Below are 45291 nucleotides of genomic sequence, written 5' to 3' on the forward strand. Positions count from 1 at the left end.
GTTGTAGTAGCTAAAGATGGGAACAAGATTATTGTTATTCATAGCAAACGTTCAGTTAAGCCATTATTGCCATTTGAGATATCACAAGCAGTGTTTGACCATTGGAAGCAAAGGGATGCCAGAATAGCAATGACAGACACGCCTTATAAGGATTTATTTTCAGCAGCAGTAAATCGACCAGACCATAAGCTGGTATATGTTGCTGATTTCAATGATATTGAGTTCAGTGATCAATAATAAATTCAAAGAGAGCATCTTAGTGATGTTCTTTCTTTTTGAAGAAGCTAGGTCCTAGAAGGGGAGGCTATTTATCATGAGGAATATTCTCAACTTAATAGTTACCGCTCTCGTATTTTGGATTGGAAATGAATACTTTCATCAGTATCTAGCCATTAGCGATACCAAAACCTTAATCATTGCTTCTGTTCTCATGTTTGTGATTAGTTTTCTGTTTAGTCTTGCTATGGTTCTTTCGGTACTGTTAATCACTGTAGGGATCGGGTGCTTGACGACACCGGCTTTAATACTAGCCTCGATGATATTGACGCCGATCAAACTATGGCTTCTTGATAAATATTTATATGGATTTGAAATTCACGGGTTCTGGACTTATGTCATACTAACCATTGTATTGAGTATGTTTACCGTGAAATTGAAGCCTAAGAAAAACGACTGATGCAGCAGCTCGATTATGAAGCTAGACCAAGGAGGAACAAGATGCCAAAAGCTATATTACTGGATATGGACGATACGATTCTGTCCTATGATCATGGTGTAGATACGGATTCATGCTGGCGGAGGTCATTCGGCAGTGACCTTTCTTGTGACGCTGACGAGCTTCTACTAAGTATTAAAGAGTCGGCGAAATGGTATTGGAGCGACCCGGAGAGGCATCGAATCGGTAGACTGGATCTGCATAAAGCAAGGCAGGAAATTGTAAACATGGCTATGCTGAAACTGAAAGTGGAAGAGTCTGCTTGGGTTAGCCGGATAGCCTATACATACGGTGTGGAGCGCGATAAGTGCGTGGAGCTGTTCCCTGATTCTATCGATACTATTAAACAGTTGCGCAAGCAGGGAATGAAGCTTGCTCTCTTAACCAATGGGAATGCTGAACCCCAATGGGATAAAATTCGACGCTTTGAGCTGGCCCCTCTGTTTGACTGTGTGCTTGTTGAGGGCGAGTTTGGAATTGGTAAGCCTGATGAGCGCATTTATTTGCATGCGCTAGGACAGCTCGGAGTGACCGCAGATGAAGCTTGGATGGTCGGAGATAACTTCGAGTGGGAGGTCGCTGCACCTCAATGTTTAGGAATCAAAGGAATTTGGATCGATCACAAGGGAGCAGGAGTACCAGCCACTGCCACAGCTATGCCGTATAGGAAGATTAAGTCGCTGGCGGAGCTGCTGACTTTACTATAAGTTGAGTATGAAAAAGAAATGATTGACAATGAATAACATTCACTTTATATTTGTTGTACATACAAAATTGAATTGAAGGGGATGACCATAATGGATGAGGGCTTTTTGCATAACTGTCTGTTTTTTACAGCCAATCGATTGAGCCGCGCCATTACGAAAATGGCCGAAGAAGAATTCGCGCCTACCGGATTAACCCCAATGTACGGTTACTTGATTCGTCTTGTTAATGGAACACCGGGGATTACGCAGAAGGAGTTGTCCGTGAAGCTGTCCATTACACCTTCTACGTTAACACGATTCATCGATAAGCTGGAAGGCAAACACTTGGTGGAGCGGAAAGGGCAAGGCAAGACCGTCTTGGTGTACCCTACGGATAAGGGGATTGCATTAGAGGATACCATTCGGCAAGCATCCAAAAATCTTCATACCCGATATGAAGCTATTTTAGGCACAGAGGCAGCTAAACAGTTATCTGCCAATATCGTATATTCAAGCGAGCAGCTGGAGAAGGATTAAATTTTCTCAATATATTATTGTATGTACAACCAAATGAAAAAAAGGAAGTGATGCATAAAATGGATAAGAATCTGAAATCATCAAGGCTTCATTATGGCTGGGTAGTTATCCTAGTTACTTTTGTCACGCTGCTCGTATCGGCAGGCGTTCGTTCGATGCCCAGCATTCTTATTGTCCCTTTTGAAAAAGAATTCGGCTGGAATCGGGGCAGCATATCCGGGGTCATCTCCATAGGAATCTTTTTATATGGATTGGTAGGCCCTTTCTCAGCCGCCGTTTTGCAAAAGTACGGGATTCGAAGAGTGCTCGTCATCTCTTTAGCGGTATTGGCAGCAAGCATGGCCGTGACACCGCTCATGACAGCTTTTTGGCAATATGAGCTATTGTGGGGTATCGTCTCAGGTCTTGCTACAGGAATGATGGCGAACGTTCTTGGAGTAACGGTGAGCAACCAATGGTTCGTGAAACGTAAAGGTCTTGTGGTCGGATTACTTACCGCCAGTGCCGCGACAGGGCAGCTGCTATTTCTGCCAATGCTTGCAAAAATCATGGTCGATGTAGGTTGGAGATATGCGGTCTACACCACTGTAGCCGCTATAGTGATCGTATTGATTGCCGTTGCGATCTGGATGCGTAACCATCCATATGATGTAGGGTCAGCTCCTTATGGTACAGATGAGGTTGTTCAACCAGTTCCGTTTAAAGGTAACTTATTTCTTACCCCACTGTTGGCTTTACGTTCTGCGATGACCAATACTACCTTTTGGCTGCTGGCGGGTACATTCTTTTTCTGCGGATTTTCCACGAATGGATTGATTGGTACTCATCTTATCTCGGCCTGCGGAGATTACGGGATTCCCGAGGTTATGGCAGCCGGATTGCTGGCACTGATGGGCATGTTCGATCTCGTAGGAACGACGCTGTCGGGTTGGCTTTCGGATCGGTTCGATAGCCGTAAGCTGTTGTTCTGGTATTATGGCCTTCGCGGACTATCTCTTCTGTTCTTGCCGTATGCGCTTGATGCAGGTCCTAATATGCTGCTCGTCTTTTCCATCTTTTATGGGCTGGACTGGATTGCAACCGTGCCGCCAACCGTGAAGCTGGCTACCAAGGAGTTCGGTAAAGAGAAATCCGGTATGATCTTCGGATGGGTTGTTGTAGCACATCAGGTCGGCGCTTCGGTAGCTGCTTATGGCGCAGGAGCAATGAGGGAGTGGTTCGGCAGCTACACAGTTCCTTTTATTGCGGCAGGCTTCGTCTGCTTGTTCGCAGCGCTGATGGCGATTCGGATTTCAAAGTCCGGTGCTGCTGTTCAGCAAGCTCAGGTATGAAGTAGGTTGAGTTTCATCCTACCATAAACGAAAAATGCAAGCGTATGTTGCTCAAGGCAATGTACGCTTTTTTAGCTTTTTGTGATTAGAGGTTCAGGGAGCGGGGGCACGTAAGTAAGCATCGTAAGATTTGTCAAAAAAAGAGAAGCCTGAGTCATGGGAGGCAGGCAAGCCTCGTGCTATGATGCAGGAAAGACCACTTTTGTAATATGCTGAAGGAGGAAACGGTGAATGACGCAGTCGCAAAACAATGAAAAGCAACGTCCAAATATCATCTACATCTTGGCGGACGATATGGGTTATGGGGATGTAAGCAGCCTGAATCCGGATTCCAAGATCCATACGACGCATTTGGATCAGATGGCGGAGGAAGGGATGAGATTTACGGACGGCCATTCCAGCTCGGCGGTATGCACACCCTCACGATATAGTATCTTGACGGGTAGATACAATTGGCGATCCCAGCTGAAAAGCGGAGTAATGAACGGTTACTCACGTCCTCTCATTGAGGAGGGGAGGATGACTACGGCTTCGTTGTTGAAGCAGGCAGGGTACCGTACAGCATGTATAGGCAAATGGCATTTGGGTCTCGAATGGGTTCAAAAAAGTGAAGATCCGACGGATGTAGACTTCACGCGGCCGATTACAAATGGACCGACCTCGCATGGGTTCGATTACTATTACGGAATCAGCGCATCTCTAGATATGGCCCCTTATGTCTACATTGAGAACGATCAGGTAACCGCTCTTCCAGATCGGATTACGGTTGGGGACGATGAAATGGGATTTTGGCGGAAAGGCCCCACGGGAGAGGACTTCCATCATGAAGAAGTGCTGCCTAAATGTACGGAAAAAGTGTTAGAGCTCATCGAAAGCTCACGCAACGAACCGTTCTTTATTTATTTCCCGCTGCCGGCTCCGCATACTCCGATCCTGCCGACATCTGAATTTCTAGGGAAATCAGGAACAAATCTATATGGGGACTTCGTATTGATGTGCGATGATGTTGTAGGTCAAATTGTCGGCAAGCTGGAGGAGTGCGGCTTAAGCGATAATACGATTGTGATTTTTACCAGCGACAACGGATGCTCGCCAAAGGCCAATTATGAAGAGCTGGCACAATTAGGGCATAATCCAAGCTACGTATTCCGAGGGCAAAAAGCGGATATTTACGAAGGCGGGCATCGCGTTCCGTTGTTGGTCAAGTGGCCGCAGGGGATCAAGGCCGGGTCTGTTTCGGATGAGCCCGTATGCTTGGTTGATTTGATGGCGACAGTTGCGGAACTGGTAGGGGTTACTCTGCCTGATGAGGCAGGAGAAGACAGCGTAAGCAATTTACCAGTATGGCAGGGACTTGAAGCCACTGTACCCCTGAGAGAAGCCATCGTTCATCATTCCATTAACGGCTCGTTCTCTATCCGCAAAGGCAACTGGAAGCTGGAGCTCTGCCCGGGTTCAGGGGGATGGAGCAGCCCAAGACCAGGTCAAGAGCCTGAGGGAGCGCCTCCTATTCAATTGTATGATTTGACCCGAGATATCGGTGAGAGGGAGAATGTGCAGGAACGTTATCCGGAGGTGGTGGAGGAGCTGACTCAGCTGCTCAGAGCCTATGTACGGAATGGTCGAAGCACCCCAGGAACGCATCAATCTAACGCAGGCGGAGTGAAGTGGGAGCAGGAGCTTGCCTGGATGAATGAAGCCGAAAGCTGATCTTAATACCGTATTTCATACTCAAGGCTCGTCTCTTACGTTATAATAGATCTGTTTCAATCTAAGCTTGTTTGGAGGTTGAACGGAATGTTTACGTTAAAAGACGAGCTTTTTTATATCGATTATTTAAAATTCCGAGTTCGTTGGATTCGCGATATGTCCAAGTCCACCACCTATTCCATATCTCAGCTGAAGCTTCCCTATACGCTGTTTTGGCTTGTGCTTGAAGGAAAGCTGGAGCTGATGATACATGAGGAAAAGCGTCAGGTATCCACGGGGGATATCGTCATATTTCCTCCTAACACCATGTTCAGCTTGCTTCCACAGCAGGAGGAGCAGCCTATTCGATACTTATCGCTGTGCGGAGATTTGAAGATTGGAAATTTGGATCTTGTCACGGTATATGACCTTCCCTTCATTTCCCATATAGCGTCTTCCACGGGTTTAAGCAAGCTTATTTCCGTGTGGGGAACGGCGCTGGAAGCCTTCGAGCAGTTAGGGGAGCTAATCAACGGGGACAAGCCTCGTTCCGAGGCCGATACACCGCATACGCACCTTATACGCACGGACATCTCGATGCAATTTCTAGGTATGCAGGGATGGCTCTATCAATGGCTGCAGCACTTTCTGTCCGTTATGGGAGAACAGCTGCCTGTTGAACCGCTCCGGTTTGAAGAGAGAGTCATGAAGGTGTGCCAGTTTATTCAGCATCATATCGGCAGTCCCTTATGCTTGCAGGATTTGGCTGATCACGTGTACTTAAGTCCCGGCTATTTAAGCCATTTATTTCTGCAAAGTCTAGGCATGCCTCCTATGGAGTATGTAAGGCAGATGCGGATTCAAACCGCCAAAACAATGCTGATGGACTCCTCCTACACTATTAAGGAAATTGCGGAGAAAGTCGGATACGAGGAACAAAGCCAATTGAGCCGAGCTTTTCGCCAAGCGGAAGGAATTAGTCCTGTTCAATACAGACAAAGCATTCAAGCTTCGATCACAATGTAACAATAACCGGAAACAAGTAAGGCGGAACCGATGCATGCCAATCAAGGCTGCAGGTGTTGCGCCTATTTTTGCTTTTTATGAAAACCGCAGGAGTTATTAAAGGTGACTTTCTCATACGCATCCTTAACTGCCAATGTGTGGTATTCCTGATGTAACAGCCCATCACGTATTGTATTCGAACAACCTATCGGAGATAATATACCTATACCGGTATAATGGAAAGGATGAATCTACATGTCCATGAAATATGATGACGATGTGAAAAAAAGATTGAAACGGATGGAAGGCCAGATACGCGGCATCTTGAAGATGATGGAAGAGGAGCAGGACTGCAAGGATGTTGTGAGTCAGATTTCTGCGGTGAGAAGCGCCGCGGATAAGGCAATAGCCTATATCGTGGCGGTGAATTTGGAGCAATGTATTATTGAGGAAAAAGAAGCGGGCAGAGATTCCAGCAAAGTCGTCAAGCAGGCGGTGGAGCTATTGGTCAAAAGTCGTTAAATTAGCGGAAAAGAGGCGTTGTCATGGATATACAGCTTATAATAAAAATCGTTGCCATTGCATTTTTGCTATGGTTCCTATATTCCCGGTTTGCAGGGGTCAAGGGATTGAAAACATTGCCTACCGATCTCTTTCAGCAGGAGCTAAAGGAAAATCCGGATGCACTGCTGGTTGATGTTCGTGAGCCGGGGGAGGTCAAGCAAGGATATATTCCCAGTGCAGTAAATATTCCGTTATCCCAGTTGAATAGAAGATGGGGAGAGATCCCAAGCGATAAAAGCGTATATTTGTACTGCCGAAGCGGGATGAGAAGCAAGCAAGCGGCCAGAGTATTGCTTAAAAATGGTTTGCGCGATGTATCTCACTTGCAGGGCGGGGTCGCAACCTGGAAAGGCAAGCTGGTAGAATAAAGGGTACAGAGGCCGAAGGGCTACCGGAGAGTATAGCAATATTTCAAGGGTTCACGGGTGTCTCGTCAATTTGAAAAGATCGTCTCCCAATGGGAAGACGACCTTTTTTTTGCTTTTACCATCATTAGGTGCGATTTAACGACCGGTGACCATCCGCAGTAAAACGTCAATCTCAGGCTTTCTATAGGCAGAGTCCTCTTGGGTGTTCAAGACCATTAGTCCTGAGAGGACCGACAAATAGGAAGCAATTAAATGCTCCAGATTACCTGGGGCAATTTCTCCGGCCTGCTGTCCCTCTGTAAATAACGGAAGCAAGTGATCGACAAAAGTCTTCATCGAGTATTGTTCAACGAGCTGTCTTGCCTTCTCCGGAACGCCATCCGAAGTACGAGCTTGGTGAATCAGCATGAAGTAGGGTGCGCCGCGATCATCCAGAATTTCTTCGGTCAAAGCTCTTATTTTATCGATCGCAGAGCCTGGAAGATCGTATAGACTGCGCATGGCAGCTTGTGATTCTATCATTGCCCCTTGAACGAGAGTATTAAAAAGTTCTTCCTTGGATTTGAAATAATGGTACAGCAGACCGTGGCTGATACCGGCTTCGGCTGCAATCATACTCATCTTCGTTCCTATGATCCCCCGGCGGGCAAAGACATTAAGGGCGGCTGCTATTATTTGATCTTTGCGTTCATCGCGAATTTGATGTAATTGTTCATCGTTTAAAGGCGCCAAAGTCATTCATTCCTTTGCCTGAATTGGGCTTGATACATGAGTTATGTGAGACTCCTATGAGTATACCATCTTTGCCACAATCTTTTAAGACGGTTAATTATCGTTTTGTGCTGGCTGCGGCTCATACTCTACAAAGGTCTCTGGAGAGAAACGAGGAAGGAGCTGCTCTAACGTCTCTTCCAAAGAATTGCCGTAAAGGTTAAGCTCAGCGAGCAGCTGCTTACCTTCTTCCGACGCATTAAGCACAGTCGTTACCATTTGTGGCTTCATAATTTCACTTGGTGAGATAGATAGCGTATTGACGGCCCAATACAATCCGTACAGCTTCCAGTCCTGTGTCGTCGTTGCATGCTTAAGATACAGATCCATATATTTCTGCCCCCAAGATATTTCTTTCAACGGCTCTGCACTAATATATTCAACACCTTCCCATTGCAAATCATTAGCACAATTCAGCCACCAAGCCGGTTCGATGACCTCTTGTATTTTTTGGAGCACACGTTGCTCGAAATGGGGTTGAGGTTCATTCCAGTGCTGTTTAAGGCATCCCTCCAACGCTTCCGCTTCAATAGCGGCGACGGTCATTCCTTGACCGAATATGGGATCGTAGATGCAAAAGGCATCCCCCAACACTAGCAAGCCGGCAGGCCATTGCTGCATTCGTTCATAATGTTGACGGTACAGCTTCGGCACTCGGAAGCCACGTGGAGGAGTGAGCGGTTCGAGCTGCTGCAAGATGTCCGAGATGATCGGGTTGGGTAGCCCTGCAATCGCTTGTTCAAATTCTTGCGCATCCGTTGGAGGAAAATGTCCGCCTGGGCGGTATAGCAGCATCTCAGCTACATTGTTTTCAATAAAAGAAAAGCATCCGGCGAAGGTTCCATTAGTCGGTTGGCCTGCCATAACTATAGCATCCCATTCATCGGCTAAATGTGTAAGGTGTGAAGGCAGTTTGTAACGGCGTGTACTATAGCCAAGATCGACCTTCAGAAAATCCGGAGTCGGTACGTCGTACCCCATCTCTTCAAGCCAAGCTGACAGTTTGGAGGAACGGCCGCTCGCATCGAACACCATATCGGCAGCTAACGTTGACTGCTGACCTTGGTGCCTGCGTTCCCTGACCTGAATTCCTGTGACGGTGGTGTGGTCCGAATTTGACACTAGATGGATCACATCATGATTGGGAAAAAAACGGACATTGGTAATCTGGTTCACGCGTTTGCGAAGCACCCACTCCAAGACGGCTCTGCTGAACTTGATATCGTTGCGCGGGTATTTACCAACCATGCTTCCATGAGGATTTGTATTGTGAATGGTCTTATTTAATGACGACGGAGATCCTTGCGCCAATAAATCATCTTCATAACCCGGGAATAAGCGAGCTGTAATCATTTTGCCGCGTTGTGTGAAACGATGAGGATGAAAAGCTTGTGGAGTACCGTTACGATCCTCGGGCTGCTCCGGAAATTGATCTTTGTCTATGATGAGAACCTCTTCGTAATAATCCGAAACGACTCTGGCTGTAAGCAAACCCGCAATACTTCCTCCGATGATAACGGCTGTTCCCTTTTTTTGGACGGTATTCATGTTCATCTCTCCTTTGAAATTTGAAAATGATTATAGATTGACTTAATCAGTCAATAAAAGAGTAAAAAGATATAGATTGATCGGTTCAGTCAATATAAAAATAAACGATGATTTTGAAACTGTCAATAGCTGAATGACCAAGAAAAGGTTCGTGTAATACTTGAATGGAAGAATGAGCATATTATGACTATGCGTTTTAGCAAGGTTTTTATGTGTTTCCGGCAGGATCAATATGGAGTGTTGAGGTGGGTTGAATGCTGCAAATTAATTGTGATGTATCCCCCATGAAAGAACAGCTGAAGCTGCAACTGCATCATATCGCGGGCAAGATTCAACGCAGCTTGGATGATATTAATAACGAGAACCACTGCTTACTGAGTCAATTTGACGAAATACGTGAAGCGTTTAACAAGGTGGAGTCGATAGCAGCTTCTTTTTATTTGCAATGCTATTTGTCTTCCTTTACGAATAATTACTTGGATTTGTCCGTCAGTATTCAACATCTGTCCGAGCGCAGGCACGGGGCATTGATCGTAGTGGAAAGAGAAGACGAGCTGGGACCGTTCGTACACTCAGGTATCCCATTGGAAGCGACCTTGACCAGTTCACTGCTGGAGTCGGTATTTTACCCGGGAAGTCCGCTTCACGACGGAGCTGTGCTAGTTCGATCTGACCGGATTGTATCTGCTGCGAATGTCTTGCCTGTATCCCACGCAGCTGTAGAGGATAAAAAGCTGGGGACGCGCCATCGCGCGGCAATTGGACTGACTGAGCTAACGGATGCGCTTGTACTTGTCGTTTCAGAGGAAACGGGTAAAACCTCTTTTGCATTCAAAGGGCAGCTGCATCCCATAAATGCGGTGGATGCGATTGTGGAGATGGAGGCGGCAAGCCGTTAAAGGCAAGGGAAGGATCGAAAATAAGCATCCCATGCACGCTGTAGGGCGGACATGGGATGCTTATTTGTCATGGTTAAACTCGCAGCGAATCAGCTCTCCATATTTTGACGGCCTTCTTGATATCGTCAGGTTTCAAGCTTTCATTAACTGCCTTACGGCATAGTTCGGGGAATTGATCATCGCTTGCAAAGCGCAAGGCTACAATTTGTCCGGTGGTCAGGCGGGAATTCAGCGGCTCTCCTGTAAGCAGGTAGTGACGGAAGTTTTCTTCGTTACGGATAATGCGGTCCTGCAGCTTAGTTGCGTATGTACGAACAAGAATAATACAGACCATTATGCAGATGGACGCTATAACCGATAGAACAGAAATCCAGGAAAACGAAGTGAACAAGTAAACAATAGCGCCGATGAAAGTAATGAGGGCTAAAGGCGTGCCTATAAAGTGAAAAAGCGGATGAAGTCTGGCATGGTTTTTGTAATTTTGCTCCTGTGTCATGAATGAACTCCCTTTCCATTATTAGTTTGGATAACGAAATGAGTATGCACAATCCGATTTATCTACCTCTATATTCTACTTCTAGCAGCCGGATAATATATCCTTCCCGTAGGCTTTCTATTTTTTCTCGACAGACTGATTTTCGCAAAAAAATATATAAAATAAATGAATTCCTTATATGTAAATGTCTTTTCCCCCGTTGTATACTAATCTCGCATTATTGAAAGCGCTTTAATATAAGGAGGGCGTTATGAAATGATACAACGAAAAAGTTTCCGAAACCTGTTCATGTTCGTGTCATGCATGCTAATTGCATTATCGGTAACGCTGTTTTACCCAAAGGAATATTTCGCAGATTCATCGGGTATTTCTTTACTGCCGGATGATGCTCTGACCAAGATGAATTTGATCGGGCCTAGCTATGCGAGTATGCAGATGGTTCCTGTCGAAGGTCAACCGTTTAGCCAAGCGATCCGGGCCAGAACGTCAGTAGACCCGCAGGGAAGTCATCTAGCCCAATTGAGAATTAATATTGCACCGGCAGTCGCTAAGGATGATGTATTATTCGCCAGCTTCTACGTACGAGCCATAGAGCTGCCAAGCGGATCGGATGTGGCCAGGACGGAGCTAGCCTTTGAAAATAAAGTATCCTACGAAAAATCGACAACGACCGGAGTATATATCGGGACCGATTGGAAGAAAGTAGAGATCCCTTTCGTATCGTACATGGACCATCCCGAAGGAGGATCTCAAATGCTACTGCGCATCGGTTTTCCACCACAGGTTATTGAAATCGGGGGACTTCAGCTTATCAATTATCAAAAAACGTTGCAGGTAAGCGATCTGCCGAAAACCGGGATTGGTTATGAAGGCTACGAAGGCAGAGAAGAGAATGCCAAATGGCGTCAGGATGCTTTACAGAGGATCGAACAAATTCGTAAGGCCGATTTGACCGTTCAAGTACAAGATAAAGACGGACAAAATGTGCAGAATGCGTCTGTCGAAGTTAGGATGCTGAATCATGAGTTTATGTGGGGAACAGCTGTTACCGCCACAAGATTGCTCGGAACGAATGCAGATAGTGACAAGTATAGGCAAGCGGTGACGGAATTGTTTAACAGCGCCGTTCCCGAAAATGAGTTGAAGATGACCACTTGGGATACTGCCAATCGTTCGAATGGTTCTAAAGTGGTCAACTGGTTGAATGAACGAGGACTTCGCGTACGCGGTCATACGCTCGTTTGGCAAAAGGAAACGTTAATGCCCGTCACGGCGAATGAACTGAAATATTACCCGGTACTGTATCGCAATAGAGTTCGCGATTATGTAAATGAAGAAGCTGGTTTTTTCAAAGGCCAGTTCGTCGATTGGGATGTGGTAAACGAACCGAAAGATAACCATTTATTGACCGATTCGTTCGGAATGTCTGAGAGCGCTCAATGGTATAATCAAGTTCGTCAAATTGAAGGCAGCAGCGGCGCTAATATGTATTTGAATGAAACTGGCGTTGAAGGAGGAAACCCGGATAACATCAAGAGGTTTATTAAAGTGCTGGATGATATGCAGAACCAAGGAGTATCGGTCGATGGCATCGGCTTGCAATCACATTTTGGCCAGTATCCGGGAAGCATGAATCGATACTTGAGCATGTTTGACAAGTATGCAACCTATGCCGGCCATCTGGAAATTACAGAGTTTGATCATGCAACGGCCGACGAGAACTTGCAGGCCGATTTCATGCGGGACTATATGACCGCTGCGTTTAGTCATCCGGCGATGAAAGGCTTCCTGATTTGGGGATTTTGGGATTTGGCCAATTGGAGAAGCAATGCGCCTATCTATCGCAAAGACTGGAGCTTGAAGCCAAGCGGTCAAGTGTGGAAAGATCTGGTGCTTCATCAATGGTGGACGAATGAAACAGGCTCCACGGATGCTCAAGGTAAATTTTCAACACGAGGATTTTTGGGAGATTATGAAATCAAAGTGAATTATCAAGGCCAAAGCCAAACCTTCAAGATGAAGCTAGGCAGTGGCGGTACTCAAGAGATCGTTATCATCGATAGTGAACTGAGCGACGACTCCACTTTGCAGCAGTTAGCTGTGGGGGGGAATACGGTGCAAGGGTTTGCCCCTAACCAAAATCAATATGTTGTTCAAGTACCCCGCATGCCGTATGGAGAAACGACAGTACCGGGTGTCACGGCGAGAGCAACCGACAAACAGGCTGCAATGAAGATTACAAATGCAACGGCAGTTCCGGGAGAGGCGAACGTCCAAGTAACCGCTCATAACGGTACCCAAACGACGTATACGGTGCAGCTCTTATTTGAGCCTTTGAAGCCGGTTTCCGGAAACAAGTTGGATGTAAGCAACGTTACCGCAAGCGTGTACGGAAGCGTTTATGGGGTTGGACCAGGCAATGTCATTGACAACAATCCGCTCACTTCCTGGGTAGGGACGGAGAAGAATCAATGGATCAAGCTTGACTTGGGAGAGATATGCAATGTGGAAGGCTTGAAAATCGCTTGGGAGCAAGGAAGTACGCGCACGAACTCGTTCGATATCGAAGTATCCGCTATCGGTAATAATTGGCGTAAAGTATACGGAACAACCAGTACAGGGACAACATCGGATCTGGAGCCGTATGCGTTCAGAGAATCGCCAGCCCGGTATATAAGGGTGAAGAATGCGGGCAATCAACCCATGGCTATTACCGAGATTGAAATCTATGGACAACGGTTGACTACGGATGTGTCTTTGCAAAGCATTAAGGTAAATAATGTCGAGCTGCAAGGGTTTAACGCGGAGCAACTGGAATATACGGTGCCTGTAGCTGCAGGAGATGCCGTTCCAACGATACGTGCGGTTTCTACAGCACCTGCAGAACGCACACTAATACTCGTGAAACCAGCTGCGGCTGTCCCTGGCACTACTGAACTGGTGGTGACGGCGGAGAATGCGGCAACCCGGACGTATAAAGTGAATTTTGTTGCTGGGAACTAAAGCACGATGAGTTGAGTAGTTTAGCGAGCGAGGATCAGACCATGGCTGATCCAACGCATGTGAACATTAGAACTACTGGTGATTTCACCAGTAGTTCTTTGTTTAATCATATGTCCTTGCACCCTCATTTCCATAGCGCCAAACGGGTATGATCCCCCTACACCCTGTGGGTTTTTCTAAACTCGGAGGGATTCAGGTTCGTTTGCTGGGTAAACACTTTGGACATGTAAAAGCCGTTCTGAAAACCGTTCAATTGAGCTATAGTATCGATGGTGTAATCGGTATGAATCAGCATTTCTTTTATGTTGTGGATCCTGACCGAGATGAGGTATTGCTGAGGCCCCTTCTGATAAGCGTCTTGAAATTTTCTCGTAAACTGGGATGGGCTTAGCCCATGCTCTCGTGCAATATCTTCCATTTTCATCGGTTTGGAAGCATTCTCTTCGATATAAGCCGCGACTTTTCGAATGGTGCTGTCAATTGGCTTCTGGACCTCCTCCACTGATCGAACGGAATTCAGACAAAGAAGAAGCAGATCAACCACATAATGAGCCGATAAATCTTTATCCGTAGATGCTTGCTTTAAATATTGAAAATTCGAGAGGAGTCTTTGTTCATCCGCGATGGTAATAGCGCCGGAAGGCATTGTTTTCGTTTTTGCTGATGGGGGCAGCTCCTGTTCGGACCATTTGAATTCGATAAAATGAAATGAAAATATTGAAGAGTTCACCCTTCGGTGCAGCGTCTGTCCAGGCGGACATAAGACTACTTGGCCGAAGCCTACTTCGCCTTGCTCATCCCCGATCGCATAGTGAAATGTCCCTTCTTCAGCAGCCAGTATCACCCAGTGTGCATAGGTATCCGACTCCCGAATAAACTGTGTTTTCGACTCTCCCCAGTAGTAATGCACTATTTTATGAGATTCCGTCTTGTCCCACATGAAGGACACCCCTCTGCAAAAATGTATATAAAATATTATAATATCCTGCATTCATTCTTGTATAGGCATCTCTTACAATGAATACCAAAGGAGGGGAAACGATTGGAGTTGAGTGGGAAAGTTGCGGTTGTCACCGGTGGGACGCGAGGGATAGGAAGAGCCATTGCCGCTGCTTTTGCGGCGGGTGGGGCGCAAGTTGCCGTTATCCATAATGACAGTGAGCCGCCGCAGTATATTCCGTGTTCCCACGTTTCGGGAAAAGAAGAAAGGATTGTAGAGCTAAAGGGGGACATATCCGAAGCCGAACAAGTCCGGCATTGCTTCGGGCAAATCGGAGAACGCTACGCAAGAGTGGATATTCTCGTCAATTGTGCCGGAATGACGGAACGATTGCCGCTGATGCATATGAACGAAGCATCTTGGGAGCGCACCATAGCTGTGAATTTAACAGGGCACTATCTGTGCACTAAGGAAGCTGTAAAGTATATGAGCAGTGGAGGTGGCGGAAGTATCATCAATGTTTCCTCGGTTCGAGCCCGGCGAGGTTATGCCTGTGATAGCAGCTATATCGCTGCAAAAGGAGGCATTGAGGCGTTTACCCGAGCTATGGCGGTAGAGCTTGCTGAATATCGGATTCGAGTGAATTGCATCGCGCCGGGTGCGATTGAGACGGACTTTAACCGTGAACGATTGCAAGATCTCGCGATTCGTGAGAAGACGATTCAGTCGATTCCGCTCGCCCGGATCGGGGTGCCTGAGGATGTTGCTGGTATTGCCGTATTCCTGGCGTCCGAGCAATCCGCTTATATTACAGGCGTAACGATCCCGGTCGACGGGGGCCAAATGATTAAAGGTTAGCCAATGAACCATCACTATAAGGGGAGTGTAAATATGGATTGGAAAAAAAAATATGAATATGGCGTACCGGTAACGGAGCTTATTGAAAGATACAAGGAATTATATACGGGTGCCGTATACGATGTACTGGATCATTTGGGATACCCCAATCAGGCTCTCGCGCACGGAGTAAAGCCGATTCGACCGGACATGGTGCTGGCGGGACCGGCCTTTACCATTAAAGGCATTCCCGACATTAAGGGCGACGAAGACTTGCGCACTCGCCGTATACATTTGTTTAACGATATGAGAGCGATCGGCTGCCCGCTTATCGATACGAGAGATTGCAGCATGGATAATCAAGCTGCTCATTATGGTGAGATGAATGCCGTGCTCGGCAAAGCATCCGGTGTTATCGGTACGGTTGTTGATGGAGGGTGTCGTGATACTGGATTTTTACTAAAGGATAACTTCCCGGTATTTTGCCAATATCAGACTCCGGTGGAAGCCTTTATGCGCTGGAGCTATTACGACTGGCAAATGCCGATCGGGCTTCGGGGTGCGTTATCTTCGATTGTTTCAGTTCAGCCAGGGGATTTTCTGTTCGGGGACCTAGACGGTGTCGTGGTCATTCCGCGTGCACTTGTTGTCGAGGTACTGGAAAAAACTGAAGAGCTTGTCCGAGTCGAGAATAATGCTCGGGCTGAGTTTGCTTCCGGCGCGGACCCTGTAGAAATATACAAAAAATACGGAAAACTATGAAGCTGAGCATTATAAAGGAGGAGCAACCCTTTGAAAATTATAGACATGCGCACAAGATGTGTCGCTATCCCGACAACAGCGCAATTGAGACATAGCACAGGGGTCCATCCTGGTTATTTTCTTCGCACCGTATTGGAATTGATTACAGATGAAGGCATCGTCGGTCTGGGTGAAGTAGGCGGAGGCGATGCGCGAGGAGCTTTGCAGAAGCTGAAGCCGAGAATCGTTGGGCTGGACCCATTCGAATTGGAATTAATCAAACTAAAGGTGCTTCGCAGCATCTACTATATGTCGAATGCTAGACTGTATGCAGCCATTGAAATGGCATGTCTGGATATCCAGGGCAAAGTGCTGGGTCGGCCACTCAACGTTTTGCTGGGAGGTAAAGTTCGGGACGAAGTGCCGATGATAGGGTACTTGTTCTGGAGGTATGACCGTCCGAATGGCGGCGATGATCGCAGTGCTGAAGATATGGCGGATTATTGCGAACAGTTATATCATGAATTAGGTATTACATCTATGAAATTAAAAGCAGGTGTCATGAAGCCTGAGGAAGAGGTACGGGTTCTAGAGCTATGCCGCAAGCGTCTAGGCGATTCCTTCGGCCTAAGGATCGATCCGAACGGAGCCTGGTCGGTTCCAACAGCGATCCGGATGGGACACCGATTGGAAGCACTCGGCTTGGAATATTACGAGGATCCTGCCTGGGGGTTGGAAGGCAACGCCGCTGTACGCAGTCAAGTGAGGATTCCTATTGCAACGAATATGTATCCAAACAAATTTGACGATTTGGGACCTGCGATCCGAATGGGAGCGGTAGACATCATCCTGACAGATATTCATTATTGGGAGGGACCTCGAGGGGTAAAGGATCTTGTTGCCATCTGCAATACGTTTAATATGGGTGTTGCTATGCATAGCGGGGTGGAATTCGGCATCGAGCTGGCTGCCATGCTTCATACAGCATCAACTATTCCTGCGATGATATTTGCTGGAGATGCCCATTACCACTACTTAACGGATGATATTGTAGCGGGTGGATTGATGAAATATGAAAACGGTTGCATTAAAGTTCCAACGGGACCGGGTCTGGGCGTGGAGCTTGACGAAGAGAAGATGGCGAAGTATGAGCGCTACTATGAAGAGAAGGGCGACTATTATGCCCGGTTCCACCAAGATCCGCGACGACCGGAATGGTATCCGACCATTGGAGGTTATTAATAGGAGGGTTATAGCATGATGTTACAAATGCCATGTGATTCATTGGCCTCACCTTGTGTTCGGGAGCTGCTGGATTGGTTTAAGTCGTTACCCGATCAGGTGGACCGGCGTGTGGTTATAGGTCAATACATTACCCGCAATGCGAACAATTCGAATTCATATGATGCCCATCAAGCATGGGAGCGATTCTATCTGGACGTATTTCGCTTGTCGGGCGAGTATCCGGGCTTGGTCGGATTTGACTTCAGCGGGCGTAATGTGGTTGGAACAGGTATTGAGAACCGCCCCTCCGACTCCAATTGGAGAGAGTACGCTTTAGAGCATCATGAGCAAGGCGGTTTATTGCGATTTATGTGGCATCCCAGCAATCCATGGACATTGGAAACGTCGTGGTCCTCCATACCCGAAGGCCATCAATTGGAAGAGCTGATTACACCGGGTAATTCTGTGTATGAACGATGGAATGATTGGCTCAGCGTCATCGCGGATATTATAGCGCAATATGCAGAGAAGGACATTCCTGTCATCTGGGGACCGCTGCATGAAATGAACGGCAGGTGGTTTTGGTGGGGCACAGGAGCAACGGACCAGCTTTTATCCGTATGGCAGCACATGTTCCGGTATTTTACCGAGACGAGGGGCTTGCACAACTTACTGTGGATGTATTGTCCTGATGCAAAAGCTCCCTTACAGCGCGCATTGGAACAATATCCTGGCAATGAGTATGTGGATATTATCGCTCCCGATCTGTATTACGTTGCTGACGATGTACCCGCGAATTCGCAACTCTATGATGAATTTTCGGACCCAAAATACGGCAAAGTGCTCGGCTGGGGAGAAGTAGGAATCAATATGGAGACACCGATCGATAACCTCAAATATTTGGATGACATTCGCAGCAGGTTTCCGCTTGTGACTCTTTATATGCAGTGGGGGGATGTGGTTTCCGGTCAGATTAACAAGCGATATGCCCTGACGTCCAATAACCATATCGTGGAAGTGATGTCGGATTCATGGGCAATCACGAGAAGTGAGCTTGTGAAACTAAAGAACAATGATGCCATAGCTAAGCGATATGTCGAGAGAAATCAGATACGTAAAGCGTAATAGGAGAACGAAACAAAAAGAAGGAGTGGTAAAACCAGATGACCCATAGAGTCAGGCTTATTTTAAAAGTCAGCACAGCCAGTCTGTTGGCATTATCAATGACGGCCTGTAGTGCAAGTGGGAAAACCAATACGAACACGAGCGCCAACGTCAACACGAGCAATCAGGCTGCTTCAGAGAAAACGAATGAACCGGTAGAGCTTGTTATTTATTCCGAAAGCGGCTGGTCCCAAGAAGAATTTAATGAGCGGTTCGGAGATTCCATCCGCAAAAAGTTCCCTCAGCATACCTTCAAATATATTACCAAGCAGGGAGCGGGACCGCTGTTGCCTGAAGTGGTCGCTTCAGGAACGAACATCGACATTTATTGGGACGCTGTATCCAAAATCTTTACGAACTTAAAAGATATGAAGCTTGAGTATGATATGTCGGACATGATCAAGAAACGGCAAATGGACTTGAACAAGCTGGAACCGTCCACAGTAGAGTACGCAAAGCAAAGCTCAGACGGCAAAATGTACGCTCTTCCTGTCGTTATCAACACGCAAGCCTTGTATTATAACAAAGATATATTTGACAGGTTCGGGGTCCCTTACCCTAAGGATGGCATGACGTGGGATGAAATTCTGGATTTAGGCAAAAAGTTTAATAAAGTGGACGGAGGCACCGAATATTACGGAATAGGCTTATATAACAATCAGTATCTTGTTTTGAATCCATTTTCTTTATCGTATGTGGATCCTAAAACAGAGAAAGCCACGATTCAAAATGAAAAATGGAAGCCGGTTTACGACGTTCTTACGAAAATTTATCAGACAGCTGGAAATAAAATGCGTTCACCGACTTTTTTTACGAAGGATAAAAATATTGCAATGACGGTTGCCTTGGGCAATTATTTCTTGACCCCGCCTATGGCGGATATGAATTGGGATATCGTGTCGTTCCCTAAATATAAGGAAGCGCCGAATTTGGGTCCGCAAACCTTGCCAACGTACTTCAGCATCACCTCGACGAGCAAGCACAAGGAACTGGCGATGGATGTCATTCAGCATATATTAAGCGATGAAAAGCAAACGGAGTTGTCACGTAAAGGAATTATTCCGGTGCTGACCGATCCGAGCATTAAGAAACAGTTTGGCGAGAGCAGTCCTCATAAAGGGAAAAATTTGCAAACCATTGTGAATCAAAACTATTCATCAGTTGCTCCGAAAACAAAATATGATACCAATGCAGAAAAAATATATCTCAAATATGATGCAGATCTCGCGACAGGCAAAATGGATTTGAATACGGCTTTCCGTCAAATAGAGGAAGAAACGAACAATATGATTGCAAAAGAAAAAGGGGTTAAGTAAGAATTGACTACTTATCGAAAATGCGGTGATCGGAGTGAAGGAAAGCGATCGGCCGTTCATAAGCCACAGTGCGGAAAATATCCGAACTGTGGTTATTCGTTGTTCTAGGAAGTTACCGCTGCTAATTTTCTGATAACAACAACTAATGAATTTCACATAATAAATTCTGCTTCTAAGCTGTCTAGCTGGAGGGATACCCACCGCTGTATTTTGCCAAAGGGACTCTAAAATAGGAACTGTTAATTTATGTAAATATCATGTAAATTGTATGTGATACAAAATTGTATGGTGTAATGAATGGTTGATGCCCATGTAATTATTTAATTATAAGGAGGTAGTGATTCCTTGGTTCCAATCGATTTAAACGAAATACCAAATGATTTTAAACATTACTTAGGTGTTATTAAAGATATCACATTTCCAAGGCAGGGCCATACTTCTGATGTTGGAATTATTCAAAGCGAACATGGCAAGTTTGTTCTAAAAAGAACAAAAGGCGAGCAGTATTCTGCCTGGCTCTCTGACGAAGTACAAGTTGTAAAGAGTCTTTCTGTAGCACCGTTATCAACTCCAAAGGTATATCATTTTGTTGAACAAAAAAGTGAAGATCAAGCTTGGGCTTTGATGGAATTTTTTGAAGGAGATACATTAAGATCTACCTTAAGTAATGAAAGTGATAGGGATAGAAAGCATGAATTAATATATAAATTTGGGAAAGCTTTGTCTCAAATTCATTCAACACCCTGTCCAATAGCTCTAGTTAAAGATGGATTGTGGCTGGATGAAATGCTGCGACGAGCGGAAATAAATGTACGAAGATATAAGGTTGACGGTACGGAAGATTTATTACAATTTTTGAAAGATAACAAGCCAGCGCCGGTAGAGAATACACTCATTCATGGTGATTTTACAATTGATAATGTATTGGTTCATGAAGGAGAAATTACAGGTGTGATAGATTGGAGCGGGGGAGCATTAGGCGACCCGCGTTATGATGTGTGTTTGGCAATACGACCAAAGCCGAACATCTTTGAAGAGGAAGCTGAGGTTCATACGTTCTTCGAAGGCTATGGCAAGCGGAGCATAGGAGAGAGCGAATTTCATTATTTTGAAAAAGGACTCTATGCCTTTTTTTGATTTGGCTTAGAAATGCGTCAGAGAAAAATGCTCGCCGAGTGGACCAGCTATCGTGGGTATGTAGATTAACACTGGCAAAATGATATGGAGACCTAGAGGGAATAACACAACAAGTTGACTCCAAGATAGCAATTTATAAGAAACCATGTTATAGATCTTTTGGTATATTTAAGGAAAAGGAGGTTGGAACTATGCGGCTCAAAAACAAGAACGCGGTGATTTACGGAGGGGGCGGTGCGATCGGCAGTGCGGTTGCTCGTGCTTTTGCCCGAGAGGGAGCGAGGGTTTACCTCGCAGGCCCTACGCTTCAGAAACTAGATGCGGTAGCTAGTGAAATCGCTGCTTCAGGGGGAATTGTCGATATTGCTCAAGTCGATGCTCTTGACGAACAGGCAGTAGTGAAGCATTCTGATGCTGTGGCGGCGAAGGCAGGTGGCATCGACATTGCGCTGAATGCAGTAGGCTTTGTTCATGTACAGGGAACACCGTTCGCAGAACTATCTCTTGAGGACTTTGAGTACCCGGTCGCACGTTACATTCGGACAAATTATATTACTGCAAAGGCTGCGGCGCGGCACATGGGGAAGAATAAATCGGGAGTCATTCTCACTCTCTCGACACCAGCATCTCTTATGCCAGGACCAGGCTATATGGGACACAGTGTCGCCTGTGCCGGGGTTGAAGCTTTTTCCCGCCATCTGGCGGGTGAGCTTGGGCAGCAAGGGATTCGGGTTATTTGCATCAGGTCCCATATGATTCCGGAGACAGTGGAAGCAGGTTCTCACAGCCGGGAAATCTTCAGTCACAATGCAGAGCTTGCCGGGATTAAGCTTGAAGAAATGTTAGCGGGTGCGGCGGGCAGCACGCTGCTGAAGCGACTTCCCACGCTTGCTGAGGTTGCGAACACAGCTGTCTTTATGGCATCGGAACAAGCTGGAGCAATGACAGGTACAGTGGCCAATTTGACCTCCGGCTTTATTTTGGATTAATTAGAGCATTTATTAAACAAAAAAGAATATGGGCTAACCCTAAGGCTGGGCTGTGCGAGAGTTAATATAAGGCAGAAGAACCTTCAGAACCACTAAACAAAGTGGATTTGAAGGTTCTTTTATGCTTGAGAAGCAGGAGTTTGGCTAGAGCCAAGCTTTTATTATACCCAGTGGGAGTTAGTGGAATGAACTTTTCCCGCAGTCTAGCGATTACAGCTATAATTCTAATCACATTCATAGCCTGAACGCCCTATGGCGTTTTTTTCGTTTTTTTCCCATAAGTTCATAATCAGTTCATATTAGCAAGGTATGATAAAATAGGATAAGAATGCGTTCAGGTATACATAACGTTTAAATCACGGAAGTACTCAAGCCGGCTAATGTCCAAGGGACGGCATTGAGCGGCTTAGTGTGTCAACGAAAGAAGGAACGATGATGACCAAAGTGTTAATTGTGGACGATGATCCTTTTATAAGACAACTGATCAAGCTAGCTCTGCGAAACGATGAGATGCAGCTGCTTGACAGCAGCAACGGGCTTGAGGCGCTGGAATTGCTGGAGCGGACAAGGGTCGATCTGGTCATTCTCGATATTATGATGCCGCTGATGGACGGCTGGGAGCTGTGCAAAGAAGTGCGAAGTCGATATCCAGACCTTCCGCTTCTGATGGTGACGGCAAAAAGCGAGCCAGCGCATAAGGTGAAGGGCTTCCAGCTAGGCACCGACGATTATGTGGTCAAGCCGTTCGACCCGATGGAGCTCGCTATGCGGGTTAAGGCATTGATGAAGCGATATAAGATCAATACCTCCCAAGTCATGCTGGTTGGGGAAACGGAATTGAACCGAAAAAATCTTGAAGTGAACCAGCAGGGCAAAAGACAGACGCTTCCTTTGAAGGAGTTTGAGTTGTTGTTTACCCTAGCGGGGCATCCGAATCAGGTGTTTACGAGGCATCAGCTGGTAGACCAAATTTGGGGTATGGATTATGAAGGAGAAGAGCGCACAGTGGATGTTCATATCAAGAGACTCAGAGAACGGTTCACTGAAGAGGATTCCGATTTTTCGATAGTTACCGTACGAGGACTTGGTTACAAATTGGAGCTTAAGGCATGATCCGCTCTTTATATGTTCGAGTTGCACTGACGTTTATCGTATCGGTCATTTTGGGCTTGTGCATTGCGTTCTACGCATCGAATTACTGGTTTAGAGATTTGTTCGAATCAGAGATGCAGAAGGATCTATATAATGCTTCGGAGGACATGGTCGCTATTTTCCAGGAAATGAAGGGAACCGATATGGAGACTTATTTGCACAACCTTCATTGGGCCAAGCGGTACTACGTCACGCTGTACGATTCCAAGCTGAACAAGAGTGTTTTCGGACCTAAGCAGGAGCGGACGACCCTATCGGATGCGATAGTGCAGCAAGTATTGAATGGTCAGGTTGCGAGACAATCTGGAGAACCTTTCGATCAGTATGTAGGTTATCCGTTTAAAATAAAGGACGATAGCTATGCTGTCTTCGTACAGCCGATTATGAGGAATACCGAGGACAACTTCAGGTATATCTTAATTACTGTTCTAGTCGTCACATTGATCATGGGAAGCACATTCGTGCTAATTGCAGCACGTTATTTGGTCAAGCCCCTTAAATTAATGACACAGGCTACCAAGAGGATATCCAAGGGAGATTTTGATATTACCTTTAGTTGGTTGAAACGCAAGGACGAGGTCGGAGATCTGGCCCGAAGCTTCAGTCATATGGCAGGGGAGCTCAAGCAGCTTGAGCTGATGCGGCAGGATTTTGTCTCCAGTGTGTCCCATGAGATTCAGTCGCCGTTAACGTCGATTGCGGGATTTTCCAAGCTCATCCGGTACACCGAGCTGCCTGAAGAGGAGCGTCATCAGTACTTGGAAATCATTATGACCGAGTCGGAACGGTTGTCCCGTCTTAGCGATAACTTGCTCAGTCTTGCCTCTCTGGAATCGGAGCATCATCCGTTTCATCCGGTTTCTTACCGTCTTGACGAGCAAATACGCCGAATTATTGTGTCACAGGAGCCGATTTGGTCCGCCAAGCAGCTGGAGATGGAGCTTACATTGCCGCAGGTGATGATCGTTGGGGATGAAGATCAGCTCAGTCAGGTTTGGATTAATCTGTTGAGTAACGCAATCAAGTTCACGCCTAAAGGCGGCAGGATTAAGGTGAAGCTGGAATTATTGACGGACCGTGTGCAAGTATCGGTTCATGATACGGGTATTGGCATTTCAACGGACGAAATCCATCATATATTTGACCGCTTCTATAAAGCGGATCGCTCCAGACAGCGCGAGGTCGGTGGCAACGGGCTGGGACTTTCAATTGTCAGAAAGATTATCGAGCTGCATCAAGGTATGATTACTGTCGACAGTAAGCAAGGCAAAGGTTCTGTGTTTAGAGTGAGTCTTCCCGGGGTGATGAAGAAAAAAGCTTTATCCTGAGAGTGAAAGCATTAGGATTGTAAAGGAAAGCGGGTGTCCGATAAGCGGGCATCGGCTTTTTTTCGTATTATTCATATTGAGTTCATATTGCCATATTATTCTAGAATTTGTACGTGAAAAGATAGACGAAGATAAACCAGGAAAGGACCGAGGGGAGTGCTGAAATGAACCGATTAACCCAGTTTTCCATGAAAAATGTATCGGCCTTGTTCATCATCATGATTCTCTTGTTCGGAAGCGGCGTTTATGCGACGAGCAAGCTTAAGGTAGAGAACATGCCGAACGTATCGTTCCCTGTCGTAATGGTAAGCGCGACCTATACGGGTTCGCCGAAGGACGTCATGGAGCAAGTGACAGAGCCATTGGAGAAGAAGCTGGCCAATATCGAGGATCTTGATTCCATGAGATCTACCTCGAGTGAAAATAACGCCAGAATTATTCTGCAGTTCAAGCAAGATGTAGATACCGATAAAAAGAAGCAGGATATCGAGAGCCTGCTTCAAGAAGTCATGCTTCCGGATTCGGCGGGTACACCGAAGGCTTCTACTTTCGGAGCTTCTTCGATGCCTTCCATTTATTTGGTAGCTAATGCAGAGAACGGGATGAGTCAGACGGAGCTGGACAAGCTCTATGAAGATACGATTAAACCGGATTTGGAATCCGTTAAAGGGATTGACCATTTGGATTCCATTGGGGTGCGGGATACCAGCCTGGATATTGAATTGGATGCGGACGCCTTAAATGCGTACAGCTTGACTCCTACTCAAGTGACCTCAGCCATTCGAGCTGCTGTGACCAAGAGTCCGATCGGCACTGTGGAAGTCAGCGGTAATGATAAAAGCGCTCGCGTTACGGGAGATATTAAAAGCGTGTACGATATCGAGCAGCTCGAAATTACGGGCGGCAAGGGAAATATCATCACACTGGATCGTGTAGCCAAAGTCAAATCGATTACCGAATCCGATTTTGTCGGACGCTTTAACGGCAAGCCGGCGATCTCGATGATTTTGTACAAAACAGGAAACGCCAATGCGGTTGATTTTTCCGATGATGTAGAGAAGTTAAAAGAGCAATGGAAAACGTCCATGCCTAACGCGGTTTTCAAAACGACCTACGATAGTGCGGACGAGATTAGGGAATCCATCAATGGCATGCTGCGGGAAGGCGTGGTCGGGGCTCTTCTAGCTTCGTTCATGATTTTGCTGTTCCTGCGCAATGTGCGGATGACTCTGATCGTACTCGTGTCGATTCCTTTATCTATTCTCATTACGCTGCTGCTGATGTGGGAGTTGGGCTTGACGCTGAATACGATGACGCTCGGCGGGATGTTCATAGCCGTCGGACGCGTGGTGGACGACTCCATCGTTGTTATTGAAAATATATACACAACACTTGAAAAGGCTCAGAAGCGAAATGAATCCGTCATTATGCTCGCGACCAAACAAGTCTCCATGGCGATTACTTCTTCAACACTAGCTACGGTAGGCGTCTTCGCGCCAATTGGTATGGTGAGTGGAATAGTCGGCGGATTTTTCCGGCCGTTTGCCATTACCTTGGCCTGCGCGCTGCTATCCTCCTTGCTGGTAGCTCTGACGGTCATTCCAATGCTGGCCAAGCTGCTGGTGCTGAAAGGAAAGCCTGGCAAAGGCCACTCGTCACATGAGGATGCGCATCAAGGCAAGTTCATGCAAACCTACGAGAACATCTTGCATTGGTCGCTGAAGCACCGGATCAAATCACTGCTTATGGCAGCCCTCTTGTTCGTTGTTACCTTGGCAGCAACTATCCCTGCGCTAGGTGTATCATTTCTTCCGGACGGGAAGCCTTCCCGAACGATGTATTTTGTTATGAAGCTGCCGAATGAAACTGCGTTTGAAGCTACGAATGCGAAGACACAGGAGCTTGAGCAGCTGTTGATGAATGAGAAGGACAGCAAGGGCAATCCATTGTTCACTTATGTTGAAGGCTTGGCGGGGTATAACGGTAATGGTACGGACCGGGTGACGTATGCTTCCCAAATCTATGTGGAGGTCAACGAACAGGTAGACCCGGATAAAGTGATGGAGCAGGCGAAGCAGTTTATTCTCTCTGAGCTTCCGGCAGGCTCTGAAGTACAGCCGAGAGGTGTAGGCGGCGGTAACGGCGTGTCGAGCACGGACTTCTCCTATAACCTGAAAGGTGAGGATCAAGATCGCTTGGAACAGGCTGCAGCCATTGTTAAAACGAAGCTGCAGGAGTTTGAAGAGCTAAGCGAGATCGAGGACAGCTTGAGCGACGGAAAAACAGAGGTTGAAATTGCCGTCGATCAGAAAAAGGCACGCGCCTTCGGCTTGACCGCGTTAACGGTCCGTGAAACGGCGAGCAATTGGATTCAAAAGCAGAAGCTTGGCGATTTGAAGCTGGATGGAGTAACGTATACGACGACCGTATCTATGGATAAGTCGGATAAAAACTCTATCGAGAAGCTTGGCAATATTCCGTTGAGCGGTACGAACGGTTCTGTCGTGTATTTAAAAGAAGTAGCTAAGATCAGCCTCGTTCCAGGAGCCGTATCTTTGGGGCGTGACGATCAGAAGCAGCTCGTAAGGGTAACCGCCAAAATTAAAGCGGAAAATAAAAACGCTGTAAGCGCCAAGGTTTCGGCTGCATTGAGGACGGTGGAGCTTCCTGACGGCGTAACCCGCGAAGTCAGAGGGGTTAATGAAGATATTAACGAAAGCTTCACTCAATTATTCATGGCCATGGCCGTTGCAATCTTCATGGTATATCTGGTTATGGTACTTGCATTCGGGAATGCATCTGCTCCATTCGCCATCTTGTTCTCGCTTCCGTTGGCAGCTATTGGCGGATTGATCGGGCTGGTCATCACAAGGCAGGCTCTTAATGTCACCTCCATGATTGGCTTTATGATGCTTATCGGAATTGTTGTTACGAATGCCATCGTATTGATCGATCGCGCCCAGCAGCTGCGCGAAGAAGGATATACGGTTCGCCATGCTTTGATCGAGGCGGGGAAGGTCCGCTTCAGACCGATCATTATGACGGCGGGAGCCACCATTATGGCGCTGGTCCCATTGGCTCTGGGTTTATCGGGTGAAGGGGCTTTGATCGGTAAAGGCCTTGGGGTTGTCGTAATCGGTGGATTGACGACATCGACGATCCTTACGCTGATCGTCGTGCCTATCATTTATGAGCTTATAGAGGAAATGAAGGCTTATATTTCCCGGAAGATCCGCAAGGGCAACCATACGCTGAACCAAGAAGGCACCCTTGAAGGATAAGTGTTCATATTAAATCCAATAGCATGACTCTAGATAAATAGAAGATTTGCAAAAGCATGGAGGAGGCAAAACAATGAAAAGGATGAGCACGGGCAATAGAAAAAGAATCATTCGCCCTGTACGCGTGTTGGCTGTTATGACGCTGGCAGCGGTTGTGGCAGCCATGGCCGCCGGCTGTTCGGCTCCCGGTGGACCTAAAGGAATGGCTGAGGCACAGCTCAAAGTCAGAGCGGTGAAGACGGAGGCAATCACGAAGCAGCGCATCGGAGATCCGACCGAACAGGTTGCGGACATTTCCGCAGGAACTGCCATCGATATTGTCACGAAAGCGAACGGAGAAGTTATCGAGGTCCTGAAAAAGCGTGGAGATTATGTGGAGAAGGGCGACATTTTGTTCCGGATTGACAGCCGTGACGCAGAGTCCGTCAAACGGAAGAATGAGCTTTCCGTAAGAAGCTCTCAGGAATCACTGCAAAAGGCCAAGGACGATCAGGTCAACAACCGTAAGGATTTGGCGGATGCAGTGCAGAAGGCGGAGGTTGCGATGAAAAATGTGGAGCAGGACTACAATAAAATGCGCAATGATTACGATTCCGGCTCCGCTACCGATCATCAGCTGGAGCAAGCTCAGCAGCAAGTGGATAATGCACGCATGGGCCTGGAGTCGGCAAAAAACAAGCTTGCCGCTAACGACAACAATAATACGATTGCTTCGGTTGAAACGCAGGCTGAGACGAATCAGCTGGCTTTGGAGGATTCGATCCGATCCTTGGATAATTACAATGTCAAAGCTCCGGTCAGCGGCATCTTGACGGATTTTACACCGGAAGCGGGGCAAACGATAAGCTCATCCTTTAAGCTCGGACAAGTGCTTCAGGTCGACCCGGTTAAGATTAAAACCGAGCTGAGCGAGACGAATATGCAGCTCGTCAAAAATAAAAAAGAGCTTGTGTACTACAGCCCTGATGATCCTGATCATAAAGGGACCGCCCAAATCAGTTATTTGGCGCCGGTCATGAGCGCTCAGACGAAAACATACACGCTGGAGCTGGAGGTAGCTAACCCGGATCATCGCATAACTCCCGGCACGCGTGCTATGGTTCAGTTAACGTCGGAGGAGGAAGCGAAGGTTGTTGTTGTACCTACCTTGAGTATTATCCGTGAGGAAGGCGGAACGTTTGTCTTCGTTCTTCAGGGTGATACGTATCAGAAGCGTAAAATTAAGCTTGGCAGAATCAACGGTTCTTATCAGGAAGTACTTGATGGAGTGAAGGAAGGCGAGAAGCTGGTTACTACGGGTCAGCATCAGCTTAAGGACGGACAAAAAGTTGAAGCGTCAGCTCCAGCTTCCCCGGCGCCTGCGGGGGCGGCTCCTGCTGAGCAGAAGAAAGAGAAATAATTCGAAAGCGAGGAATGACAAAAATGAGCAAACGATGGAAAACGACGCTGACGTCTGTTGTGTTGGGGACAGCTATCATCATGCAGGGAGGCATCAGTCTCCCTGTGGCTGCCGCGGAGTCAGCCGCTTCGGTTGAGGAGACGGTAAGCAATCATTTGACGGAGGCGATCCAGGCTGCCATTAAAGGGGTATCGGTAGAATCAACCCCCGACGGAAGCCGCGTTGCCGTTACCGTTCGGCTGTACAACGGCGGAGCTATGAAGCAGCGCATACCCGATTATGAACTGCGGGTGCAAACTCAGGATGGAGTGGAATATGCTCTGGACGCCAGTGCCGACAATAAGAAGGCACTTAAGCCTATGGAAATCGGCGAGCTTGTTTATATGAGCACGGTCGACAGCAAGGCTTCGATGAAGCTGACGGGGCTAACCTTCGTCAAGGTTGATTCATACGCTTATCCGAAGACAGAGACGGTACTATTAAGCCTTCCGCTCGGTTCAGAGGTATGGTACGCGTCAAGCGGAACCGCGCTTCCGAGTATGGAAACGGCATGGGCGGAGTCCTTCACCATTCCTGGCATAAACTCAGACCTGACCTACACGCCGGTCGGATATGAGAAGCAGAACACGGATAAGGGTCCGATTGGAGTTGTAACGCTGTTGGCCAATAATCCTGCAAGCGGAAGGGAAACCATTCCTGATTTCCGTATCGATGCCCGTGCGGAACAGAAGACATACACAGGTGCTCGAACGGAAATGGATACCATTACGCTTGAAGCAGGCGAGAAGAAATATATTCATTTTGCGATTCCGCTCGAAAATAATGTTGTACCGAGTCGTTTGCTGGTAATGACCAGCGACACATTCTTGTCCGGCAGCTCCCAAGCAAGCAGCTCTCAGGCTGGGGGAACAGCAGCTTCAGCAGCAAGCGGCAAAGCGGGCGTTGCCATTGACGTAGGCAGAGTAGCCGTTACGCTGCCTAACGCCAATCAAGCTGATCCTGTGGCTATGTCCGGTTATTCCATGGGTACGCCAATAGCAGTGGATCCTCTCTCGAAAATAATGGACAATACGCAAGTGGCACTTATGGAGCTGCATATGAGTCAAAATCCGGGCGAGGGCTACAAAACGGCCATAGGCAAGTTCATTCTTACCAATAAGGGCGACAAGCCTATCCCTACTCCTGCATTTGATACGGAGCTTGTCGGCAGCGGAGGAGCGACCTATTCGGGTGTACGACAAACGAATGTATCGGCTTCACTGAACCCTGGACTCAGCTATGTTGTAAGCTATGTGTTTAACGTGCCGCAAACTGAAACCGGAGAGGGGCTCATCCTGAAGCTGCTGGACAGCCAAACGGCAGCTCCTTATAAAGTAGCAGTCGCTTCCGTAGCAACGGCGCTGCAGAAGGAAACTGATTCGGATACGTTACAGCTGTATCCATTCGACATCAAGCTTGTGAACTCAACGGTAGGTACGAATTATGCGGCTACCAACAGCGCCTATTCCTATAAAATGAAGCTGGAGTTGGACATCAAGCAGGCGGATAATGTTGTTGTAGATCAAAGCTTCTCTAAGCTGCATTTTGAAGTCGTAGACAAGCTGGGTCGTGTTCTGGGAACGGCAGATGGAAGCTTCACCGGAGCACAAAGGTTAGTTAGTGGTACTCAGACCATAGTAACCAATAATATCCAGAGTGAACAGTTCGAATTCCCGATTTCGGTGAATGTATACGAACTATTCGAAACACCAAATGGTCAAGCCAAACGGTTCTTAAAAACACTGAATTAATAAGAGTCGCAAGAGGCAGTCTCTACTAAGAGGCTGCTTCTTTTTTATACTAATTAGGCAACACGGCGCCATCCTACGGCTTGAATGTCAAAGCTAATCATCGACACTTGTTATTAACCTTCGGTTTATTAATTCGAAATTCGAGGAAAGTCGAGTGATTTGCATTCGATGTCGAATAGTAGGGAATTTAGGGAGCGTAATGAGCACTCTTCATATTGAAAGAGTTGATTGGTGTCGGATGGTTGTTTTTTTATTGTTTTAGGGTTCAAATTAGCCTGTATGAGTTCGTTAAATGAACTGGATAATCATTTATCATTCCCAATAACATAGTTCGATCTCAGGTGAAACCAGCGGGTTTGATACGATATGGCATGATTATGGAGGAATTAGGAGCTTAGGGAGGGTGAGGTCCCCTCACTCTAGGTCACAAGGGATTTACTGGAAATATGCAAGGAGGGCCCAAATGACAGCATTGGAAAAACTATGCTAGCATTATAACTGTTCGCGCGAACGTATTCTTAAGAGAGGTTGTGATGCTGCTTGAGAAGGAGTTTAGCGATAATGCTGTTTCTAACGCTTCTCACATCAGTCGTCGGTTGCGGGGAAGTCCGCGAGGCCAATACCGGAGGCGGAAATACGAGCAAACAGGAGTCTGGGGCGGGTAATGACACATTAGCCAAAGTGAAGCAACAAGGCTTCGTTACGGTAGGCTTTGCCAACGAGAAGCCATACGCCTACAAGACATCCGACGGTCAATTGACAGGAGAAGCAGTAGAAATTGCCCGGATTGTTCTCGACAAACTGGGTATCAAAGAAATGAAGGGTGAGCTGACGGAATTCGGATCTTTGGTCGGCGGCCTTCAAGCCAAGCGATTTGATATGATTACGGCAGGGATGTTCATCAACGCTCAACGCTGTCAGGCGGTTCTCTTCGCCAATCCAGAATACAGTATTGGGGAAGCTATTGCGGTTTCCAAAGGGAATCCTCAAGGACTTCGTAGCTACAAGGACATCGCAGATAAGAAGGATATGAAAGTCGCCGTCATGACGGGCGCTATTGAAATCGGCTATTTGGAAAAATCAGGCGTTACGAAGGAGCAAATGGTGCTTGTGCCGGATCAAGCTTCAGCATTAAATGCTTTACAGGCTAACCGGGCACAGGCCGTTACGATGACGGGGCCTGCACTTCAAGCAATGCTGGACTCCGCCAAAGATAGCAGCCTGGAGAGAGTCGCAGATTTTGAACAGCCCGTTATAGACTCGAAGAGTGTAAGAGGCTATGGTGCAACGGCATTTCGTCCTGAGGATAAGTCGTTTCAGGAAGCTTTTAATGCAGAGCTTAAGAAGCTGAAGGACTCAGGGGAGCTTCTTACGATACTGAAGAAATTCGGATTTACCGAGCAGGAGCTTCCCGGGGATTTGACCTCTGAAGCTTTATGCAAGGAGTAATATGATTACTTCTTGGATGGAATTTATCCCTCTGCTGATGCAGGGGGCTAAGATAACGGTAGAAATAGCATTCCTTTCCTCAGTAGCTGCATTAGTCGTTTCGCTTGTCACCGGTTTATGCAGGTTATCCAAGCTGAGGATCATAAGATTTCTTGCATCGGTGTACGTCGAGTTTTTTCGGGGAAGTTCCCTGCTTATTCAATTATTCTGGATGTATTTTGCTCTTCCGTTCATCGGGATTGAGCTCCCCAAGCTGATTGCTGCGGTTATTGCTTTCTGTTTGAATTATGGGGCTTATGGATCGGAAATTGTGCGCAGCTCCATAGATGCAATTCCTGGTGGTCAATGGGAGGCCGGTAAAGCTCTGAATATGAAATATCGGCAAACGTTGGTCCACATCGTATTACCCCAAGCCTTCGTAAGAATGCTGCCCCCGTTCGGCAATCTGCTTATAGAACTGATTAAAGGAACATCGCTTGTTTATTTTATTACGCTAGCGGACTTAACGTATCAAGCTATGGTGCTAAGAAATAATTACATCTCTTGGTCACCGCAAATTTTAGTGCTTCTGCTTTTGATTTATTTTGCTATTGCCTCTCTGGTATCCTTCGTGATGCGTTTTGCAGAACGAAAAATCGCTGCAGGGAGGATGTAAAAGCGTATGTGGAATTGGGATTACGCGCTTCAAATCTTGCCTGAGCTTCTAAAAGCATTACAGGTCACGCTTCTTGCTACTTGCTGCGGCTTTGCCATTGCTTGTATCGGCGGACTGCTTCTTGCTCTGGCTGCAGCTTCAAGATGGTTTTTGCTGTCGACCGTATCGCGTTGGCTGGTGGAATTTATTCGCAGCACACCGTTACTGGTACAAATCTTTTTCTTGTATTATACCCTCCCTAAAATTGCGAATATTTCTTTACCTGCTTTTGCTGTGGGGATCATAGGATTGGGACTGCATTACAGCACTTATATGTCAGAGGTATACCGCTCCGGAATCGAAGCCGTACCTAAGGGACAATGGGAAGCGGCAGTGGCCTTGAATTTTCCGAAAGTAAAAACATGGATAACGATTATTTTACCTCAAGCCATTCCGCCTATTATTCCCGTGATGGGAAACTACTTGCTGGTCATGTTCAAAGAGACCCCTGTTCTATCTGCCATTACCTTGGTTGAAATGCTGCTCACCGCCAAAAACATCGTATCGGAATCATACCGCGTATTCGAGCCTTATACCATGGTAGGTATTCTATTCTTAATTATTAGTTATCCTGCATCGGTCCTTATTCGCCTACTGGAAAAACGTTTGAATCTTCAACCGGGCCAGCGTTCTACAGGGAAGCAAGCACAAGAAAGCTTAAGCTCTAAGAAGGAGGTGGGAGCTTGAAGCCTATAGTGAAATATTCCGAAGTAAGCAAGTCATTCGGGGATTTGGAAGTATTGAAGCATATTGATTTGGAAATCGCGCCAGGAGAGAAGCTGGCTATGATCGGTCCAAGCGGTTCGGGGAAAACGACACTTGGAAGAATGCTCATGACCCTAGAGGAACCCACTTCTGGAACGATTGAATTGGATGGAGAGATGCTCTGGCATATGCAGATCCGTGATCAGCTAATTCGAGCCAACGAAAAGCACCTGCATCGAATGAGGGGAAAAGTGGGGATGGTGTTTCAGCATTTTAATCTATTTCCCCATATGAATGTACTGCGCAATGTGACGGAGGCTCCGCGTAAGGTGCTGGGGTTGTCCAAGGAAGAAGCGGAAGACAGGGCTGTAACGATGCTTGGCAAGGTGGGGCTTCAAGACAAGCTTCATGTGTATCCGGCTCAGCTATCCGGCGGCCAAAAGCAGCGGGTTGCTATTGCACGTGCTCTAGTCATGCGTCCCATGGTTATGGTGTTCGACGAAGTCACCTCGGCCCTGGACCCGGAGCTGGTCGGTGAAGTGCTCGAGGTCATTCGCGAGATCGCAGAAGAGGGCGACATGGCGATGATGCTGATCACCCATGAGATGGATTTTGCCAAGGAGATAGCTGATCGAGTCGTCTTTGGAGCGGAAGGACGTATCGTTGAACAGGGTCCTCCTGAGGCCATATTCGAAAATCCGCAGAGCGATAGGCTGCAGTCATTTCTCAAAAGATTCCGTTCATCTTAAAAAAACAGAACAGAAAGGAGTGTCCTGTTCGATGAGAACAGAAGCGGAGATTCGTTATCGCAAGCCTGTCCAAGAAGACGGGAGACTCGTGTGGAAGCTTGTAAAGCAAACGGAAACACTGGACGTTAATTCGGTCTATTGCTACATCCTGCTGTGCGATTATTTCAAGGATAGCTGTATCGTAGCCGAGGATGAGGACGGTATCGTAGGCTTTGTGTCGGCATTCCGAACACCGGAGAATCCCGAGCGTCTGTTTGTTTGGCAGATTGCGGTTGCTCCAGATAAGCAAAGAAGAGGGATAGGCAAGAAGCTGCTCAGCGAGCTGCTATCAGCGAAATGCTGCAGAGGAATTCGTTATTTGGAAACGACAATCAGCCCTTCGAACCTAGCTTCAAGGGGATTGTTTCTGGAGCTGGCCAAACAACGCGGGCTCGAATGCCGCTTATCTCAAGGATATACGGCATCCTCATTTCCACAGGAGCACCACCATGAGGAAGAAATCTTGTTTTGTTTAGGACCGATATCGTAGAACAGATGTGAACGAGAAAATATATGGATTATGGGAGGAAACCGATGAAAATGCCTACGCTGGAAATGCCCTCTATGCAAGTTTTTGAAGAGATGGAATCCGAGGTTCGCAGTTACTGCCGCAGCTTTACAACGGTTTTCGAAAAAGCTAAAAATGCCAAGTTGTGGGATAAAAACGGCAATGAATACATTGATTTTTTTGCCGGCGCAGGGGCATTGAATTACGGGCATAACAATGATCGGATCCGTGAGAAGCTGCTCGACTATTTACTGAAGGATGGAGTTACGCACAGTCTGGATATGGCGACAAGCGCCAAAGAGCATTTTTTAACCAGGTTTAACGAGGTGATTCTTAAACCAAGAAAGTTAGGCTATAAGGTGATGTTTCCAGGACCAACCGGTACGAATGCAGTAGAAAGTGCGCTCAAAATCGCTCGCAAGGTGACAGGAAGAACAAGTGTAATTTGTTTTACTAACGCGTTTCACGGGATGTCGCTAGGATCGCTTGCAATAACAGGTAACTCGTTCAAACGAAAAGGCGCTGGAGTGGAGCTCGGGAATGCTGTATTCATGCCGTATGATGGCTACTTTGGCGAAGAGATGGACACCTCTCGTTACATAGAGAAGCTGCTGGACGATCCGGGGAGCGGAATTAGTTTGCCTGCTGCGGTCATACTCGAAACGGTGCAAGGAGAAGGCGGGCTAAACGTTGCTAGTCAAAAGTGGCTTAGAAGCATAGAAGCGCTGTGCAGAAAAAGAGGAATTTTACTCATCGTGGATGATGTTCAAATGGGATGCGGACGTACCGGAGCTTTCTTCAGCTTCGATGGGTCAGGTCTGGAGCCGGATATAGTGTGTCTGTCCAAATCGATAGGAGGATATGGGCTGCCTATGGCGCTGACGCTGCTAAAACCGGATATCGATCAATGGAGTCCTGGCGAGCACAACGGTACCTTTCGTGGGAACAACCTTGGATTCGTGGCTGCCACTGAGGCGCTTCGGTACTGGGAAGATGATAGGCTTAACCAAGAGATCACGATGAAAAGCAGGCTTATACGTACGTCCTTGGGGAATATGCTGGCAAGTCGCCCGGAGCTGCAAGGGGAAATTCGTGGCAAAGGGATGATTCAAGGAATCGCTTTTCAACAGGACGGTATGGCGGAACGGTTGTGTGCACGCGTATTTGCCAGAGGATTAATCATGGAGACGTCCGGTCCCCGCAGTGAAGTGGCGAAGCTTATGCCTCCGTTGACGATAGGGGGAGAAGAGCTTGAAAAGGGGCTTCGCATACTTGCTGAAGAAATGTCTAAATTGCCGGTTGTTGATGAGAATAAGTGAACCATAATCTTGGATAACAAACAAGGAGCGGATAACCTATGATTGTTAAACACTTGGATCAATTGATCAATACGGTAGACGATGTGGATACAACGACCTGGAACTCAAGGAGACTGCTGTTGCGCAAGGATGGCATGGGGTTTTCAATGAATGATACGTTAATTAAAGCGGGTACGGAAACGTTGATTTGGTATCAAAATCATGTGGAGGCGGTCTATTGTGTAGAAGGTGAAGGGGAGATTGAGGTTATCGGCGGGGAAACGTATAAGATTAAGCCCGGTATGCTGTACGCACTAGACGGACACGAGAGGCATTTTTTACGAGCGAAATCCCAAATGAGAATGATCTGCGTATTCAATCCACCGCTAGTCGGGCAGGAAGTACATGATGAAAGTGGAACATACCCATTAATCAAGGACTAAGGGAGGAAATCAAATGAAGAGCATGAATGCTGTAAGCGATACGAATCAAAGGCAGGACCTCTACCCTTCACGAATTTCTGAACAACCTGTCATTATTGATCGTAAAGACCCCGTAGTGTATTCTAAGTGGAACCCGGCGAGTGGCATCAGCCAAGAACAGTCGGATTTTTATCATCAGCAGGGTTATTTATTTATTGAATCCTTTTTTTCGCCCGCGGAAGTGAACGAATACCGAGATGAATTGAAGCGACTATGGACAACGAGTCGTCAATCTGATACGAGCGAAGTCATCCGGGAACCGGATAGCGAAGAAGTTAGATCTATATTCAACGTTCATCGGAGCAACGCTGTGTTTCAGGCTTTATCGAATCATTCGAAGCTCAAAAACATTGTCGATTACATTTTGGGAAGTCCGACCTACATCCATCAATCACGAATTAACTTTAAACCTGGTTTTACAGGGAAGGAGTTTTACTGGCATTCTGATTTTGAAACATGGCACGTCGAGGATGGGATGCCACGAATGAGGGCTCTGAGCTGTTCCATTGCGCTGGAAGATAACTATCCGTTTAACGGACCGCTTATGGTAGTCCCTGGTTCTCATAAGGATTTTGTAGCCTGCGTCGGTCAGACTCCGGATGATCACTACAAAAATTCACTTCGTCGTCAACAGTACGGCGTGCCTGATCAGGACAGTCTCACTGCATTGGTGAAACAATATGGGATCGAGACTCCTGTGGGCAAAGCAGGTTCTATCGTCTTATTCGATTGCAACATTATGCACGGGTCGAGCAGCAACATCTCGCCAATGCCGAGAAGTAATGTGTTTTTAGTATATAACAGTATTGAAAACAAACTGCAAACGCCTTATTCAGGCCAGCGGCCTAGACCGGATTTTATCGCATCACGAGATGAATAATCGTTAGATCAATCTAAACCAATAATTTCTTGATACAATTTGACGCATCCCTGACCGTAGTGTATGATAGTAGTACGCTTAATTTCCGGTTTATTTATCGGAAAGCGGGGGAACCACTTTTTGGGGCGAATCATGAAGTATATGTAGGGAACCATCTTTCCCGAGCCCGGCAGCTAACCTCGTCAGCAGTGGATGGGTCAACGTTTTTTTATGCATCATTATTGCATTCATTGACCCGTATTCCGGGTCTTTTTTATATTGTTGGACGGACCCGGTTGATAGCAATTGGACGCCTACGCTGGACTGTGTATTACGGTCGCGGTGTTATGGCCCTGTTGCTGAACGGGTCTTTTTGTTGTCGTAATAACCAATAATTATCATTTATTACTTATTTTGTAATTTTAATCATCATACTAAAGATGAAGGAGTGATGTGGCAACCCCTTTGAGGGCCTATGATGAGCAGTTCGACGATGAAGTATAGCTCGTGGGAAAAGTAAGGTGAACGTTGTAGTCAAAAAAATCTGTCATTCCAAGGAGGATCATCAATGCCGCAACCGAAATATATTACCGATATTAATAAAATCCAGGAAATACCTGAGCAGGACAGAATAAAGCTGCAGCAAATAACGGATAAGTTCGTGTTTCGCGTGAACGATTATTACCTGAAGCTGATAGATTGGAACGATCCCAACGATCCTATCAAGAAGCTGGTCATTCCGAACGAAGGTGAGCTATCTGAATACGGCCGATGGGATGCATCTGACGAAGATACGAACTACGTAGTGCCTGGATGCCAGCATAAATATAAGACGACGGCGCTACTTATTGTATCAGAAGTGTGCGGCGCCTATTGTCGTTACTGCTTCCGCAAACGCTTATTTCGGAATGATGTCAAAGAAGCAATGTCGGATGTCAACCCAGGGCTAGAGTATATTGCAGAGCATTCTGAAATCAATAATGTGTTGTTGACGGGCGGAGATAGCTTGATTCTTGCAACATCCAAGCTTGCCTCCATATTGGAAAGACTAAGAGCAATTGAGCATGTGAAAATTATCCGACTAGGTTCAAAGATTCCTGTGTTTAATCCGATGCGAATTTATGAAGATGAGCAGCTGCTCGAAACCATTCGTAAATATTCCACCGCTGACAAGCGCATTTATGTCATGGCCCACATTAACCACCCGCGCGAAATAACAGAGGAAGCGAAGCGAGGCTTCGAGGCGCTGCATCAAGCAGGTGCCATTGTTGTCAATCAAACGCCGATTCTAAGAGGTATCAACGATCATCCGGCTGTATTGGCCGAACTGCTCGACAAGCTATCGTGGGCAGGAGTGACTCCTTATTATTTCTTTATCAATCGCCCCGTTGCAGGTAACCGTGATTTCGTCCTTCCTCTATCCGAGGTATACCGGATCGTAGAGCAGGCGAAAGCAAGAACGTCCGGTCTAGGCAAAAGAATTCGTTTATCCATGAGTCATACGTCCGGGAAGATTGAGATTTTGGCCATAGAGAACGGGAAGGCTTATCTGAAATATCATCAATCCCGTGAGGATCAATACGGCAAATTTATGATTATGGACTGCCCGAAGGATGCGGCTTGGTTCGATGATTTGCCAGGAAGTGAACAACATTGGAAACAACCGACGAAAAAATCGGATTCTATAATATCTGCGAACGAGCTTCCTGATATGCCGCAAGGCAGAAGCTTGACTCTCAGTTGACGAGAATTATGCCAAAAAAGGAGGCACCTTCATTGAGAGGGTGTCTACTTTGTAGATTTGTGCCTTTCCAAATGAAAATAATTGCGCTATAATATAGAAACATATGTTCTTAATGTTGTAAGTTGTTTTGAGCAGGGAGGGGGAATTAAGGTCATGTTCTTGCGAAGCGTACAGATTATGAAGCAGCAATTTCCGAATAAATCGGCTTATCCGTTTTCGATACCGGCGTTAAGGGAAGTGGAATCGATCGCATTCCAAGGCAATGTCACCTTCTTCGTTGGTGAGAACGGCTCCGGCAAATCGACTATTCTGGAAGCTATCGCCTATCAATGCGGCTTTAATACTGCTGGAGGAGGACGGAATAACTTCTATGAGGTCGATGCCTCCAGTTCCTCTTTAGGTAATTATGTACGGCTATCATGGATGCCTAAGATTACGAACGGTTTTTTCCTGCGGGCGGAAACATTCTATCAGTTCGCCAGCCATATTGACGAAATGCCGGAAAGCTTGAGGTATTATGGAGGTCGCTCTTTGCATGCGCAGTCTCATGGTGAAGCGTTTCTATCTTTGTTTCAACACCGGTTTGGCAAAAAAGCCATCTACCTGCTCGATGAGCCGGAGGCCGCGCTGTCACCTGCCCGGCAGCTTGCTCTGCTGCGAATAATGAAGGATTTGGAAAAGGAAGCGCAGTTCATCGTAGCAACGCATTCCCCGATTTTACTAGGCTATCCCGATGCTCAAATTTTAGATTTTGATCGTTCTCCTATTAAGTCCATCCGGTATGAAGATACACTGCACTATATTGTTACCCGACGATTCTTGGAGAATAAGAAGGCGGTTTTGGCGGAACTGTTTAGCGAATAAGCCGAAGAGTCTTCACTAACATTCCTGTTGTAATAGAATTCCCAATTGCAGGCAGAGTTCATCCATAGGAACACAAAAAACATACAGCATCCATTAAAATTAAGGTTGAAATAACCTTGCTTTCATGTTGCTTTAATAATCCTCCTCTATTATAAAAAGTGACCCCCCTTAATATAGATGGCTGCCCACAGCATATGGCTGTGGGCAGCACTGGTTTTAAAGGCTGACCGGATCGTCCGGTTGGCTTTTTCATTTTATAGAGCTCAACAATCCAGTGAATAGATGGGCTGCGCTTTCGTTATAGTTACGGGATTATCCATTTGACGTGGAATATACTGCCAAAATGCTTTTTAGAAAAGGTTGAAAATAGTTCAACCTTTTGAGAGCGGTTCCAGTCCCCTATAATAACATTATCTCACATCGAAAGATTAGACAGGAGGTAAGCGTATTCATGAGAATCATCTACTTGGACATCGATTCGCTTAGACCGGATCATATGGGTTGTTACGGCTATAATCGAAATACAACCCCAAACATTGATAAAATCGCCTCAGAGGGAGTAAGGTTCAACAGCTGTTATTGCGCATCGTCTCCCTGTGTTCCTTCCAGAGGAAGCTTCGTATCGGGACGTTTTGGCATTCATCATGGAGCCTTAACCCATTGGGGACCGGGCGGAGAGTTCCAATATCCTGAAGGAGATGGGCACAGTAAAGAGATTCCTTTCTTTACAAGATATTTACGGGAAGCAGGAATGAAGACGGTTACGTTCTCTTCCTTTGGAGATCGTCATCATGCATGGTGGTATTTTGCTGGCTGGAACGAAGTGCATACTCATACGTTGAGAGAAGGCAATGAGAATGCTGATGAAGTGAATGCATCCGTCATCCCTTGGCTGAAGCAGCACGGTACAGAAGACAATTATTTCTTACACATTCAGTATTGGGACCCGCATACGTTCTACACTTACCCTATTGAATATATGGACCAGTGGAAAGATTCACCGGTTAAGGCTTTCCCTGATGAGGCTACGATAGCTTCGCAGCAGGAGCACAGCTTTCCTCGTTCAGCACCATTCCTGCACTGGGGAGACAAGTACCCGGCGACGATGCCTGGTCAAATTTCTAACCGCAGCGATTTCAAACACGCGATTGATGGCTACGACGGCGGTATCAGTTATATGGATAAGCATGTCGGACATCTGCTCGACACTCTTCGTGAGCTAGGCATTGAAGACGAGGTATGCTTCATTATTAGTGCCGATCATGGCGAATCGATGGGAGAGCAAGGTATTTACCTCGAGCATGCAAGCGCTACTGAGGCGGTACATCATCTGCCGCTTGTCATCAAGGTTCCCGGAATGCAGAATCAGGGAACGGCAATCGATGGATTCATCTACAATGTCGATGTCATTGCAACCATTGCCGACATGGTTGGACTGGAGGTGCCGTCCGGCTGGGATGGGAAATCTTTCCTTCCTGCACTGCAAGGGGAGCACTGGGAGGGCCGCGATTACTTGGTAATGGATCATGCCCTGTATGTATGTCAAAGAGCTGTTCGCGATGACCGATGGTACTTTATTCGCACCTACCATCCAGGCTTGTACCTTCATTTTGACGAAGTCACATTATACGACATGGTCAACGACCCGAATCAAACGATCAATGTGGCGGAGCAGTATCCGGATATCGTCAAGGAGATGGATCACCGATTATCCGATTGGCAGCATAAGCAAGCTCGTAAGCCTGGTTATAAGGTCGATCCGCTTCAAAAAGTAATTGAGACAGGCCCTTGGAAATATTTAAGCGTCGATGATTGGGTTCGCAGGCTGAATCAAAAAGGCTGGGGCGAAGCAGCTAATCAGCTTCGTACGACCTACTGCCGAGAAGCCGTACAACCTGCTTACGATGGTTAGGATTTATAGTAAGGCGAAGTAAGGCTTCCCGTTGTAAAGCTCTGCAAAGTGCTGTGAATAAGCAACGGAGAGGGCGGGATCGTTCTGGAGAAGCGTTAGCATTCACCTTTGTTCACGGATTTCAACTAGTAAGATGGAGAATTCATGAAATCTGTGGACAACAGTGATCGAAAGAATGATCCGCTCGTGTAACGGAAAGCTAATCACTGTTTTTAATGAAGTTGAGCTTTTCTACGAAAAGCTCTTAGCCAATGCTTACGAAGTTGAGCTTTTCTACGAAAAGCTCTTAGGAGGTTACATCATGAAAAAATTACCGCACTGGATGCTTACGGCTATATCCATCGTGCTGGGGATAGCCCTTTGGTATCTGCTATCCGCGATTCCGGCTGTAGGCGCCATTATTACAAACCCAACTATCGTGATCGAGGCTTTCATATCTGAAGCAGCTAACGGAAGAATGTGGACCAATATTGGAGCCAGCTTGTTCCGGGTGCTGGGAGGCTTCTCACTCGGTCTGATCGTAGCAATTCCTGTTGCCTTCTTGATGGGCTGGTACGGCGTTATTCGCTCGGTGGTAGAGCCGTGGATTCAGTTTTTCCGTACGATTCCCCCAATTGCCCTTATTCCACTAGTCATCGTAGCTCAGGGCGTCGGCGAATCCGCCAAAATCACCGTCATTTTCGTTTCGACATTTCTGGTCATGGTTATTTCGATCTTTCAAGGTGTCCGTAACGTTGATCCAACGCTGATCCGAGCTTCACGGGTATTGGGAGCAAGAGACAGGGACATTTTCTTTGAAGTTATCGTACCGGCTTCGTTTCCTTATATTCTAGTCGGTGTTCGGCTCGGTCTTGCAGCTGCTTGGACGACTTTAGTAGCCGCTGAATTGACGGGGGCCAACAAGGGACTTGGCAACATGATTATGGAAGCAAGTCTGTATTTCCGCATGGAAGTTGTTATTCTCGGCATTATAGTCATCGGAATTATCGGCTTGGCGATGGATAAACTGGTGCTCTTTTTAGAAAGGAGGCTAACAGGATGGCAGGAAGTACGCAACACCTAGACAAGCAAAGCATTGGAGTATCGACAGTGCGGCCCAAAATCGAAATTAGCCAACTATCGAAAATATATAAGGGGCGAACGGGGGATGTTACCGCACTGCAAAATACCGATCTAACGATCGGCCAGAACGAGTTCGTCTGCGTAGTAGGTCCGAGTGGCTGCGGCAAAACTACACTGCTCAATATTATCGCCGGTTTGGAGGAGGCTACATCCGGTTCGGTGAAAGTGGATGGAGTGGAGGTTAAAGGACCGGGCAAAGAACGTGGCGTCGTGTTCCAGCAATATGCGCTGTTTCCTTGGAAGACAGTACTGAAAAATGTCGAGTTCGGCTTGAAGCTTCGCGGCCTTAGCAAACAGGAACGGAGAGAGACGGCGGAAAAATATTTGGAAATCGTCGGACTCAAAGATTTTGCACACGCTTACCCTAAGGAGCTATCCGGCGGGATGAAGCAGCGGGTGGCTATAGCGAGAGCCTATGCGGTACAGCCTGAGGTGCTTTTGATGGATGAACCATTCGGTGCGCTGGACGCGCAGACCAGAGCGCAGCTTCAGGAAGAACTGCTCAAAACATGGCAAACGGAGAAGAAGACTTGCTTCTTCATTACCCATGATGTCGAGGAAGCGGTTATTCTTGCTCAAAAGGTCATAATTATGAGCGCACGTCCGGGTCGGATCAAGGAAATTATCGATGTGGATATCCCTTATCCAAGGGATCAAGCAACGAAGCTCGATGAACGATTTGTTCAGATCAAGAACGAGATTTGGTCCAAAGTGTATCGCGAATACCTGGAAGTGGCAAAATAATCGTATAAAGGAGAGGTACCTATGTTTCTAAAACGGAAATCATCTATTCCTGTTCTATCCGCTGTACTCAGCTTAACTCTCTTGCTCGCTGCATGTTCTTCAGGTGGCGGTGGAGGCAGCGCCTCTCCGGCTCAGGCTCCTGAGCCTAACAAGCCAAGCGGCAAAACACCAACGATCAACGTTGCTTATATGCCGGATATGAATGGTGCGACACCTATTGTAATCGGCGAAGAGAAAGGCTTTTTTAAGGAAGCGGGCATTAACGTCAATGCGGTCAAATTTTTGAGCGGTCCTCCGGAGTTTCAGGCTATGGCTTCAGGCGATATCGACATCGCTTATATCGGACCAGGCGCAACCTTCTTGGCTGCACAAGGCAAAGGACATATCATCGATATCGTAAGCCTTGGCAAAAGCGACATGGTGTTCGCAACGAAAAAGTCCGGCATTAAAGAATGGAAGGATTTAAAGGGTAAAACGGTTGGCGTACCAAAAGGAACCTCCGGCGAAATGGTGCTGAACCTCGGGTTGGAGAAAGGCGGCCTTAAGCCTAGCGATGTAAACATTGTCAATATGGATGTAGCAGGAGCCGTATCCGCTTATGTTGCTAGCAAAGTAGACGCTGTTGCGATCTGGTCACCCTATACGCTCGAAATCGAGAAGCAGGTTGGCAAGGAAAACATGGTGAAGCTCGGTGATAACAGCGACTTTTTCCCTGAGTATATTTTCCCGGCAAGCTGGGTCGTTAATCCGAAGTTTTTGCAGGAGAAGCCTGAGTTAGTAGAGAGCTTCTTAAAAGCAATTGCCAAAACAACCGACTATAAAATCAAAAATAAAGATGAAGCGGTTAAAATGACGGCAGCCTATACACAGGTACCTGAGGAATCATTGAAAATGCAGCTGGATGCCCTGGAGTGGCTCGATAACAAGCGGGTAGCGGATGCGTTCAAGGACGGCTCAGCGAAAAAATGGTATGAAAACCTGGAGAAGCTGTTCGTACAAAACGGCAACTTGAAGGAAATTACACCGGCCGAAAAGTTTTTGATGACGGCTCCATTTATTAAAGCAACAGGTCAATAAGAGAAAATGCAAAAAGGAGGGGATGATTCCCCTCCTCAGGCTGTCGAGAAAGTAAGTCTCGACAGCTTTTCTTTTGTTCAGTTAATTCAATACAGCACCGCGTTAATATGGTATAATTATTGTAACATTGATAAC

At 46.7% G+C, this 45291-nt stretch carries 41 protein-coding genes and 1 riboswitch (1 of these 42 only partly in view); of the genes, 37 read left to right on the forward strand and 4 right to left on the reverse strand.

What is annotated here, in order from left to right; translation table 11 throughout:
• From BP97_RS0109690 to BP97_RS0109730, 9 genes are all read left to right on the forward strand, one after another.
• Window positions 1–237 carry the 3' portion of a hypothetical protein gene (locus BP97_RS0109690; protein ID WP_028548916.1) on the forward strand. Its footprint begins 57 nt before the window's first position, so the window shows 237 of its 294 coding nt (coding positions 58–294); the start codon falls outside the window, past its left edge; it ends in the stop codon at window positions 235–237.
• 76 nt (window positions 238–313) lie between these two features.
• Window positions 314–676, forward strand: a complete 363-nt coding sequence (locus BP97_RS0109695; protein WP_028548917.1) for a phage holin family protein — start codon at window positions 314–316, stop codon at window positions 674–676.
• A 41-nt stretch (window positions 677–717) separates the two neighbouring features.
• Window positions 718–1422 (forward strand): HAD family hydrolase, encoded by a 705-nt coding sequence (locus tag BP97_RS0109700; RefSeq protein ID WP_028548918.1) that lies wholly within the window; start codon window positions 718–720, stop codon window positions 1420–1422.
• 90 nt (window positions 1423–1512) lie between these two features.
• Window positions 1513–1938, forward strand: a complete 426-nt coding sequence (locus BP97_RS0109705) for a MarR family winged helix-turn-helix transcriptional regulator (RefSeq protein WP_231506262.1) — start codon at window positions 1513–1515, stop codon at window positions 1936–1938.
• Window positions 1939–1997: 59 nt separating this feature from the next.
• On the forward strand, window positions 1998–3269 hold the full coding sequence (locus BP97_RS0109710) for an MFS transporter (protein ID WP_197035442.1): 1272 nt from the start codon (window positions 1998–2000) through the stop codon (window positions 3267–3269).
• Between the two features lie 231 nt (window positions 3270–3500).
• Window positions 3501–4979, forward strand: a complete 1479-nt coding sequence (locus BP97_RS0109715; RefSeq protein ID WP_028548921.1) for a sulfatase family protein — start codon at window positions 3501–3503, stop codon at window positions 4977–4979.
• Between the two features lie 87 nt (window positions 4980–5066).
• Window positions 5067–5984 (forward strand): AraC family transcriptional regulator, encoded by a 918-nt coding sequence (locus BP97_RS38760; RefSeq protein ID WP_028548922.1) that lies wholly within the window; start codon window positions 5067–5069, stop codon window positions 5982–5984.
• A 234-nt stretch (window positions 5985–6218) separates the two neighbouring features.
• Window positions 6219–6485: a metal-sensitive transcriptional regulator gene (locus BP97_RS0109725; protein ID WP_028548923.1), complete on the forward strand. Its 267-nt coding sequence runs from the start codon at window positions 6219–6221 to the stop codon at window positions 6483–6485.
• A gap of 23 nt (window positions 6486–6508) precedes the next feature.
• Window positions 6509–6895 (forward strand): rhodanese-like domain-containing protein, encoded by a 387-nt coding sequence (locus BP97_RS0109730; RefSeq protein WP_028548924.1) that lies wholly within the window; start codon window positions 6509–6511, stop codon window positions 6893–6895.
• A gap of 135 nt (window positions 6896–7030) precedes the next feature.
• Here the strand turns inward: BP97_RS0109730 and BP97_RS0109735 are convergent, their stop codons facing one another.
• Entirely contained in the window at window positions 7031–7627 is a 597-nt protein-coding gene (locus BP97_RS0109735) for a TetR/AcrR family transcriptional regulator (RefSeq protein WP_028548925.1), read from the reverse strand.
• A 93-nt stretch (window positions 7628–7720) separates the two neighbouring features.
• Window positions 7721–9214, reverse strand: a complete 1494-nt coding sequence (locus BP97_RS35795) for an FAD-dependent oxidoreductase (RefSeq protein ID WP_051620480.1) — start codon at window positions 9212–9214, stop codon at window positions 7721–7723.
• Window positions 9215–9468: 254 nt separating this feature from the next.
• Between BP97_RS35795 and cdaS the strand changes: the two genes are divergently transcribed.
• Window positions 9469–10113 (forward strand): sporulation-specific diadenylate cyclase CdaS, encoded by a 645-nt coding sequence (gene cdaS / locus BP97_RS0109745; protein WP_028548926.1) that lies wholly within the window; start codon window positions 9469–9471, stop codon window positions 10111–10113.
• A gap of 73 nt (window positions 10114–10186) precedes the next feature.
• On the opposite strand, the gene BP97_RS0109750 is transcribed toward cdaS, so the two are convergent.
• On the reverse strand, window positions 10187–10609 hold the full coding sequence (locus tag BP97_RS0109750) for a DUF6526 family protein (RefSeq protein WP_028548927.1): 423 nt from the start codon (window positions 10607–10609) through the stop codon (window positions 10187–10189).
• Between the two features lie 255 nt (window positions 10610–10864).
• On the opposite strand from BP97_RS0109750, the gene BP97_RS0109755 reads away from it, so the two are divergent.
• Window positions 10865–13612 (forward strand): endo-1,4-beta-xylanase, encoded by a 2748-nt coding sequence (locus tag BP97_RS0109755; RefSeq protein ID WP_028548928.1) that lies wholly within the window; start codon window positions 10865–10867, stop codon window positions 13610–13612.
• A 157-nt stretch (window positions 13613–13769) separates the two neighbouring features.
• Here the strand turns inward: BP97_RS0109755 and BP97_RS0109760 are convergent, their stop codons facing one another.
• Window positions 13770–14552, reverse strand: a complete 783-nt coding sequence (locus BP97_RS0109760) for an AraC family transcriptional regulator (RefSeq protein WP_028548929.1) — start codon at window positions 14550–14552, stop codon at window positions 13770–13772.
• A gap of 102 nt (window positions 14553–14654) precedes the next feature.
• Here BP97_RS0109760 and BP97_RS0109765 point away from each other — a divergent pair, with 102 nt between their 5' ends.
• The 26 genes from BP97_RS0109765 to BP97_RS35805 all read left to right on the forward strand — a co-directional run bounded on the left by BP97_RS0109765 (window position 14655) and on the right by BP97_RS35805 (window position 45156).
• Entirely contained in the window at window positions 14655–15410 is a 756-nt protein-coding gene (locus tag BP97_RS0109765; RefSeq protein WP_028548930.1) for an SDR family NAD(P)-dependent oxidoreductase, read from the forward strand.
• Between the two features lie 33 nt (window positions 15411–15443).
• Window positions 15444–16151 carry an RraA family protein gene (locus BP97_RS0109770; protein ID WP_028548931.1) on the forward strand — a complete coding sequence of 236 codons (708 nt, stop codon included), beginning with the start codon at window positions 15444–15446 and terminating at the stop codon, window positions 16149–16151.
• Window positions 16152–16181: 30 nt separating this feature from the next.
• Window positions 16182–17372: an enolase C-terminal domain-like protein gene (locus tag BP97_RS0109775; protein ID WP_028548932.1), complete on the forward strand. Its 1191-nt coding sequence runs from the start codon at window positions 16182–16184 to the stop codon at window positions 17370–17372.
• A gap of 15 nt (window positions 17373–17387) precedes the next feature.
• A complete protein-coding gene (locus BP97_RS0109780; protein WP_028548933.1) occupies window positions 17388–18479 on the forward strand; it encodes a glycosyl hydrolase in 1092 nt (363 codons plus the stop codon).
• A 38-nt stretch (window positions 18480–18517) separates the two neighbouring features.
• A complete protein-coding gene (locus BP97_RS0109785; RefSeq protein WP_028548934.1) occupies window positions 18518–19834 on the forward strand; it encodes an ABC transporter substrate-binding protein in 1317 nt (438 codons plus the stop codon).
• A 345-nt stretch (window positions 19835–20179) separates the two neighbouring features.
• On the forward strand, window positions 20180–20971 hold the full coding sequence (locus BP97_RS0109790) for an aminoglycoside phosphotransferase APH(3') (protein WP_028548935.1): 792 nt from the start codon (window positions 20180–20182) through the stop codon (window positions 20969–20971).
• Window positions 20972–21162: 191 nt separating this feature from the next.
• Complete coding sequence (locus BP97_RS0109795) at window positions 21163–21960, forward strand: SDR family NAD(P)-dependent oxidoreductase (protein WP_028548936.1); 798 nt, start codon at window positions 21163–21165, stop codon at window positions 21958–21960.
• 435 nt (window positions 21961–22395) lie between these two features.
• Entirely contained in the window at window positions 22396–23073 is a 678-nt protein-coding gene (locus BP97_RS0109800) for a response regulator transcription factor (protein WP_028548937.1), read from the forward strand.
• Window positions 23070–24440 (forward strand): HAMP domain-containing sensor histidine kinase, encoded by a 1371-nt coding sequence (locus tag BP97_RS0109805; protein WP_028548938.1) that lies wholly within the window; start codon window positions 23070–23072, stop codon window positions 24438–24440. The genes BP97_RS0109800 and BP97_RS0109805 overlap by 4 nt, the downstream gene beginning before the upstream one ends.
• A gap of 164 nt (window positions 24441–24604) precedes the next feature.
• Window positions 24605–27721 carry an efflux RND transporter permease subunit gene (locus BP97_RS0109810; protein ID WP_028548939.1) on the forward strand — a complete coding sequence of 1039 codons (3117 nt, stop codon included), beginning with the start codon at window positions 24605–24607 and terminating at the stop codon, window positions 27719–27721.
• A 73-nt stretch (window positions 27722–27794) separates the two neighbouring features.
• The gene (locus BP97_RS0109815) at window positions 27795–29120 is read left to right on the forward strand and encodes an efflux RND transporter periplasmic adaptor subunit (protein ID WP_028548940.1); all 1326 of its coding nucleotides are present in this window, start codon (window positions 27795–27797) and stop codon (window positions 29118–29120) included.
• A gap of 23 nt (window positions 29121–29143) precedes the next feature.
• On the forward strand, window positions 29144–30910 hold the full coding sequence (locus BP97_RS0109820; protein ID WP_028548941.1) for a hypothetical protein: 1767 nt from the start codon (window positions 29144–29146) through the stop codon (window positions 30908–30910).
• Window positions 30911–31471: 561 nt separating this feature from the next.
• Window positions 31472–32359 (forward strand): ectoine/hydroxyectoine ABC transporter substrate-binding protein EhuB, encoded by an 888-nt coding sequence (ehuB, locus tag BP97_RS0109825; RefSeq protein WP_028548942.1) that lies wholly within the window; start codon window positions 31472–31474, stop codon window positions 32357–32359.
• Window position 32360: 1 nt separating this feature from the next.
• Window positions 32361–33014 carry an ectoine/hydroxyectoine ABC transporter permease subunit EhuC gene (gene ehuC, locus BP97_RS0109830; protein ID WP_028548943.1) on the forward strand — a complete coding sequence of 218 codons (654 nt, stop codon included), beginning with the start codon at window positions 32361–32363 and terminating at the stop codon, window positions 33012–33014.
• Between the two features lie 6 nt (window positions 33015–33020).
• Window positions 33021–33740, forward strand: coding sequence for an ectoine/hydroxyectoine ABC transporter permease subunit EhuD (ehuD, locus tag BP97_RS0109835; protein ID WP_028548944.1), 720 nt, complete (start codon window positions 33021–33023; stop codon window positions 33738–33740).
• Window positions 33737–34507, forward strand: coding sequence for an ectoine/hydroxyectoine ABC transporter ATP-binding protein EhuA (ehuA, locus tag BP97_RS35800; RefSeq protein WP_051620481.1), 771 nt, complete (start codon window positions 33737–33739; stop codon window positions 34505–34507). Before ehuD ends, ehuA begins: the two co-directional genes overlap by 4 nt.
• A gap of 31 nt (window positions 34508–34538) precedes the next feature.
• On the forward strand, window positions 34539–35036 hold the full coding sequence (gene ectA / locus BP97_RS0109845; protein ID WP_036745685.1) for a diaminobutyrate acetyltransferase: 498 nt from the start codon (window positions 34539–34541) through the stop codon (window positions 35034–35036).
• A 44-nt stretch (window positions 35037–35080) separates the two neighbouring features.
• A complete protein-coding gene (gene ectB / locus BP97_RS0109850) occupies window positions 35081–36373 on the forward strand; it encodes a diaminobutyrate--2-oxoglutarate transaminase (protein ID WP_028548946.1) in 1293 nt (430 codons plus the stop codon).
• 38 nt (window positions 36374–36411) lie between these two features.
• The gene (locus BP97_RS0109855; RefSeq protein WP_028548947.1) at window positions 36412–36795 is read left to right on the forward strand and encodes an ectoine synthase; all 384 of its coding nucleotides are present in this window, start codon (window positions 36412–36414) and stop codon (window positions 36793–36795) included.
• A gap of 13 nt (window positions 36796–36808) precedes the next feature.
• Window positions 36809–37714, forward strand: a complete 906-nt coding sequence (thpD, locus tag BP97_RS0109860) for an ectoine hydroxylase (protein WP_028548948.1) — start codon at window positions 36809–36811, stop codon at window positions 37712–37714.
• Window positions 37715–37779: 65 nt separating this feature from the next.
• A riboswitch (cyclic di-AMP (ydaO/yuaA leader) is annotated at window positions 37780–37917 on the forward strand.
• Between the two features lie 344 nt (window positions 37918–38261).
• A complete protein-coding gene (locus BP97_RS0109865) occupies window positions 38262–39437 on the forward strand; it encodes a KamA family radical SAM protein (RefSeq protein WP_028548949.1) in 1176 nt (391 codons plus the stop codon).
• Window positions 39438–39590: 153 nt separating this feature from the next.
• Window positions 39591–40301, forward strand: coding sequence for an AAA family ATPase (locus BP97_RS0109870; protein WP_028548950.1), 711 nt, complete (start codon window positions 39591–39593; stop codon window positions 40299–40301).
• A gap of 451 nt (window positions 40302–40752) precedes the next feature.
• Window positions 40753–42213, forward strand: coding sequence for a sulfatase family protein (locus BP97_RS0109875; RefSeq protein ID WP_028548951.1), 1461 nt, complete (start codon window positions 40753–40755; stop codon window positions 42211–42213).
• A 301-nt stretch (window positions 42214–42514) separates the two neighbouring features.
• Window positions 42515–43276, forward strand: a complete 762-nt coding sequence (locus BP97_RS0109880; protein ID WP_036745710.1) for an ABC transporter permease — start codon at window positions 42515–42517, stop codon at window positions 43274–43276.
• Window positions 43252–44079: an ABC transporter ATP-binding protein gene (locus BP97_RS0109885; RefSeq protein ID WP_036745686.1), complete on the forward strand. Its 828-nt coding sequence runs from the start codon at window positions 43252–43254 to the stop codon at window positions 44077–44079. The genes BP97_RS0109880 and BP97_RS0109885 overlap by 25 nt, the downstream gene beginning before the upstream one ends.
• Before the next feature lie 21 nt (window positions 44080–44100).
• Window positions 44101–45156 (forward strand): ABC transporter substrate-binding protein, encoded by a 1056-nt coding sequence (locus BP97_RS35805; protein WP_051620482.1) that lies wholly within the window; start codon window positions 44101–44103, stop codon window positions 45154–45156.
• The last annotated feature ends 135 nt before the right edge of the window (window positions 45157–45291 follow it).

The organism is Paenibacillus sp. UNC451MF, assembly GCF_000686845.1.
GTDB lineage: Bacteria > Bacillota > Bacilli > Paenibacillales > NBRC-103111 > Paenibacillus_S.

What these genes read in the sequence shown, in the direction of transcription:
- BP97_RS0109695 (WP_028548917.1), top strand. Translation starts at nt 314, where the DNA reads ATGAGGAATATTCTCAACTTAATAGTTACCGCTCTCGTATTTTGGATT.
- BP97_RS0109700 (WP_028548918.1), top strand. Translation starts at nt 718, where the DNA reads ATGCCAAAAGCTATATTACTGGATATGGACGATACGATTCTGTCCTAT.
- BP97_RS0109705 (WP_231506262.1), top strand. Translation starts at nt 1,513, where the DNA reads ATGGATGAGGGCTTTTTGCATAACTGTCTGTTTTTTACAGCCAATCGA.
- BP97_RS0109710 (WP_197035442.1), top strand. Translation starts at nt 1,998, where the DNA reads ATGGATAAGAATCTGAAATCATCAAGGCTTCATTATGGCTGGGTAGTT.
- BP97_RS0109715 (WP_028548921.1), top strand. Translation starts at nt 3,501, where the DNA reads ATGACGCAGTCGCAAAACAATGAAAAGCAACGTCCAAATATCATCTAC.
- BP97_RS38760 (WP_028548922.1), top strand. Translation starts at nt 5,067, where the DNA reads ATGTTTACGTTAAAAGACGAGCTTTTTTATATCGATTATTTAAAATTC.
- BP97_RS0109725 (WP_028548923.1), top strand. Translation starts at nt 6,219, where the DNA reads ATGTCCATGAAATATGATGACGATGTGAAAAAAAGATTGAAACGGATG.
- BP97_RS0109730 (WP_028548924.1), top strand. Translation starts at nt 6,509, where the DNA reads ATGGATATACAGCTTATAATAAAAATCGTTGCCATTGCATTTTTGCTA.
- BP97_RS35795 (WP_051620480.1), bottom strand. Translation starts at nt 9,214, where the DNA reads ATGAATACCGTCCAAAAAAAGGGAACAGCCGTTATCATCGGAGGAAGT.
- cdaS (WP_028548926.1), top strand. Translation starts at nt 9,469, where the DNA reads ATGCTGCAAATTAATTGTGATGTATCCCCCATGAAAGAACAGCTGAAG.
- BP97_RS0109750 (WP_028548927.1), bottom strand. Translation starts at nt 10,609, where the DNA reads ATGACACAGGAGCAAAATTACAAAAACCATGCCAGACTTCATCCGCTT.
- BP97_RS0109755 (WP_028548928.1), top strand. Translation starts at nt 10,865, where the DNA reads ATGATACAACGAAAAAGTTTCCGAAACCTGTTCATGTTCGTGTCATGC.
- BP97_RS0109760 (WP_028548929.1), bottom strand. Translation starts at nt 14,552, where the DNA reads ATGTGGGACAAGACGGAATCTCATAAAATAGTGCATTACTACTGGGGA.
- BP97_RS0109770 (WP_028548931.1), top strand. Translation starts at nt 15,444, where the DNA reads ATGGATTGGAAAAAAAAATATGAATATGGCGTACCGGTAACGGAGCTT.
- BP97_RS0109780 (WP_028548933.1), top strand. Translation starts at nt 17,388, where the DNA reads ATGATGTTACAAATGCCATGTGATTCATTGGCCTCACCTTGTGTTCGG.
- BP97_RS0109785 (WP_028548934.1), top strand. Translation starts at nt 18,518, where the DNA reads ATGACCCATAGAGTCAGGCTTATTTTAAAAGTCAGCACAGCCAGTCTG.
- BP97_RS0109795 (WP_028548936.1), top strand. Translation starts at nt 21,163, where the DNA reads ATGCGGCTCAAAAACAAGAACGCGGTGATTTACGGAGGGGGCGGTGCG.
- BP97_RS0109800 (WP_028548937.1), top strand. Translation starts at nt 22,396, where the DNA reads ATGACCAAAGTGTTAATTGTGGACGATGATCCTTTTATAAGACAACTG.
- BP97_RS0109805 (WP_028548938.1), top strand. Translation starts at nt 23,070, where the DNA reads ATGATCCGCTCTTTATATGTTCGAGTTGCACTGACGTTTATCGTATCG.
- BP97_RS0109810 (WP_028548939.1), top strand. Translation starts at nt 24,605, where the DNA reads ATGAACCGATTAACCCAGTTTTCCATGAAAAATGTATCGGCCTTGTTC.
- BP97_RS0109815 (WP_028548940.1), top strand. Translation starts at nt 27,795, where the DNA reads ATGAAAAGGATGAGCACGGGCAATAGAAAAAGAATCATTCGCCCTGTA.
- BP97_RS0109820 (WP_028548941.1), top strand. Translation starts at nt 29,144, where the DNA reads ATGAGCAAACGATGGAAAACGACGCTGACGTCTGTTGTGTTGGGGACA.
- ehuB (WP_028548942.1), top strand. Translation starts at nt 31,472, where the DNA reads ATGCTGTTTCTAACGCTTCTCACATCAGTCGTCGGTTGCGGGGAAGTC.
- ehuC (WP_028548943.1), top strand. Translation starts at nt 32,361, where the DNA reads ATGATTACTTCTTGGATGGAATTTATCCCTCTGCTGATGCAGGGGGCT.
- ehuD (WP_028548944.1), top strand. Translation starts at nt 33,021, where the DNA reads ATGTGGAATTGGGATTACGCGCTTCAAATCTTGCCTGAGCTTCTAAAA.
- ectA (WP_036745685.1), top strand. Translation starts at nt 34,539, where the DNA reads ATGAGAACAGAAGCGGAGATTCGTTATCGCAAGCCTGTCCAAGAAGAC.
- ectB (WP_028548946.1), top strand. Translation starts at nt 35,081, where the DNA reads ATGAAAATGCCTACGCTGGAAATGCCCTCTATGCAAGTTTTTGAAGAG.
- BP97_RS0109855 (WP_028548947.1), top strand. Translation starts at nt 36,412, where the DNA reads ATGATTGTTAAACACTTGGATCAATTGATCAATACGGTAGACGATGTG.
- thpD (WP_028548948.1), top strand. Translation starts at nt 36,809, where the DNA reads ATGAAGAGCATGAATGCTGTAAGCGATACGAATCAAAGGCAGGACCTC.
- BP97_RS0109865 (WP_028548949.1), top strand. Translation starts at nt 38,262, where the DNA reads ATGCCGCAACCGAAATATATTACCGATATTAATAAAATCCAGGAAATA.
- BP97_RS0109870 (WP_028548950.1), top strand. Translation starts at nt 39,591, where the DNA reads ATGTTCTTGCGAAGCGTACAGATTATGAAGCAGCAATTTCCGAATAAA.
- BP97_RS0109875 (WP_028548951.1), top strand. Translation starts at nt 40,753, where the DNA reads ATGAGAATCATCTACTTGGACATCGATTCGCTTAGACCGGATCATATG.
- BP97_RS0109880 (WP_036745710.1), top strand. Translation starts at nt 42,515, where the DNA reads ATGAAAAAATTACCGCACTGGATGCTTACGGCTATATCCATCGTGCTG.
- BP97_RS0109885 (WP_036745686.1), top strand. Translation starts at nt 43,252, where the DNA reads ATGGCAGGAAGTACGCAACACCTAGACAAGCAAAGCATTGGAGTATCG.
- BP97_RS35805 (WP_051620482.1), top strand. Translation starts at nt 44,101, where the DNA reads ATGTTTCTAAAACGGAAATCATCTATTCCTGTTCTATCCGCTGTACTC.